The sequence below is a fragment of the Rhodococcus sp. 14-2496-1d genome, from assembly GCF_002259365.1.
Lineage (GTDB): Bacteria > Actinomycetota > Actinomycetes > Mycobacteriales > Mycobacteriaceae > Rhodococcoides.
The window spans coordinates 1-57,671 of sequence record NZ_NPFV01000007.1 but is presented as its reverse complement, the minus strand read 5'-3'; the positions used below and the strand labels follow the sequence as shown (position 1 = coordinate 57,671).

The window sequence follows — 57,671 nt, the reverse complement described above, 5'->3', positions numbered from 1 at the left end:
ACCGTCGTCATCGCCGCCGAGAACTACCCCGGTCGCCCGCGGACCGGTGACGAGATCCTCGGCTCCGACGGGGAAGGCGTCCTGCACGCAGGAACCGCGGTGAAGGACGGCGCAGTCGTCTCCGCGGGCGGACGCGTGCTGAGCGTGGTCGGCACCGGATTCGACCTCACCGCCGCCCGCGACGACGCATACTCCCGTATCGCGGGAATCCGATTGCCGGGCAGTCACTTCCGCACCGACATCGGCCTGGCTGCGGTGGAGGGTCGCATCTCGCTGTAGGTGCGCTGCGTCGGCCGGGTTCGTCGAGGCCGGTCGTCGGGGGCAAACGCGCGCGCATTTGTCGGATGCGAGCGGAATCGCCTCCGAAACGACGCGATTTTGCGCGCACATGGCACATGCGCGCGCGTTTGCGAAGGCGTGAGGTACCGAGCGTCCCGGGATAAGTAGGGTCGAAACAATGCACAGTGAATCCCAGCGATCGATGGTCGAGCCGTTCCACGTGATGGATGTGTTCGCCGCGGCGGCCGAGCGGGCGCGCACTCACGGCGACGTTCTCTCGCTTGCTGCAGGTCAGCCCTCGACGCGAGCGCCCGAGCCGGTACTGCGCGCCACCCGCGAGGCCCTGGACGCGCAGCTGCTCGGATACACCGAGACGCTGGGCATTCTGCCGCTGCGTCGCGCGATTGCCGAGTACCACAGCGCGCGGTACGGCATCTCCGTCGACGCCGACGACGTGGTGATCACGACCGGGTCGTCGGGCGCATTCACGTTGCTGTTCCTCGCTGCGTTCGACGCGGGGGACACGGTCGTCATGGCCAGGCCGGGTTATCCCGCGTACCGAAACACGTTGGCGGCGTTGGGCTGTCGCGTCGTCGAACTGGATTGCGTCGACGAGACGCGGTTCCAACCGACCGTCGCCATGCTCGAGGAACTGCCCGAGCCGCCCGCCGGGCTCATCATCGCGAGCCCGGCCAACCCCACCGGCACGATCATCGACCCCGACGAGCTCGCCGCGATCGCGCGCTGGTGCGACGAGCACGGAACTCTGCTGATCTCGGACGAGATCTACCACGGCATCGCCTACGGGGACGCGCGGACGTCCAGCGCCTGGGAGACCTCCAAGGAATCCGTCGCCATCGGATCGGTGTCGAAGTACTTCTCGATGACCGGATGGCGGCTGGGCTGGATGCTGCTGCCGACGCGTTTGCGCAGAGCCGTCGAACGATTGGCGTCGAACATGACGGTCTGCCCACCGGCGATCTCCCAGGTTGCCGCCATCGCGGCGTTCACCGAGGAGTCCCGCATCGAGCTGGATTCACATGTCGAGCGCTACGCCGTCAACCGCCGCATTCTGCTCGACGGTTTGCCGGCCATGGGGATCACCGACCTCGCACCGGCCGATGGTGCCTTCTACGTGTACGCCGACATCGCGCACCTGACCGACGATTCGCGGAGTTGGTGTGCGCGAGTGCTGTCCGAGACCGGGGTCGCTTTGGCGCCGGGCATCGATTTCGACACCGTACGCGGGAACCACACCGTGCGATTCTCGTTCGCAGGCACCACGGCCGACGTGGAGGAGGCGTTGGAGCGCCTTCGTCGCATGTGAGTGTTACCTCGTAGCAGGTTACGAGGCAGGAGGGGAGCCTGCGGAACGACGGGACGGCACGGGGCTCACATGCGGCGCAGCCGCTCCAGCGCCTCGGCGATATCGGCGGCATCGACGTCGCGGTGGGTCACGAAACGCACCTTGCCCGCGACGGTCACCGCGGCGATACCCGACTCGGCCAACTCGGTGACCGTCGATGCCGGATCGGGAACCGTTGCGAGCACGATGTTCGTCTCCGGCTCGGTCACCTCCCAACCACGCTCGCGCAAACCGGACGCGAGGGTCGACGCGTTGGCGTGATCGACGGCCAGATCACCGATCCGATCCAACGCCACGAGCCCGGCCGCAGCCAGGACGCCGCCCTGACGGACGCCGCCGCCCAACATCTTTCGTACACGCCGAGCCTCGTGAATCCTCGCGGAATCCGAGACCAACATCGAACCGACCGGCGCGCCGAGGCCCTTGCTCAGGCACACCTGCACCGTGTCCGCACCGGCAGCGAGCGAGGCGATCGGAACATCCAGAGCCACCGCGGCATTCCACAGTCGCGCGCCGTCGAGGTGCACCTTCAGCCCGCAATCACGTCCGGCGGCAACGAGATCCGACCACTCGTCCGGTCCGAACGCGGTACCGCCTGCGAAATTGTGGGTGTTCTCGAGCGACAGCAGCGTGGTCCGCAGCGCGAAGTACGGTCCGTCGCCGCCCGCTTTCGCGCGCACCGTCGACGCGAGGGGACGGCCGGGCCCACCGTCGTGGGGGAGGGCGTCGGGCATTCCGCCCGCCAACCATGCGGCGGTACCGAGCTCGGACCCCAGCACATGGGCGTGCTCGGGTGCCAGGAATCGATCGCCGCGCTGCAGATGCAGCATCAGCGCGATGATGTTGCCCATCGACCCCGACGGCACCCACAGTGCCGCCTCGAATCCGAGCAGACCTGCGACGGCTTCTTCCAGTGCCGCCATCGTCGGATCGTGATCGAGGACGTCGTCGCCCACTTCGGCGTCGGCCATGGCTTTTCGCATGACCGAATCGGGTCGGGTGATGGTGTCGGAGCGGAGGTCGATCGTTCGATGTGCCACGAATACTGACAATTCCATAGCGCGAAAGCAGTCCGACGAACGGCCTCGAGCTGGCACGATGACTTGAATGTCCGCAGGTCCGACCGAGTCGCAGCACAAGGTGTCGGGTGCGACTCCGAAGGGGGTGCGCCGCCGGCAGGCACTGGCGTCGGCCGCTGCGGACCTTCTCGTCGAAGGCGGATTCGACGCGGTGCGGCACCGTTCCGTGGCCGCACGAGCCGGGCTCCCTCTTGCGTCGACCACCTACTATTTCGAGTCCCTCGGAGACCTGGTGGCCGCGGCGGTCGACGTCGTGGGCACCCGTGAGATCGATGTGATGCGCGGCCGCATCGAGGACGAGGGCAAGTGCTCGAACGAAATGGAGTCGACGGTCGACCTCATCGTCGACCTGCTGATCGGACCCCAGGACGGACACGAGCAGCTGATCGCGAGATACGAACGCTTCATCGCCTCGGCACGCCATCCCGAGCTGCGAGAGGTTCAGCTGCGCCTACGCGCCCAGATCGACGACCTGCTCACCGACGTCCTGCGCCGGTCGGGTCGAACCGTGCAGGAAGAGCAGCTTCGACGACTCGTGGCGGTGGTGGACGGAGCCGTGGTGGGCGCGCTCAGCGAAGTGGACCCCGACCCCCGCCACATGGCCCGAAGCATGTTGCTGGCCGTCATCGACATCGTTGCACCGGCGGAACAGGTGCCGGCGGACTGACTGCTACCGAGCCGAGATGTTCGGCCCCGACTCGGCCCGGTCGGTCTCGCCGGAGTCTGCGTCGTGGATCGGTGGCACCTCGCACACGCCGTCCGTGCAGACGGGGCCGTGGTCGTCGCCGACGATCTCCAGAGGACCGCTCATGAGCCTGCAGCGGCCTTCTGCAGGACGTCGGCGAACACCGACGGGTCCTGCGCGCCGGACACACCGAACCGTCCGTCGATCACGAAGAACGGCACACCGCTGATTCCGTAGGCGATGGCCTGCTCCTTGTCCGCGCGCACCGCCGGCAGGAATTCCTCGGACTTCAGCGCCTCGACCACCTCGACACGGTCGAGGCCGACCTCCGCGGCCAGGTCGGCGAGGTCATCGGTGCGGCCGACGTGGCGACCCTCCTCGAAGTAGGCCGCCAGCAGGCGCTCCTTCATCTCGATCTGCTTGCCCTTCGACTTGGCGAAATGCAGCAGCTCGTGCGCCTTGACTGTGTTGGTGTGCTGCAGGGCGTCGAAGTCGTACGCGAGTCCCTCGCCTGCGGCCAGCTCGGTCATCTGCCCCAACATCTGCGTGACCTGGGCGGCCGGCATGCCTTTGTGGGAGACGAGAAAGTCGACCTCGCTGCCGTCGAAGTCGACCGGTGTGTCGGGTGCCAGCTCGAACGAGTGGAACTCCACCTCGAGCGTCCCGCCGTCGGCGGTGAATTCCGCGGCGCCTGCCTCGAAACGGCGCTTACCGACGAAGCACCACGGGCATGCGACATCGGACCAGATGTCGACCTTCACTGTTCGGCTCACGACGCCTCCAACAGCGGAATGCGCTGCGGTTATTCCACGCGGCGTCGACGGGCGAACGAGACGCGTGCACGAACGCGGGCGGTCGGTGGTGCAGTCCTCTACGAAAGAGTGCGGTCGTCTTCCGAGGCCGACAACTGCGCCACGTAAGCTGGGTGCTCGTGAGCATCCCGAATGTCCTGGCCACCCGTTACGCGAGTCCCGAACTGGTGGAGCTGTGGTCTCCGGAGCACAAGATCGCCCTGGAACGCCAACTGTGGATCGCTGTGCTGCGCGCGCAGTCCTCCCTGGGAGTCGACGTACCCAACGCTGCGATTGCCGACTACGAAGCCGTCGTCGACCAGGTGGACCTCGCGTCCATCGCCGAGCGTGAGCGCGTCACCCGCCACGACGTCAAGGCCCGCATCGAGGAGTTCAACGCCCTCGCCGGCCACGAGCACATCCACAAGGGGCTCACCAGCCGCGACCTCACCGAGAACGTCGAGCAGCTGCAGATTCTGCGTTCACTCGAACACGTGCACGCGCACGGTGTCGCCGTCGCGAAACGGTTGGCCGAGCGCGCTGCCGAATACTCCTCCCTGGTGATGGCCGGCCGTAGCCACAACGTCGCAGCTCAGGCCACGACGCTGGGCAAGCGTTTCGCGTCCGCGGCGGACGAGCTGCTGCTGGCTCTGGCCCGGGTGCAGGAGCTGATCGCTCGTTATCCGCTCCGCGGAATCAAGGGGCCGATGGGCACCTCGCAGGACATGCTCGATCTCTTCGGCGGTGACTCCGCCAAGCTCGTTGCGCTCGAACGCATCGTCGCCGACCACCTCGGTTTCCGGCACACGCTCACCAGTGTCGGCCAGGTCTACCCCCGTTCGCTCGACCACGAGGTCGTCTCCGCGCTGGTTCAGATCGGTGCCGGACCGTCCTCGTTCGCCCACACCGTTCGCCTGATGGCGGGCCACGAACTCGTCACCGAGGGCTTCCAGGCGGGACAGGTCGGCTCGTCGGCGATGCCGCACAAGATGAACACTCGCTCGTGCGAACGCGTCAACGGCCTGCAGGTGGTGCTGCGCGGCTACGGCTCGATGGCCGCCGAGCTCGCCGGAGCGCAGTGGAACGAGGGCGACGTCTTCTGTTCCGTCGTGCGCCGCGTGGCGCTGCCCGACGCCTTCTTCGCCATCGACGGACTCATCGAGACATTCCTGACGGTGCTCGACGAATTCGGCGCGTACCCGGCCGTCATCGCCAAGGAACTCGACCGCTATCTGCCGTTCCTCGCGACGACCAAGGTGCTGATGGCTGCCGTGCGCGCCGGCGTCGGACGCGAAACGGCACACGAGGCGATCAAGGAACACGCCGTCGCGGTGGCGCTGGCCATGCGTGAGCAGGGACTGGAACCGGACCTGCTCGACCGTCTGGCCGCCGACGATCGCCTGCCCCTCGATCGCGCTGCCCTCGATGCGGCGCTGGCCGACAAGACGGCCTTCATCGGGGCGGCCGACGCCCAGGTCGCTGCCGTCGTCTCGGCAGTGGAGCGGCTGATCGCGAAATTCCCGGCCGGGGCGTCGTACACGCCGTCGCCGATTCTGTAGTCAGGAGAGGACGTCGGGCAGGTCGGCGACCGAGTCGATCACGTGGTCGGGTTCCATCGCGAACTCGTCCGTGATGCGTCGATCGAGCATGTCCTGACGGAACTTTCCGGTGCGCACGAGCACTCCCGTCATCCCGACGACCTGGGCGGCGAGTACGTCGTTGTCCAGATCGTCCCCGACCATGACGACGTCGTCCGGGTCGACGCCCATTCGCTCGGACGCCGTCCGGAATCCCAGTGGTGCAGGTTTTCCGATGGCCTTCGCGGTGTGCCCCGACGCCTGCTCCATACCGCCGAGGTACATGCCCGTGTCGATGCGTAGCCCGGCACCGGTGCTCCACATCAGCGATCGATGCATCGCAACGACGGGTATGCCTCGGCACAGCCAGTCGTAGACGCGGCTGAGCCGCTCGTGCGTGAACTCCGGGCCTGCGCCGCCGACGACCACGACATCGGGATCATCGGACGTCTCGTCGACGAACTCGATTCCCGGCATGTCGCCTGCGATCTTGCCGTTGTTGATCAGCACCACCCGCGCGTCGGGATAGTTCTCGCGTAGATGGTCCGCAGTGAGTGACGCGGCCGTGACGATTTCGTCCGAGTGCACGTCCAGCCCCACCTCGCGCAGTGCCGTAGCGATCTGCTCACGCGTCTTCGACGTCGTATTGGTCAGGAACGCGCGCGCAATGTCCTTGCTGTCCAGGTACTTCAGAGTGGCCGCTGCCCCTGGCACCGCCTGCCACGACGACACCAGGACGCCGTCGATGTCGAAGAGAACCCCGCCGATGCTCATCGGCAAACAGTAGTCGGGTTACCGAACGCCTGCAGCCTCAGCCATCTCGTCCACGTAGGGTCGACAGCGCCCGATGTAGGCAGTGAGGAGCCCGAGATGGATGCACACCATGTCGCGCGCTGCGCCCGCCACATGGCTGCGAGTGCACTTCTGTCATCGATGAGCGACCGAGAACTCGCGCGGGCAGTAGCAACGGCCGCTCCGCTCGGTGCAGGAATCGGCGGTCGCTCGATGGCGATGGACCTCGATGGTGACCGGGTCTTCGTCAAACGAATCCCCCTGACCGACATCGAGATGCTGCCGCAGAACATGTTCTCGACCGCGAACGTTTTCGGACTCCCGACGTTCTATCAGTACGGGTTGGGGTCGTCCGGTTTCGGTGCGTGGCGAGAACTCGCCGCTCACACCATGACGACCGAGTGGGTCCTCGGCAGGACCTTTTCAGGATTTCCGTTGATGCATCACTGGCGGATTCTCCCGGACTCGATACCCGAAGGATTCGTCGACGAATTCGGAGGCGTGGAACGCGCGGTGACCTACTGGGAGCGTTAGCCTGCAGTGCGGAGTCGTTTGAAGGCGATCGGCGAGTGCACGCACAGTGTGGTGCTGTTCCTGGAGTATGTGCCACATACCCTCGCCGAATGGATTGCCCTGCAACACAACAATTCCGACACCGACGACGATTCGATGTATTTCTGGATGGAGGACGCACTCGCTCGCGGAACTGCTTTCATGAGTGCGCATGGTCTCGTCCACTTCGATGCTCACTTCGCCAACATTCTGACCGACGGGCATCAGCTCTACTTCGCGGATTTCGGACTCGCCCTGAGCTCGAGCTTCGACTTGTCGATGCGCGAGTCCACGTTTCTCGCCCGCCACCTGTCGTACGACAGTGTCTACTGCGCCGGGCATTTGCTTCGGTGCGTGATCGCCGAGAAGTTCACCGAGACCGAACGCGCCGAATTTCCGGACACTTGGATCGGACATGCACGTCCCGATGGCGTCACGTCGGACCTCGCCGCACTGATCGATCGCCACGTTCGTCCGACAGCCCTGCTGAATGCCTTCCATCGACGCCTCGTCAGCGACAGCAAGGAAACGCCTTTCCCGATGGAAGAAATCGAGAGGGAGCGAAAGCCCTAGAGTCGGTGACTGTGAACCCTTACACGATTTTCGCCGAGATCATTGCCGGGACGGCCGAGGCGTCGCGCGTCCACGAGGACGAGACAGCGGTTGCGTTCATGGACATTCGCCCGCTCACCAGCGGACATGTGTTGGTGGTGCCCCGGCAGCAGTTCCGGACACTGGCGGAGTTGCCACCCGAGATCGGGGCGCACCTGTTCGTGGTGGGGCAGAAGGTGGCCGCCGCTGTGCGAGCGAGCAATCCGCGTGTCGCGGGCGTCAACTTCTTTCTCGCCGACGGCACGGTGGCCGGTCAGGAAATCTTCCACGTGCACCTGCACGTCATCCCCCGGATGATCGGCGACGGCTTCGGGCTGCGGGCTCGACCGTCGTCGCCGCAGCGATCCGAACTGGACAGGCAGGCCGCCGAGATCGCCGCGGCTCTCACTCGGCCGTGACTTTCTGCGCCTTGGACAGTGCGTCGGCGTAGATGTCGATGGTCTTGGTGTACCGGCTGTAGCTCTTGTTGGCGCCGTAGTCCCACAGCACCATCTGCTGGTTGTCGACGGCCGAGATGGCGTCGAAGCCGGGGTAGCGGCCGGGAATGTCCGCAAGCTTCACGTCGGCAGCGTTGGCGACGTCGTGGTAGACGAACGCCACGTCGGCGTCGACGGTCGACACGTTCTCCCACGACACCTTCTTCCAGTACCCGTCGTCGGTACCGTCGGGGGTGTACATCTTCAGTCCCCAGCGTTGGTAGTCGCCGAAGTCGGGGTCCGCAGACGGATCGAGTACGTACGCGACGTCGAGTGGCCAGACTCCGACGCCGGTGAGGTCCTGGCGTTCGGAAGTAACCTTCTCGAAATTCGCGACGGCAGCGTCGTATTCGGCCTTGATGTCTGCCAGTTGTGGGGTGTCGAGGTCGACTCCGAGTGAGGACGCGAGCCCCGCGTAGTTCTCGATGGTCTTTGCCGTCGAGGTCGTGTCCAAGGTGACTCCCAGGGTGGGAGCGAGCTGATCGATGGTGTCGGCCTCGGACGAATCGGCCGTGGTGGTCAGCTTGCCGAATTGCCCGAATCGAGGGTTGAACTCACCGACGACCAGATCCGGGTCGAGGCTCGCAGCCTTCTCGAAATCGAATGTCCCCCAGCTCTCGCCGACCGATTCGATGCCGGACAGGTCGGAGCAGCTGAGGATGGGGCTGGTGCTCATCGGCGTCGTCGACCAGATGGCGACGGGCTTGATTCCGTACGACATCAGCGCTGCGGCGGATTCCTCGTCGGCGATGATTCTGGTCGGTTGCGACTCGAGCGAGATGGTCCGACCGCGGCCGTCGGTGTAGGTGAACGGTCCTTCTTTTCGATCGACTGTGTCGACGCGGTCGTTCTCGCTGCACGCGGCCGGGTTGGCGTTCAGGTCGACGACCTGGGTGCCGTGGTCTTCCAGGTCCGTGTCGTTGCTGCTGCACGCCGATGCAGCAAGAAGAACCAGGACCACGACGCCTCCGACGAGTGCGTGCTGTCGGGATCCGAAGTGGCCCGTCCTGTGGTTGTGGTGGGAAATCATGAGTCACTTCCGTTGTGGGTCTGCCGGTCCGATGTCCTGGGCGGGTGATGCAGGTCCGACCACTCTTCCGGGCGGACAGATGTTAGCCTGCTGAGGGTCGACTAAGCGAGGGTAGCCTTTCCTTATGCCTCTGGGGTGGCAAACCTCCTGGCCGCGACCGGTACGACGCACAGCAGCCGATCGAAGGGGATGCACCGAATGGATCAGCAGGGAACAGGGCTCGACGAACTGCGAACGTCGGTCGCAGAGCTGATCGGCTCCGAGCCCGACGCTGTGCCGGTCGATGCGAACCTGTTCCAGTTGGGGCTGGAATCGATCGTGCTGATGCGGTTGGTCGGTAGGTTTCGCAAACAGGGCAGTGCGGTGACGTTCGCCGATCTCGCGGCGCAGCCGACGATATCGGCGTGGTGCGAATTGGTCGGTGCCGCAGACGAACCGGCACCCCGGACTCCCGCCCCCGAGGCGATACCGGCCGCGCGCACGCTCGACGCGGACAGCTTCGATCTCGCTGTACTGCAGCATGCCTACTGGATCGGCCGCAGCGCTGAGCAGCGGTTCGGTGGCGTCTCGCCGCACCTTTACACCGAGTTCGACGGCAGCGCAGTCGATCCCGATCGACTGCGCGTAGCACTCGAAGCCGTGGCCCGCAGGCACGACATGCTGCGGGCTCGGATCACCGACAACGGACAGCAGGTGATCGAGTCCACGCCAGGGTGGCGCGGGTTGACGGTGCACGATCTGCGGAGCGAGGACGACGCAACGGACGAGCTGGAACGAACTCGTCAACGCCTGACGCACCAGATGCTCGACATCGAAGCCGGAGAGGTGTTCTCGGCCGATCTGTCGTTGCTCCCGCACGGTCGAACGCGACTGCATCTCGACATGGACATGATTGCGGGCGACGCCGTCAGCTTCAGAATCCTGGTCGCAGATCTGGCCAAGGCATACGACGGACAGGTGCTTCCCACCGTCGATTACAGCTATGCGCGCTACCTCGCCGACCGCCCGCAGGATCGCCGCGAGGCGCGAGCGCAGGCACAGCGATACTGGACCGATCGACTCGACGCTCTGCCCGGTGCGCCCACTCTTCCTCTGCTGGAACATCATTCGGGATCTCCGTCGGCGACCAGGCGGTCGTTTCACCTCGATTCGCAGAACTATTCGCTCTTGCAGTCGCGGGCTCGCGCACATGGCGTCACCCCGGCGGTAGCGGTGGCAGCGGCGTTCGCCGAGGTGGTCGGGGCCTGGTCACGTGAGCAGCGATTTCTGCTCAACGTTCCGATGTTCGACCGCGCCCCGACGCACCCCGCTGTCGGTGATCTCGTCGGCGACTTCTCGTCCTCGGTCATGCTGGACGTCGATCTGAGCGAGAACCTGTCGTTCGCCGAGCGGTCCCGGCAACTGAGGGCTCGACTGCACGAGGATGCCTCGCACGTCGACTACTCCGGAGTCGAGGTTCTCCGTGACCTCGGCCGTCGTCGGGGAGAACCGGTACTCGCGCCCGTGGTCTTCACCAGTGCGCTCGGGTTGGGCGAGTTGTTCGACGCCCGCGCGCGGGAGATTTTCGGGGACCCGGTGTGGATCATGTCGCAGGGACCGCAGGTCGTACTGGACGCCCAGATCACCGAGCTCGACGGCGGCGTGCTGGTCAACTGGGACATTCGTGAGAACGAGTTCCTACCAGGGGTTTCCGAGGCGATGTTCGACGCTTTCGAGGCGCTGGTTCGCGGACTCGTCGTCGACGGTGACACCGTGTGGGCGGAACCGGTGGGTCGGCTGGTTCCGCCGCGTCAGCTGGTCTCACGAACTCCGTCGGCCGATGTACCCCGAACGGACGCGTCGCAGGCAGTCGGGAACGAGTCCCTGCACCGCGCCTTCTTCGATCGCGCGTCGCAGAATCCCGATGCGGTGGCGCTCGAGTGGGGCGAGAACGAGTCGATGACGTACGGCGATCTGTGTGACCGAGCGCTGAGAGTGGCTGCGACACTGAAGGATCGAGATGTGGCAGTGGGCGACACCGTAGGGGTGACGCTGCCGAAGGGGCCCGATCAAGTGGTCGCCGTTCTCGGTGTGCTCGCCGCGGGCGGGGTGTACGTCCCGATCGGCGTCGACCAACCGGCGAGTCGCGCTGCACTGATCGCGCGAAAAGCAGGGTTCGCGGTGACGATCGGAGGATCGGGTGGCGACGGCCTCGCGGTGTCCGACGCGGTCCTCGGTGACGCTCTGCCCGCCCCACATCTCGGACCCGACACCGCTCCCGCGTACATGATCTTCACCTCCGGTTCGACGGGGGAGCCCAAGGGTGTGGTCGTGTCGCATCGTGCGGCGATGAACACGATCGGCGACCTGGTCGACCGATTCGCGCTGGACGAGCGCTACCGCCCGTTGTGCCTGTCCGAGTTGGATTTCGACCTCTGCACGTTCGACCTGTTCTCGGTGTTCGCCGCCGGCGGCAGCGCCGTGCTCGTCCAGGAGCACGAGCGCAAGGATCCGCAGCGGTGGGCCGCTCTGATTCGTGCGCATCGAGTCACGGTGATCAGCTGCGTACCGCCGCTGCTGGACATGATCCTCTCCGCCGGTGAGGATCTGGGTGACTCGCTGCAGGTCGTCATGCTCGGCGGCGACAAGGTCGGTGTCGATCTCTACCGCCGACTGAGGGCAGCCGTTCCGGAATGCCGATTCGCCGGACTCGGCGGCGCAACCGAAACGGCCATCCACAACAGCATCTGCGAGGTCGTCGAGGTCGATCCGCACTGGCGTACGGTGCCGTTCGGACTGCCGCTGCGTTCGATGGCGTTGCGGGTCGTCGATGCGCGCGGGTATCCGGTGCCGGACTGGGTGCCCGGCGAGCTGTGGGTGGCAGGAACAGGATTGGCCGACGGTTACCTGGACGACCCCGAGCGCACGAGCGAACGCTTCGTCGAGGTCGAGGGATATCGCTGGTACCGCACCGGCGATCTGGTTCGCTACGGCACGGACTCGATGGTGGAATTCATCGGCCGCGTCGACAATCAGATCAAGATCAACGGGTTTCGCATCGAGCTGGGAGAGATCGAGTCGGTCCTGGTCGGCGATCCCGACGTAGCCGCCGCCGCGGCAGTTGTCGATCGCTCGGGCGCTGCGGTGGTGATGGCAGCGGTGGTGCTCGGCGATTCCGACGCGGATTCCGACGAGACCGTCGCGGGCATCACCGCCAGGGTTGCCGACCGTTTGCCTGCCCACATGGTGCCGGACCGGATGGTGGCACTGCGGGCCCTGCCGCTGACCGTCAACGGGAAGATCGATTCGGCGGAAATCGTCCGACTGTGCCGGGCGGCAGGTGATACCGAGCGGGTCAGGGCTCGTGTCGCGCCTCGAACTCGACTCGAGGGTGCACTCGCCCTGATCTGGCAGAGCGTGCTCGGTGCCGAGGAGGTGGGAGTCACCGACACCCTGTTCGCGCTGGGCGGCGACTCCGTGCTCGCGACCACCATCGTCGCTCGAATCCGCGCGGCTTTCGACATCACCTCCGTCACGGTGAGGATGCTGTTCTCCGCGCCGACCGTGTCGGGTCTGGCGGAGTCGATGATCGCAGCCGAAGGTGACGCCGAACTGCTGGAGGCGACCGCAGAGATCTACGTATCGATCGAATCCATGACGGAGGACCAACTGCTGGCCGCACTCGACCACCAGCACACCCCCTGAATCGACATGCCCACCCACTCCTTTCACGATCGGGAATCCACAGTGCACCCAGTCATCGAGCACAACGCTGACTTCGTACCGTTCGACCGGGGCCGCGCCCGAACGTACCTCGACGCCGGACTCTGGCGCGAGACAACACTTCCCGACGTGTTCACCTCGTGGGTGCACCGCTTCGGCTCCGGACGCGCGGTAGTGGACGAATCCGAGGAGCTGACGTACGACGAGCTGTATTCGCGAGTACGAACGACCGCAGCAGGGTTTGCCGACCGCGGCATCAGGCCGGGGGATCGAGTGGTGGTGCAACTACCCAATTCGGTGTCGTTCGCGGTCGTACTGCTGGCGTTGCTCGAGTGCGGCGCGGTCCCGGTACTGACTCTCCCCGCACATCGCCGACGCGAAATCATCCATCTGGCAGCCACATCGAAGGCCGTGGCGTACGTGATCGCCGACCGGGACGGACAGTTCGACTACCGTGCGCTCGCCGACGAGACAGTGGCGGCGGTACCGAGCATTCGGGACGTCTTCGTCGATGGATCGTGCGGCTCGCACAGTCCGTTGTCCGAGGTCGTCGGTACGCCACGGGATTTTCCGCGCGCGTCCCCTGCGGATATCGCGGTGCTGTTGGTATCCGGCGGAACGACGGGTCTGCCGAAGTTGATTCCGCGTACCCACAACGACTACGAGTACAACGCACGGGCCAGCGCGCAGGTCTGTGAGCTGACGGCCGAGGACGTGTACCTCGCGGTTCTGCCTGCCGCGCACAACTTTCCGCTGGCCTGTCCTGGTCTGCTCGGTGCTCTCGGGGTCGGAGCAACAGTGGTGTTCTCCCGTACCCCCAGTCCCGATCAGGTGTTCGCGGTGATCGAGCGGCATCGGGTCACGGTCACCGCGGTGGTTCCGACGTTGACACATCTGTGGTGCGAGGCGACGGACTGGGAAGAGGCGGACCTGTCCAGCCTGCGCTTGTTGCAGGTCGGGGGAGCGAAGCTGACACCCGAGATCGCCAAGATCGTCGAACCGTCGCTCGGGTGCCGGTTGCAGCAGGTGTTCGGGATGGCCGAGGGGCTCTTGAACTACACACGGACCGACGACGCACCGGAGCTGGTGATCGGCACCCAGGGACGTCCCCTGTGCGAGCACGACGAGATCCGGATCGTCGACGCCGACGGTCACGACGTCCCGGCAGGGCAGACGGGCGAGCTGCTCACCCGCGGCCCGTACACCATCAACGGCTACTACGCTGCGGCAGAGCACAATACGACGGCCATCACCCCCGACGGTTTCTACCGCAGCGGAGATCAGGTTCGACGATTGCCTTCCGGTCACCTGGTCGTCACCGGCCGGATCAAGGACGTCATCACCCGCAACGGGGAGAACGTCGCGGCCGACGAGCTCGAGGATCTCCTGCTCACCCATCCCGGAGTTGCCCGAGCTGCGGTGATCGGAGTACCCGATCCCGATGTGGGAGAGAGCATCTGCGCCGTGATCGTGCCGAACGACAGTGCTCGGAACGACGGCGCTGGAAACGACAGCGCTCCGACCGTCGCCGAGGTGCGAGCATTCCTCACGGCCGCAGGCTGCTCGGGGTTCAAGCTGCCCGACCGTGTGGTGACCCGACCGTCGCTGCCCGTGACGGCAATCGGCAAAGTGGACAAGTCCTTGCTCGTCACGCAATCCTCCGAACGGCAGGCGACTCGATGAAGGCGACCGATCTCGACGACATCAAGCGCCGGTTGCTGGCGGATCGGCTCCGGCGCGCCCGAGGTGGCGAGACCGCCGAGATCGAGCGCGGTCCTCTCGCCGACCTCGAATCGACCGAATTCGGTTCGCTGAAAGCACGATTCGGCTCCGTCGAAGATGTATGGCCGTTGTCTGCGCTGCAGCTCGGGCTGGTCTATCAGGTCGGCGTGGATGCGGACGCCACCGAGCTCTACACCGTTCGTACCGTGGTCGAGGTGAACCGGGTTCTGGACGGCGACAGGGTTCGTCGTGCTCTGCAGTCGGTGGTCGACTCCACTGCGGCGCTGCGCACGGCATTCGTCACTCCCGACGGCGGCATGCCGGTGCAAGTGGTTCTGTCGACGGTGCAGGCACCGTTGACGGTGGTGGACCTCGGTAGCTGCTCGGCGAGCGAGATCGACCAAGAGTGGAACCGGATACTCGCCGACGACCGGCAGCGGTCGTTCGACATCGCTGCGCCGCCACTGTTCCGGGTCACGCTCGTGCACTTTCCCGACGGTGTCGATCACCTGTTGACGACCTATTGGTTCGGGTGTTTCGACGGCGGGTCCTCGGCGTTGTTGGTCTCGCGTGTCCTGGAACAGTACGACGGCGCGAGCCCGAACCTCGATCACGGCTACCGGGAGTATCTGCGCTGGTTGGCCTCTCGCGACCGGGTCGAGTCCGAGCGGGCATGGCAGCGCTGGTTCGGCGATGTCGACACGCCCACGCTGGTGGCCGAATCGGGTCAGGGCGGCGACGAGGCTCCTCGACGCGTCGAACGGAGACTGTCGCAGGCGGTCTCCGGACGACTGGATTCGATTGCGCGCGAATCCGGGTCGACGCTCTTCACCGTGTTGGCGGCCGTGTGGGCCGGCGTGCTCATGCGCATATCCGGTCGGTCCGACGTGGTGTTCGGTACCGCCGTTGCCGGGCGCCCGATGGAGGTGCCGGGCTCGGAGCATGCCATCGGCGCGTTCATCAGTACCGTTCCCCTCCGGGTCACGGCAGGCGGATCCGACACCGTCGCGAGCATCGCTGCGCGAGTGCAGGATCAGCGCCTGGATCTGATGGCACACGACACCCTCGGTCTCGGCGGAATTCAGAAGGCGATCGGTGCCGGTGCGCTGTTCGACACCCTGCTGGTGCTGCGCAACGCGGCCGGTCCTGCAGTCGGCACCGGTGCTCCGTCGGAGCATCGGGTACGACACGTCTCGACCGTCGACGGCTCGGAGTTCCCGGTGTCGATTGCCGTCGACCCGGGTAGCGAGCTGAACCTGTCGGTGACGTACCTGCCCGACTCGGTGGACGACGATCGCGCAGGGTATCTGCTCGAGTCCTTCGAGAACGCTCTGAAAACCGTTGCCGAGCAGCCCGATCTGCCGATATCGCAGTGGCCGGCACCGGCCACCGAATCGGTGAGCATCGTGGACAACGGTTTCGACGACAGGCTCGAGCGCCTGGGAGATTCCACGATCGCCGAGTTGCTCGCCGACCGGGCCGCATCCGTGCCCGACGCGACCGCGCTGGTGTTCGGGGCCGAACGAGTGACGTTCGGAGACTTGGACGCGCGCGTCGGTGCGTGCGCACGGGCACTCCTGCGCCGAGGTGCCGGTCCGGAACGCATCGTCGCCCTCGCGCTGCCGCGGTCGGTGGAGATGGTGGTGGCGCTGTTCGCGGTACTGCGCACCGGCTCGGCCTATCTGCCCCTCGAACTCGACTATCCGAGCGATCGCCTCGACCTGATGTTGGCCGACGCGCGGCCCGCGATCCTGGTGACGACCACCGAGACGCAGGCCCGAGGACTGACGACCGACGCCACCGAGATGATCGTCGACGATCCCGCCGTGGCAGCCGAATTGGCGGAACGCATCGAGCCGTTGGAGTTCGACTCGGGGCCGTTCGCGCCCGGGACACCCGGCCGCCTCGAGCACCCGGCCTACGTCATCTACACCTCGGGCTCGACCGGCACGCCCAAAGGCGTCGTCACCCCGTACCGGGGTCTGACGAACATGCAGATCAACCACCGAGACGAGATCTTCGTTCCGACCATCGCCGCGGCCGGGGATCGGACGCTGCGGATCGCGCACACCGTTTCGTTCTCCTTCGACATGTCGTGGGAAGAGCTGCTGTGGCTCGTCGAAGGCCACGAGGTGCATGTCTGCGACGAGGAATTACGCCGTGACGGTGAAGCATTGGCGCGATACTGCGAGCAGAACCTGATCGACGTGGTGAACGTGACGCCCACGTACGCCGGGCACCTGCTGGACCTGGGATTGCTGAACGAGCACGACGGACATCGGATTCCGCTGGTGCTCCTCGGCGGGGAAGCGGTGCCCGATTCGTTGTGGCAGCAGCTCGGCGGTGTCGGCTACAACCTCTACGGACCTACCGAGTACACGATCAATGCGCTCGGTGCAGGTACCCGAGACAGTGACACCCCGTCGATCGGTGCACCGATCCTCGGAACCCGCGCGTACGTTCTGGATCAGTGGCTACGTCCCGTCCCCGTGGGATCTGTCGGTGAGCTGCATCTGTCGGGTGTGGGTCTGGCCCGCGGTTACCTGCACCGATACGCGCAGACGGCAACCAGTTTCGTCGCCGATCCCTGGTCGCCGGGCGAGCGGATGTACCGCACCGGCGATCTGGTGCGGATCAGGCCCGATGGCCTGTTCGACTATCTGGGCCGTGCCGACGACCAGGTCAAGATCCGCGGCTATCGCGTGGAGACCGCGGAAGTCGAGCGGGCAGTGACGAACTGCGACGCGGTTGCCGGTGCGGTGGTGCGAGCGGTGGAGATCGGCGCGGGTACCCGGGCGCTCGCCGCGTACGTGGTTCCCCGCGATACCGCTGCGGGCGAGGACCATTCCGCGTTGTTCGGATCCATTCGGGACGAGCTCGCGGCCGTCCTGCCGGAGTACATGGTGCCCACGCTGTTCGCCGCTCTGGATCGCGTTCCGATGACGATCAACGGCAAGCTCGACGTACGAGCTCTGCCCGCCGTCGACGCCGCGGGCGGCGGTACGTTCGTGCCGCCGCGAACACCGGTGGAGACGATGTTGTGCGAGATCGTCGAGGCGGTTCTCGGGGTCGGCCGGGTGGGTATCGACGACGATTTCTTCGCCCTCGGCGGTGACAGCATCACCTCCCTCGCCGTGGCATCGCGGGCGCGCAAGGCCTCGATACCGCTGGCACCGCGTGAGGTGATGCGCAACCGAACAGTGCGGATGTTCGGTGCGGAGCTCGTCACCGACGACTCCGCCCGGCCTGCGGTCTCTGCTGCGGCGGTCACCGTGGATCTGTCCCAGGACGAGCTCGACGAATTCGAAAGCAGTATCTGAGTGACCGAGACGACGACCGATACCGCGGCCGCTTCGCAATCCAAGATCGCCGCTGTCCTCCCGCTGACGGCGCTGCAGACCGGCATGTACCTGCAGTCGAGTCTTGCTGCGGCGACACAGGACCCGTACCTGTCGCAGACAGTGCTCGACCTGTCTGCTCCGGTGGATCGCGGCCGTCTCACCCGCGCCCTCGAACATCTGCTCGAGCGTCATCCGAACATCAAAGCGCAGCTGCGCCAGCGCCGTAACGGCGACCTGGTGTGGGTGGTTCCGCGCGCATCGACACCGGAACCGACACCTGTCGTCGGAGAGTGGAACGATCATCTGGGCCGCGACAGGTCCGCCGGATTCGCGTTCTTCGAAGGTCCGTTGATCCGATTCGCGTACTCCACCGATCCTCGGTCGCCACGGGTACTGATCACCTACCATCACGCCTTGATGGACGGATGGTCCGAGGCCATCTTCGTTCGTGAATTGATCGCCCTCTACACATCGGTGGAGTCGGCTGCTCTGCCCCCTGCTCCGGACTTTTCCGACTACCTGGCCTGGACGGCCGGTCAGGATCGTGATGCGGCGCTGGCGCGGTGGGCGAAGTATCTCGACGGCTTCGATTCTCCGACCCTGATCGCAGACGGCGCACCGTCACAGGCGAATTCATCCTCCCGTATCGATCTCGACATCGACGACCGGCTGGGACGACGCGTCGCCGACTACGCGCGGAGCCGCGGAGTGACCACGAACGTGGTGGTGCAGGTGGCGTGGGCGTCGATGCTGGCAGCTCGCACCGGAGCAGTCGACGTGTCGTTCGGAATGGCGAGCTCCATCAGGCCGTTCGATCTGGACGGGGCCGAGGCGATGGTCGGTCTGCTGCTCAACACCGTGCCCGTGCGGCTTCGGTTCGATTCGACGTCGGCGGTCGCAGAGGTGGTCGACAGCCTACAGGCAGACCATCTCGACCTGGACGAGCACCGATTCCTCGGCCTGTCCGACATCGCCGGAACCATTGGTGGCGGTGAATTGTTCGACACCATCGTCGTGTACCAGAACTATCCGGCACCGGTCCCGAATGCGAGCGAGGCGGCCGTCGAGCACCCCGTCGTGGACGAGGTCACGGTACTGGGCGCGCACATGAGTTTTCCGATGGCTCTGATCGTCGGGCCCGACCCGACGCTGTGGGCATTCGTCCTGCACGACGACGCAGCCGTCGATCATCGTTCGGCCACGGTGTGCGCCGAGACCTTCGTCGAGATGCTGGACCGACTGACGAGCCGTCCGGACGTCGATGTGCCGCAGCTCTTGTCGGCCCCGGACGGCCAGGGATACAGCATCGGGCCACACCGGTCGGTGCCGACGCTGGAAGCGGCCCTTGCAGAGAGGTTCGCGCGGTCGAGCGAGGACATCGCGCTGGTGGTCGGCGACAATGAGACGACGTATGGCCGACTCCGGACTCGGGTGTCCGAGGTGTCGGCGCTCCTGCGCGCCCACGGCGTCGGGACCGAGAGCCGTGTCGCTATCGCCCTCGGCAGGGGTACGGACATGGTGGCCGCGCTGCTGGCGACCATCGACGTGGGTGCGGTGTTCGTTCCCATCGACATTCGCTACCCGCGCGAGCGTATCGACCACCTGTTGTCGGATTCGTGCCACGACATCCTGTTGGTCGACGACGCCACACCTGCCGCGCTGGCCGAACTCGAGACCGCGACGAGAACCCGTTCGAGTTCGGCTACGGGGGCGGTGGAAGAACCCTTCGCCCTGAGCATTCCGGGCGACTGCGGGGCATATCTCGTCTACACCTCGGGTTCGACAGGTACACCCAAGGGTGTGCTCGGCTCGAGGAACGCGCTCGCCAATCGCCTGCACTGGGCGACCGAGCGATGGGGCGGACCCACGAGTCGGATTGCCAAGAGCTCGCTGTCGTTCATCGACGGGGCCACGGAACTGCTCACCGGAATCCTCGCGGGTCAACGAGTGGTGTTGGCGCAGGACCACGAGTACGCCGACGCGGGCGCGTTGGCTGCGCTCCTCGATCGATCCGGTGCCGAGCAGATCACCGCCGTGGGGTCACTCGCTGCGGCATTGGCAACCACCTCGACGCCGGAATGCCGTTCGCTGACCGGTTGGATACTCAGCGGAGAGCCGTTGACCAGCAGCACGATCGACGCCATCGGACACGCCACGCCCCACGCCTCGGTACACAACTCCTACGGCTCGTCCGAGGTGGCCGGGGACGTCGCGGTGCATCGCGTCGCAGGTGATCCGACGGTCATCGGAACGGCAGTGAACAACACGGTCCTCGGGTTGCTCGACGGCCGCTTGCTCCCGGTACGGACGGGCGTCGGCGGCGACATCTACGTCTCGGGAGCCCAACTTGCCCGCGGGTACGCCGGCAGGCCTGCGGACACCGCGGCTCGCTTCGTCGCGGACCCTCGCGTCGACGGTGGGCGAATGTATCGCACCGGTGACCGCGCCCGCATCGTCGACGACGGAGCGCTGGAATTCCTGGGACGCGACGACAGGCAGGTCAAGGTCCGGGGACATCGCGTCGAGCTCGGTGAGGTCGAGAACCTCACGGCCGACAGCGAATCCGTGAACGAATGCGCGGTGGTGGCGGTGACGGACAGCGCAGGCGCGACCGTGCTCGTTGCTTACCTGACCCCCGAGAGTGTCGATACCGCGGCAGTACGCGACGCTCTGCGCGCCCGTGTACCCGACTACCTGGTGCCGACGTTCTGGGTGCCGCTCGACCGACTGCCGAACACTCCCAACGGCAAGACGGACCGGATCGCTCTGGTACAGAGAGGAATTCCGGACAGCGAACCCAGCCGCTCACGTGCAGCTGCCACCGACGACGAGCGTTGCCTCGTCGGCCTTTTCGTCGACGCCACTCGTGCGGGTGCCGAGTCCATCGGCGTCGACGACGACTTCTTCGCACTCGGCGGCGACAGCATCACCGCCATCACGCTCGTGTATCACGCGCGGGGAGCCGGGTTGGCCATCACCACGGCGGACGTTTTCGAATGCCGTACCGTCTCCGGACTCGTCCGACGAGCCCGACAGGCCGAATGTGCCGTCGGCGCAGCGGAACCCGACAGCACTACCCCGTTGCTCGATGCAGACGATCTGGCCGAACTGAGCCGACTCGGTGTCGACGCCGATCTCGCACGTCCGGCGACTCCGCTGCAGCAGGGTCTGGCATTCCAGTCCGTTGCCGCCGGGGACGGCGTCGCGGAGATCTACGTCATCGCCACCGAGTTCGAGGTGCGCGGCGAGCTACGCACCGATCGACTCGACGCCGCGCTGGACGCGCTGTTCGATCGTCATCCTGCTCTGCGCTCACGCTTTCTCACGCTGAGTACGGGGACCACCGTCGCCGTCCGTGATGCGGGTCGGGTGCAGGTCGTCAGGCACGCGGTGGACGATCCGGATTCGTACTCGGCGCGCGCATCGGTGCTCGAGGATCGCCGTACCTTCGATATCGAGCACGATCCGCTCGTGCGAGTTCTCGTGCTGGACTGCGGAGAACAGCTGCACCGTGTGGTGCTGACCGTGCACCATCTGCTCGTCGACGGGTGGTCCATGGGGACCGTCGGCACCGAGTTGTTCATGCTGTACCGAGGCCGAGATCTACCGGCTCCGGCTCCGTTCGACGACTACCTGCAGTGGCTGTCGCGTCGGGACGACTCGTCGATCGATGTATGGCGCGAGGCGCTCGGCCCGGACGTCGCTCCCACGACCATCGCGCCGTCCGCACCGCTGACCTCGAACGACCGGTCCGAGGTTCGGGAGATCGAGATCGGCTGGGATGCCGACGACACTGCTCGCCTCACCGACTCCGCCCGTCGGCGATCGGTGACGGCGAGCGAGCTGATCAATGCGGCATGGGCCGTGGTTCTGTCGTCCTTCACCGACAGCGAATCGGTCGTGTTCGGGTCGACGGTATCCGGCCGCCCGACGGACCTGGACCGTGTCGGGGACATGGTCGGGTTGTTCATCAACACCATCCCGGTGCGCGCCGCGGTCGGTCGCGATGCCACCCTGTCGTCGATTCTCGCGGGCCTGCGCGAGTTCTCCATCGCCGTTGCCGCGCATCATCACGTCGGCCTGTCGGACATCCAGAAGGCAGTCGGCCGGGGGACACTGTTCGACACCCTCGTGGTGTTCGAGAACTTCGCCACCGCCGAAACGAACGGTATCGACTCGGAGGACTTCTCGGTCTCGGTCGCCCGGTTCCATACGGTGACTCATTACCCACTGACGTTGACGGTGTTCCCCGGCGAAAGACTGCGGCTGGTGCTCGAATACCGCAGCGACGCCGTGTCGGCGGAGCGCGCACATGCGGTGGCGCCGGCCATGACGGCAGTGCTTCGAACGTTCGCCGAGCCGGGCGACCCGCCCATCGCGTCGGTGTCCCTCGTGGACGAGTCGACGGCGGCTCGGCTGACCTCGGAGTGCGCCGGCATCGAGCGCGCCTACCCTGACGGAACAATGGTCGACTTGTTCACCGATCGTGTTGCGCAGCAGCCCGATTCGATCGCTGTTCAGGACGACACCACGGTGTGGACGTTCGCGGAGTTGGATCGCGTGTCCAATCGAATTGCACGATCGCTCATCGGATCCGGAATCGGCGCCGAGGACATCGTGGCCGTCGAGGCCCCGCGCACGGCGACGACGATGGCAGCGATCCTCGGCGTGATGAAGTCGGGGGCTGCCTACCTGCCGATGGATCCGAACTGGCCGGTCGAGCGTACTCGCCAGATCCTCGACGAAGCACAGCCGGTGGTTACGGTGACCACGGATTCCGTTGCGGCGCTGCAGCCGTCGTCCACGGATTCCGTCGCCGTGACCGATGCGGAGCGTCGGGCATCGTTGCATCCCGATCATCCGGTGTACACGATCTACACCTCCGGTACGACGGGTGTGCCCAAGGGCGTTCTGGTCTCGCATCGAGGCCTGGCCAATCTGTACCACTCGCACCGCGAGAACGTGCACACTCCGGCGATCGCTCGCGCGGGCAGGCCCACACTGAACGTTGCGCACGCGTGGTCGATGGCCTTCGACGCGTCCTGGCAACCGCAGCTGTGGCTGTTCGGCGGTCACACACTTCATCTGATCGATCCGGGGACCGTCCTCGACCCGGTGGAACTGGCAGCCCGGCTGACGGAGCTGTCGGCGGACTTCGTCGAGGTCGTGCCGTCGTTGCTCGAGCAGATGATGCGAGTGGGATCGATCGACACGCTGTCCACGGTCGGGGTCGGCGGAGAAGCGGTATCTGCGGACTTGTGGAATCGACTGCGCACCAGTGAAACCCTGGTGGCCTACAACTTCTACGGCCCGACCGAGGCGACGGTGGATGCGGTGTACACCTCCACCGAACTGGTGAGCGAGCCGGTGATCGGTAGGCCGGTGACCAACATGCGGGCATATGTGCTGGACCGCAATCTGCGGCTGGTCCCGCCCGGCGTGCTCGGCGAGCTCTACCTGGCCGGTCCCGGAGTCGCGCGGGGCTACCGGCACGCACCGGGGCGTACGGCTCACCGCTTCGTTGCCGATCCCTTCGCTGCGGACGGCACGCGGTTGTACCGGACCGGAGATCTCGTGGCGTGGACCGAGAACGCTGCGCTGCGATACGGCGGCCGCTCGGACGATCAGGTCAAGATTCGTGGCCACCGAGTGGAGGTGGGGGAGGTCGAGGCTCGATTGCGCGACCTCGACGCAGTCGCCGACGCGCGAGTGGTGGTCCGAGGTGCCGATACCGGGAACGCCACGCTCGCCGGGTATCTGGTTGCGGCGTCGGATCGCGAGCTCGACACGAATCTTGCCCGTGCCCGGTTGCGGGCTCTGCTGCCGTCGTACATGGTGCCGGCGTCACTGACCGTGCTCGATGCTTTTCCGCTGTTGCCGAACGGCAAGGTCGATGCCTCCGCGTTGCCCGAGCCCGTGTTCTCGATACGGACCGGGCGTGCTCCACGTACCGATGCCGAGCGGCGGATCTGCGCTGCCGTGGCCGAGGTGTTGCACCTGCCCCAGGTCGGTGCCGACGACGATTTCTTCGATCTGGGCGGCGACAGCATCATGGCGATGGAGCTGTCCGCGAGGCTCCGATCGGCCGGCGTCGGGGTGTCACCGCGGCACATCGTGTCGCTCCGCACGCCGGAAACCATTGCAGGTCAGCTCGAGTCGAGCGAACCGTCGAACGCAACCCCTGCTGTCGGCCCCTACGGGGACGTTCCGCTGACACCGATCGTCCGGTGGATGGACGCACTCGACGGGCCCATCGACGAGATCTCGCAGGCGGTGTTGCTCGATGCTCCGGCGTCGCTCACCGAGGACTCGCTGACGCAGCTCCTCGTCCGCCTCGTTGCTCGGCATCCGATTCTGCATTCTCGATTCCAGCGGAGCCCGGGTTCGGAGTCCGGCTTCACGGTGTTGCCGGACGGCACCGCCGATGTGACCGAGTGGATTCGCATCGAGGATTGCGACGGAACGACCGAGTCCGAGCCGGCGGATCGGGTCGCTGCCGAATCACGTTCTGCACGTGCGCGGTTGAATCCGGCCGCGGCGAGGATGGTCGATGTCGTGTGGCTGCGGCACGGACGCGATCCCGCGTCGTCGGGAGAGCTGCTGATCACGCTGCATCACCTCGTGGTCGACGGAGTGAGTTGGCGGATACTGTTGCCCGATCTGGTCGGTTGCTGGACGCAGGCCGCCGTCGAGCGAAACCCCGTCGGTCCGTCGATGCGGCAGTGGGCGTACGAGATGCGCAGTCTCGCAGACTCGCCCGAGGTGCTCGCCGATCTCGACTACTGGGCGAGCATCGGTGACGGAGCGGCGCAGATTCCGTCGACGCGGCCACTCGACCCGTCGATCGACACCGGTGCCCGCGTGCGTACCACTCTCTTCGCCCTGTCGGAGGACGAGAGTGCAGGGCTGATATCGGCGGCTCGTACTCACCTCGGAGTCTCCGTCGAACACCTGCTGTTGGCGACTTTCGCTGCGGCAGCGGCACACTGGACGAATCCCGATGCGGTGGACCCGCAGTCGTTCGTCGTCGATGTCGAAGGTCACGGACGCTCGGGAGTGGCCTCCGACCGAGTGGACGGCTCGGCCGTGGTCGGATGGCTCACTGCGGTGTTCCCGCTCCGTCTGACCGCGAAGCCTCGGGATCACCGCACCTTGACCGCGCACGAGGGGAATCTCCCTGCGGCAGAGTCCGTTCTGCGTGAACTGACAACCGCCGCCAAGGCGTCCAGGGACTCGGTGCCGGGAGATGGATCGACCTATGGACTGTTGCGGTGGATGGGCGGCGACGCCGGCGAGACTCTGCGCGGAACACCCGGTGCAGACATCGAATTCAACTACCTAGGTCGTTTCGACGCGACAACCGACGGGCCGTTCGGTGCCAGTCGGCTGCGCAGCAGCCTCGACTCGACCCCCGGGGTGAACACCCCCTGCGGCTACGCGTTGATCGTGGACAGTTACATCCACGACCTCCGTGGCTCGTCCGTGCTGGGTGTGACGATGAGCTGGCCGGAGGGGGTGCTGTCCGGTGTCGAGGAACTCGCAGGGCTGTGGCACGACGCGTTGTCGGCCACGTGCCGAATACTCACTGCTGATGCTCCTAGTGAGGCAAGGGTTACCTCATAAGTGTTACCTTGTCAGTCGCCTCACCCGGTCGGGTGTTGGACGCCGAAGCGCGTGGTCGAGTCGAGAGGTACCGAGCAACGATGAAGGTTCGTACGAAGTGGATGAGGAGCGCCGCGTCGATCGCGCTCGCCGGAGGGCTGACCATCGCCCTCGCCGCCGGGTGCAGCGGTAGTACCGACGAGGCACCCACAGCCGAATCCACGACTGCTGCGCAGGAATCGGCATTCCCGGTCACCATCGATTCCGCACTCGGATCCGCGACGATCCCCGAGGCACCCGAGCGGATCGCCACCTGGGGTTGGTCCAACCAGGACGCCATTCTCGCCCTCGGTGTCGTGCCCGTCGCCATGCCGACCTTCGACGGCGCTCAGTACGGAGCGGACGACCGCGGCATTCTGCAGTGGGACGCGAAGGCGCTCGCCGACCTGGGCGGCGAAACACCCACGCTGCTCTCCGGTGACGGAACCGGCGCGGTCCCGGTCGAGCAGTTCGCCGCCGCCGCCCCCGATCTCATCTTCGCCCCGTACTCGGGACTGACCCAGGAGGAGTTCGACCAGCTCTCCGACATCGCGCCGGTCGTCGCGTACCCGGACGAGCAGTGGACCACCTCGTGGGAGGACCAGCTGACCATCGCGGGCAAGGCCCTGGGCAAGGAGAAGGAGGCCGCCGATCTGGTGTCCGGAGTCGAGGGTTCCATCGCCGACGCGGCTGCGAAATATCCGGCGCTGAAGGGTAAGACGGTCACCATCGCGCTGCCCAACGCGCCCGGCACGTTCGCCGTCAGCAAGGACGACGACGTGCGCGTCGAGTTCCTCGAACAGCTCGGTCTGGTCAACGAGCCCACTATCCAGGAGGCCGACCCGGTCGAGGATCCCGATGCCGTGTACTTCGAGCTCAGCCTCGAGCAGGCCTCGCTGCTGAAGTCGGATGTGTTGTTCGTCGTCGCCTACGACAAGGAATCGCTGGGTGCCTTCCTCGTCGAACCGGCCGTGGCCTCGCAGCCCGTGCTGGCGCAGGGGCGCACTGCATCGACCGAGAACCTCAGTGCAGACAAGAACTTCGCGTTCGGCGGCCTGACGGTGCTCACCATTCCGTACATCCTCGATGACGTGGCATCGGCGCTGAACACCGCCGCCGAGAACGTCCAGGGCTGATCCGAGCGCAGGCCCACCCGACGCACCGCAGACGTGCATTCATCCGAGAAGGAGCGTGTTTCACCGTGGCAAGGTCCCACCGACTTCAGGTCGTCTTTCCCGAAGTCATCCGTACGGCCACCGTGATCGACACGCGGCAACTCGGTCCTGGAATGCGCAGGATCGTGTTGGGTGGGCCGCAGCTGCGTGAGTTCACGCGTGACGGATTCGAGTTCCCGGCGCTGCGCAGTGAGGGATTCGACGATTTCGTTCGCCTGTTCTTTCCTCTCGACGACATGGGCACGATGGCGCTGCCCGTCCAGCACGAGCGCACGGTGGAGTGGCCGCGCGACCCGCGGCCGGTTACTCGCAACTACACCGTGCGCAGCGTCGATACCGACAGTGCGGAACTGACGCTCGATTTCGTCACCCACGACACCGGAATTGCATCGACGTGGGGGCGTCGCTGCTCGGTGGGTGACTCCATCCCGCTGCTCGGTCCGGTGCGGTCGGGTCATGCACCCGCCGAGGTGGATTGGGTGTTGCTCGTCGGCGACGAGACAGCGTTGCCTGCCGTTGCTCGCTATCTCGACGAGGCCGCGGCTGGGGAGCGAATCCGGGTGTTCGTCGAGGTGGCCGACGCCGAGCGAGAACTACCGCTGCCGACGGCCGCCGACGCCGAGATCACCTGGCTCCACCGCGACGGCGCAGTTGCAGGCACCGGGGATCTGCTCGAAACGGCCGTGCGCAGAGCGCCCTGGTGGGACGGAACCGTGTTCGCCTGGGTCGCAGGCGAATCCACAGCCCTCAAGGGCATCAGGCGATACCTGCGGGAGGATCGCGCCCTACCGCCCGAAATGGTCGAGGTCACCGGATACTGGCGTCGCGCAGAGGTTCTCACTCGCACGGACGATCCGGAAGTTCCCGATCTGACCGCCCGCGAATCCGAGCCGTTCGACAGGCTCGCCGAACGTGCGGAGTTGTTCTCGCCCTTCGCAATCAGAGCGGCCAACACCTTGCGCATCCCGCTGCATGTCTCGCGCGGCGTACGCACCGTTGGTGAGCTGGCGACGGTCACCGGCACCGACGTGCGAGCCTTGGCAAAATTCGTCCGCTATCTGCGGGCCGTCGACGTGCTCGGCGAGGACTCGGACGGCGGTGTGGTCCTCGCCGATATCGGTGAGGCCATGCTCGGTGACGACTGGATCTCGCATTGGCTGGATCTCGAGGGAATCGAGGCGCGAGTGGAACTGTCGATCACCGGCCTCGTGGAGAGCCTGCGCACCGGCGGTGCCAGCGCCAGCCTGCTCACCGGCAGGACGTTGAGTGAGGACCTCGCAGGTTCGTCCCGGCTGACCGAACTGCATCACAACCACATCGCCGACGAGGCTGCGTTCCTCGGTCCGGCCCTCGTGCAGGACTATTCGTTCGACGACGTGTCGACGCTGGCGGTGACCGGTGCGGCCTCCGGTGTGGTGCTCGGCTCGATCCTGACGGCCCACGACGCGATATCGGCAACCGTTCTCGGATTGCCGAGCGAGCTCGACCTCGTCCGACGTGATCTGCAGACGAGGCCGGAACTTCCGGCGCGCGTGACCGAGTGCGCTCAGAGCGTCGTGTCCGAACCGCGTACGACCCCGGCCGGTGGATTCGACGCGTATCTGTTGCTCGAGGTCACCGGGCACTACCGCGACGACGATCTGGCGTTGCTGCTGGCGAGTGCCGCATCGGGCGTCTCCGAGAGCGGCAAACTGATTGTGGTGGAACGGCTGTCGGACGAGCAGTCGATCAACGAGGACCAGGCCGAGTTCGATCTGCTGATGCTGTGCATGCACGGCAGCGGAGTGCGAACCAGAGCCGAGTTCGACTCGGTGGCAGCCGCGGCGGGACTGACGGTGACCGCGTCTCGACTGGTCGGTTGGGGCATCGCCGTACTCGACCTGCGGCGTGCGTCCGAAGCCGTTGTGCGCGAGGCCTAGTTAGGTTAGCGTTGCCTACTGAAGGCGCGCGGCGATGCTCTCGGCATGTCGGTTGCGCGCGATGCGCGGTCTCGGACCGATTCACCGTCAGGAGTGCACATACACATGACCGTTGTCGAAGAAACGGCGTCGGGCACGGCCGATACGACCATCCTGCAGCGCGGGTTGCAGACGGTGGTCACGTTGGCCGAGTCCGGCTTGTTCGACGAGTACGTCGTGTACGAGGACAGAGGACGCTGGGTGTTCGCGGGTGGCGTGGTCGCTCGCATCGTCCTGCAACCGGATGTCGTCACGACAACGTGGGGGAGCGGGGCACCGACGGTGCGTCGGTGGTCCGGCAACCCGGCGGCGGCGTTGCGTGAGGCCTGCGACGGTCTCACTCGCGAATCCTGGAATGCGTACGGCTACGTCGGATTCGGGTTCGCAGCCCACCTGCACGACGCCGTCGCCGAGTCCGAGTCCGACGAGGTGCTCGCCCATTTGGTCGTGCCGCGAGTCGAGGTCCGATTCGGACATGACTGCGACGATATCGAGGTCACCGGGACCGAGGAGGACCGCGCCGCGGTGTTCGCCGTACTCACCGCCGCCTCCGTCGACGAGCCACCGACGGTCCACCCGCTCGATGTCGGCGGCGACCTCGACGACTATCGCGGTCGGGTGGCGCAAGCTGTTGCAGAGATTCACCGAGGTGAGTACGCCAAGGTCATTCTCTCTCGCACGGTGCGTATTCCGTTCGATCTGGACATGCCCGGTACCTACCGGGCGGGGCGAGCAGCGAACACTCCGGCTCGCTCGTTCCTTTTGCACCTCGGTGACCTACGTGCCTCGGGTTTCAGCCCGGAGCTGGTTGCGTCCGTCGACGCACGTGGTGTGGTCACCACCGAACCGTTGGCAGGCACGCGGGCCTTCGGCTTGGGTTCCGATGCCGACTCCGCAGCGAAATCCGATCTCGAGCAGGATCCCAAGGAGATCACCGAACACGCTGTGTCCGTTCGTACCTCGTTCGAGGAGCTGGAATCGATCGCACGACCCGGGTCGACCGCCGTGTCGGACTTCATGAGTGTGCGAGAGCGCGGAAGCGTCCAGCACCTCGCGTCGACCGTGCGGGCACGTCTGCGTGACGACCTGTCCTGCTGGGACGCTTTCGGGGCACTGTTCCCGGCCGTCACGGCATCGGGCATTCCCAAACGTGAGGCCATCGAGGCGATAGGGCGGCTCGACGACCCGCCTCGCGGCCTGTACTCCGGGGCCGTCGTGAAGGCGTCGTCCGCGGGGGAACTCGAAGCGGCGCTGGTGCTTCGAGCTGTGTACGAACAGCGCGGATCGGCATGGCTGCGTGCCGGTGCCGGCATCGTCGGCCAGTCGACTCCCGATCGTGAATTCGACGAAACCTGCGAGAAACTCGGCAGCGTCGCCCCGTATCTCGTCCGTAAGAAGGAGGAAGACGCCTGATGCATCGCACCATGTTGGGTGGAAAGATCCACCGCGCCACTGTCACTCACGCCGACCTGCACTACGTCGGTTCGATCACCATCGACTCCACTTTGATGCACGCCGCCGACCTGATCGAGGGCGAACAGGTTCACGTCGTCGACATCACCAACGGAGCGCGCCTGGTGACGTATGTGATCGAAGGGCACCCCGGTTCCGGTGTCATCGGAATCAACGGCGCAGCAGCGCATCTGGTGTCTCCAGGTGATCTGGTGATCATCATGTCGTTCCGACAGGTGGAAGACTCCGAGCTGTCCTCGCACACCCCGTCGGTGGTGCACGTCGATTCTGCCAACGAGATCGTCGCTCTCGGAGTCGACCCGTCCGAGCCGGTTCCGGGTGCCGTCGATCAGATGTCGGGGGCGAGCGTTCGATGACGTCGCACGAGAACTACGACATCGTCGGCGTCGGATTCGGGCCCTCCAATCTGGGACTGGCCATCGCGATCGAGGAGCACAACCGAACCTGCGCTCCCACAGAACGGTTGACGGCCTGCTTCGTCGAGTCCAAGGACGAGTTCGCCTGGCACCCCGGCATGTTGTTGCCGGGGACGACGATGCAGATCTCGTTTCTCAAGGACCTGGCGACCCAGCGCAACGCAGGCAGCGAGTACACCTTTCTGGCGTACCTGTCGGAGCACGGTCGACTCAATCACTTCATCAACCTGCAGACGTTCTTCCCCAGCAGGCTCGAATTCCACGACTACCTGACGTGGGCCGCCGGAAAGGTCGACGCGACGGTGCACTACGGCACCCGGGCAGTGGACGTCGTCGACACCGGTGACGGTTACGGCGTCCGAACCGAGGGACGACGAACCGGGACCGTGCGGGGTCGCAACATCGTGCTCGCCGGCGGTTTGACGGCCACCCTGCCGGACGGGGTGACGGCGTCGGCGCGGCAGTTCCACAACCACGATCTCCTCGGGCACCTGGACCGCCTGCCGTCGCGGACGCATCGCACGTTCGTCGTCGTCGGTGCCGGGCAGAGCGCGGCCGAGGTGGTGGACTACCTGCACTCGTCGTACGGCGATTCCTCCGTGCACGCGGTGCTCCGCAAGTACGGGTACAGCCCCGCCGACGACAGCCCCTATGCCAATCGCATCTTCGATCCGACGGCCGTCGACGACTTCTATTCGTCGTCCCACACGCTGCGCGAGCAGCTGCTGCAGTATCACCGCGGTACCAACTACTCCGCCGTCGACCTGCCCCTGATCGAGGAGCTGTACTCGCGCGAGTACGCGGAGCGGGTCAGCGGGCAGCGCAGGCTGTTCGTGCACGGAGCATCTCGAGTGGTCGACGCCGTCGAGGAGCCGTCCGGCGTCCGGGTCGCCGTCGAGCACGGCCCGACGGGTCTGGCCGAGGACATACTGTGCGACGCTGTCGTCTATGCCACCGGCTTCACGTCCCTCGATCTACCCGAGATCCTCGGTCCGCTGTTCGACGCCGTCGAATACGACTCCCGCGGTCCTCGCGTGACGCGGGACTACCGACTCGTGACGCGCGAACCGAGTGCGGGTTCGATCTACCTGCAGGGCGGTACCGAGCACACGCACGGTCTGACCTCGTCGTTGCTGTCGAACATCGCTGTTCGCAGCGGTGAGATCGTGAAGTCCGCAGTGAGCGCGAGGGTGCGATCGGTGGTGTGAATCGGGTGAGTGCGAGCGTGGGCGACGAGCCGGAACAGCGAGATGTTCCGGCCGAAGTCGGTGGTCTCGCTCGCACCGATGCGCGTCGGGCCGCAGGGTTGTTCGTCGTCCTGGGTGTTCTGGCAGCGCTGTGCTTGGTGAGCATTTCGGTGGGCACCGAGTACATCCCGATCGGTCGGGTGTGGCACGGGCTGCTACACGCCGACGGATCCACCGAATCCGTGATCGTCCGCGAACTGCGGCTTCCGCGTACGGTTCTGGGTTTGCTCGTCGGACTCGCCCTCGGGGTCGCCGGTGCGCTGATTCAGGCGATGACGCGAAATCCGCTGGCCGACCCGGGAATTCTCGGCGTCAACGCCGGGGCCGCGTTCTTCGTCGCGATCGCCGTCGGCGTGTTCGGTTTCACCGGAATCGGCTCGTACATCTGGTTCGCGTTCGCCGGGGCGGTGTTCGCAACGATCGTGGTGTACGCGCTGGGGTCACTGGGGCGCGCCGGAGCCACTCCGATTCGCTTGACGCTCTCCGGAATTGCGCTCGGTGCGGTACTGGGCGGCGTCACCTCGGGCATGCTGCTGCTCGATCCGGATGCCTTCGACAGGATGAGGTTCTGGGGCGCGGGGTCGTTGGCCGGTCGAGGCCTGGACATCGCGTCCGAGGTTGCCCCGTTCATCGCGCTCGGAGTCTTTCTGGCGGCCCTGATCGCTCGTCCCCTCAATGCGATATCGCTCGGCGACGATCTGGCCCGGTCACTGGGAGCGAACGTGGTTCGGACGCGAATCGTCGGCGTCGTCGCTGTGACTCTGCTCGCCGGAGCCGCGACGGCGGCGGCCGGGCCCATCGGATTCGTCGGACTGATGATCCCGCACATGGTGCGTTGGATCGTCGGACCGGACCAGCGTTGGATTCTGATCTACACGGTGTTCGCGGCACCGGGATTGCTGCTGCTCTCGGACGTGGTCGGCCGCATCGTCATCAGGCCGGGGGAGCTGCAGGTCGGTATCGTCACCGCGTTCGTCGGCGCACCGGTGCTGATCGTGCTGGTTCGCCGGAAGAAGGCGAGCGGACTGTGATCGGTGAGCAACGCGGCGGCAACATCGATTTCGGCCGAAAGTTGTGGGTCGTGCGAGTGCGGGATCGAGTGGACGGCCGCATCGGCATCCGAACGGTGGGCGTCTGCGCGGCCCTGTTTGCCGTGACGGCGGTGGTCTCCATCGTCGCCGTCGGTACCGGCGACCTCTACATTCCGCCGAACGAGGTGCTCGCCGCAGTGTTCGGCGATGCGCCACGCCTGACCGAGATCGTGGTGATGGAGTGGCGGTTTCCCCGAGTGGCACTGGCCTTCCTGTTCGGTGCCGCCCTCGGTGTATCGGGCGCGGTCTTTCAATCCTTGACGCGAAATCCGTTGGGCAGCCCGGACATCATCGGGTTCGGTACCGGTTCCTACACCGGCGCGCTCGTCGTCATCCTCACTCTCGGTGGTGGCTACTACCGGACCGGAGCAGGCGCGCTCGTCGGCGGACTCGCAACGGCCGCCGTGGTCTACCTGCTCGCGTACCGGCGCGGGGTGCAGGGCTTTCGGTTGATCATCGTCGGGATCGCGGTCAGCGCCGTGCTGGCCTCCGTCAACACCTGGCTGGTGATCAGGGCCGATCTGGACGACGCCATCGCGGCCGCCGTGTGGGGTGCGGGCACCCTGAACGGGCTGGGGTGGTCGCAGGTAGGGCCTGTACTGGCAGTGTCGGTCGTCATCGCGTCGTGCTCGGCGGTGCTCTCGCGTCGGCTGCCGATGCTGGAGATGGGGGACGACGCGGCGAGGGCGCTCGGCGTGCGCGCCGAGCCGACCCGTCTGATGCTGGTGTTTCTGGGTGTCGCGTTGATCGCGATGGTCACCGCGGCCGCGGGACCCATCTCCTTCATCGCGCTCGCCGCGCCGCAGTTGGCTCGCCGCCTCACCGGCACCTCGTCGGTGGCGCTGATGCCTGCCGCGTGCATGGGAGCGCTGCTGCTGGTCGTGAGCGACGTTGTCGCGCAGCGCGTGTTCGCTCCCACCCAGCTGCCGGTGGGTGTGGTGACCGTATCGGTCGGCGGCGCATACTTCGTGTGGTTGTTGGCGCGGGAAGGCAGGAAGCAGTGACGAAGCCTCGATTGCACACCGACGAGATCACGGTCGGATACGACAGCAACGTCATCAGCGAGAACCTGACCGTCGAGATTCCCGACGGCAAGTTCACCGTCGTCGTGGGACCGAATGCCTGTGGTAAGTCGACTCTGCTGCGGGCGCTCTCGCGGCTGCTGAAGCCGACGCACGGAACCGTTCTGCTGGACGGGAAGGCGATCTCGTCGTATCCCGCGAAAGAAGTTGCCCGACGCCTCGGCCTGCTTCCGCAGACCTCCATCGCGCCCGACGGGATCTCGGTGGCCGATCTCGTTGCGCGGGGCCGTTATCCGCATCAGAAGTTGATCCGGCAGTGGTCGGCGGTGGACGAGGCTGCGGTGATCGAGGCCATGAACGCAACGGCAGTGACATCGCTGTCGGCTCGTCCGGTGGACGAACTGTCCGGCGGACAGCAGCAACGCGTCTGGGTGGCAATGGTTCTGGCGCAGCAGACACCGCTGCTGCTGTTGGACGAACCGACCACCTTTCTCGACATCGCCCACCAGATCGAACTGCTCGACCTGTTGGCCACTCTGAACCGCGAGAACGGCCGCACTCTCGTCGCCGTGCTGCACGACCTCAACCACGCCTGCCGGTACGCCGACCACATCATCGCGATGAAGGACGGCGCAGTGGTCACCGAGGGCGCGCCCGCCGACGTCGTCACCGCCGAGCTGGTCGAGGCGGTCTTCGGGCTGCCGTGCCGCATCATCGACGATCCGGAATCGCACACTCCGCTGGTGATCCCCAAGGTGGTCGGTCGCAGGCTAGGCAAGGCTTAGTTTAAAGTTGAGGGAGAACGGCCCCGAGTCGGCCCTGAGGGTTTCTCGCAGGAGTGACGTCGAGATATGTATCGAGGACGAAGATGAGTGAACAACCGCGTGGCTTCCACTACGCCGACGTCGTTGCGGTGGAACGACTCACGGTGCACATGGTGCGTGTGACCTTCGGCGGCGAGCACGTCGCCGGCTACCGCACGCTCGGGGTGCCCGACGAATGCGTCGGAGTCTATTTCCCCAGGGCAGGCGAAGTGATCCCGCCGCCGATGACCGAGGTCGACGGTCTCTGGTGGTTCCACGGTCTCGACGACGCTCCCGAAGGACGCAACTACACCATTCGCCGCCTCGACGAGGAGCGCGGTGAGCTGACCATCGACTTCTTCGCACACGAGGGCGGTGTCGCATCGACCTGGGCCCAGCAGGCCGCCCCGGGGCAGACGGTGCTGTTCACCCGCCCGCGCTCCTGGTACTCACCGCCCGCCGACGTCGAATGGCTGCTGTTGGTCGCGGACATGACCGGGTTGCCCGCACTCGGTCGTCTCGTCGAGCAGTTGCCCGCCGGAACGCGTGCGCACGCGATCGTCGAGGTGCTCGAGCGCGGCGACATCCAATCCTTCGAGACCCCCGCCGACGTGACGTTCGATTGGCGTATCGGATCCGGAAACGGCGACAGCGCAAGCGTTCTCGACGACGCGGTGCTGGCGTACCCATTGCCCGAGGGACGTGGCTACGTGTGGTTCGCCGGCGAGGCGTCGTCCTCGCGTCGGGTGCGCAAGCACTTCCGCAAGGAATTGGGCTACGACATCGCGTACTTCGACATCATCGGATATTGGCGCGCCGACTCCGAGAAGTGGCTCGAGAAGTACAAGCAATACCAGGAGGAGGCGCTGGCGGTGTACAACGGCGTCATCGAATCCGGCCGCTCGGAGCAGGAAGCCAGCGAAGCATTCGATGCGCTGCTGGAACGTGTCGGACTGTAGGTGAGCAGAACTTCGTAGCAGGGGTCGAATTACCGCTCACGTGGGGCTGCGTCGAACTCGTAATCCGGCAGCTCTAGCGTCGCCGCGTCGGGACCGAGGAACTTGCTGGTCACGGCCTGTACAGGCTTGGATCCGGCCAGGCGAAGTACGGTGCGGAATGCAGCGACTCCTGCCGAGGTCTTCGGATGCGCGACGCGAGGCACGCCGGGTGGGAGTTTCTGCGCCTGCTCGACGAACGGACGCATACGCGCCTCGAAGGCCTCGAATCCGGCGCGATGATCATTCGCGCGCGCGAGCTCGCCCGCGAGCACGTACGCGCCGGTGACCGACAACGTTGTTCCCATGCCGCTCAACGGCGTTGCGCACCAGGCGGCATCGCCGAGCATGCCGATTCTGCCGTCGGACCAGCGCGGGGCCTTCACCTGCGCCAGGTAGTCGACGTACAGTTCCGAGTCCGGTCCCAGCGAGTCCAGGATCCGGGGCACTTCCCAACCGACATCGGCGAATGTCGAACGCAGGGCGGCGATGACGCGTTCGGTGGACGCCCCCTCGTAGCCGCTGTCGTCGGACACCCAGGACAGGCTGAATCGCGTCGTGCCGAGGTTGTCCGGTCGTAGATTCGCCACGCGAGATCCGGGGGCGTTGTACCAGCGCCACCAGCCGTCGTCGCTCGGTCCCTTCGGCAGTACGCCGTAGGCGGTGTACAGGCCGACGGGTGTGGTCTCGGCCTCCCCGGAGAACACCAGTTCCCTGCTGCTGGAACGTATTCCGTCGGCGAAGAGAACGAGGTCGAACCTTTCCGCTGCGCCCGTTGCGAATGTCACATCGACTCCGTCGGCATCCTGGACCACGCCGACGACGCGATCGCCGTAGCGATACTCGGTTCGTGGTCCGGCGGATTCGACGAGGATCCGCGCGAACTCGCCCCGCAGAATCTCCAACTCCGCCGTCGGCCCGTCATGGGTTCCGTCGCCGGCCGGGAAGGCCGCGATGGTGGCGTCTGCGTCGTCGACGAATCGGGTGCCCTTCTCGGTGGTGCCGTTCGCGAGGAGGGTCGCGTCCAGGCCCATGCGCCGGAGTACCTCGCGGCCGGAGCCGCGAACGTCGATGTTCTGGCCGCCGAGTCGCAGTTGCGGTGAGCGTTCGAGGACGGTGACCTCGAAGCCGGCTCGGTCCAGCCAGAACGCAACGGTGGGACCGGCGATGCTGGCACCGGTGACGAGAACACGAGAAGTCATGGGGCGCGCATGCCCGGGCGGCCGGTCGTTCAATCCCGGAGGGAAAGTAGCTGAGCCTCACCTTTGTGGTGTACTTTCATCGAATTGTCTTCAATGTCCCGTTTTGGTCAGGAGAACCGTGTTCACCGTTCGCCGTCTGGCGCTGCTCTCGATCAGCGCAACCCTCGCCCTCGGTCTCGTCGCATGCAGCTCGGACGGCTCGTCCGACGACGGCACGTCCACCTCCGAGTCCGCCTCCGCTGAGTCTGCCCTCGTGGTGTACTCCGGCCGCGGTGAAGAGCTCGTCGACCCCCTGATCGAGCGCATCGGCGGCGGTATCGAGGTCGACTACTCCGGCAACACCAACGCCCAGGCCGCAAAGATCCTCGAAGAGGGCGACGCGACCCCGGCGGACGTCTTCTACGGACAGGACGCAGGAGCACTCGGTGCCCTCGACGAGGCGGGCGCTCTCGCACCGCTGCCCGAGGACATCCTCTCCCTGGTCCCCGAGCAGTACCGCGGTGCCGACGGCACCTGGGTCGCCACCTCCGCGCGGGCTCGTGTGCTGGCCTACAACTCCGATTCGGTGCAGGCAGCCGACCTGCCCACCGGCATCGACGGACTGCTCGACCCACGCTGGCGCGGACAGATCGGCTACGCACCGACCAACGCCTCGTTCCAGGCCTTCGTCACCGCCCTGCGCGTGCAGCGCGGCGAGGACGGTGCCCGCACCTGGCTCGAGGGATTCGTCGCCAACGAGCCCGTCGCCTTCGAGGGCAACGGCCCGCTGCTGACCGCCGTCAACGACGGACAGGTGGCCACCGGTCTGCTCAACCACTACTACTGGTACCCCTTCAAGGACGAGAACGGCGACGACGCCCCGGTCGAGCTGCACTACTTCGAGCCCGGCGACCCCGGCGCACTGATCAACGTCGCCGGTGCGGGTGTGCTGGCTGCTTCGGACAACCAGGAAGCGGCCTTCGATTTCGTGCGCGAGTTGCTCTCGACCGAATCGCAGACCTACTTCGCGAACGAGACCGCCGAATATCCCGTCATCGACGGAGTCACCTCCGACTACGACCTGCCGCCGCTGTCGGAGCTGGGCTCGACCGATCTCGATCTGGGTCGCCTCTCGTCTCTCGAGGCCACCCAGACCCTGCTGACCGACGTCGGAATCATCTAGGCAATCCTCGGTTCCGGGCTCGTGTCTGCACTCCAGCCGCTTCGGCGGCACCACTTCGGCGGTCGTCCCGTTCTCGGGACGGCCGCGTTGTGCGTGGGAGCGCTGACGCTGACACCGCTGGTGTATCTGTTCGTCCGAGCGTTCGACGGCGGCACCGAGAAGGTCCTGGGGCTGCTGTTGCGGCAACGCACACTCGACCTCGCCATCCGCACGGCAACACTGACGCTCACCGTGCTCGTTGCATCGGTCGTGGTCGGGACGCTGCTGGCGTGGTTGACCGTACGGACCGATCTACCGGGGCGACGCTTCTTCGCGATGGTCCTCGCCGCCCCGCTGGCCATCCCGTCGTACGTGTCCGGATATCTGTGGATCGCCGAGTTCCCCTCGTTGGCAGGCTTTTCCGGTGCAGCCCTGGTCCTCACGCTGTCCTGTTTCCCGCTGGTGATGCTGCCGGTGTCCGCGGCCTTCGCCACTGCGGACCCGTCGTTGGCCGAGGTCTCGCGCACCCTCGGTCGAGGCGCTGTGCGCACGGCGCTGACCGTCGAGTGCCGTCGCGTCGTTCCGGCCGCGGCGGCGGGTGCGCTGCTGGTCGCGCTGTACACCATCAGTGATTTCGGGGCGGTGGCTCTGATGCGATACGACGCCTTCACGCTCGGCATCTACAGTGCGTACCGCGGGGGACTCGATCGCACCGCGGCCGCGGTTCTCGGACTGGTCCTCGTGGTGGGCGCGTTGGTGCTCACCCTCCTCGAACGGCGTGCCCGACGCGGTGCCACGGCGAGGGTGGGATCTGGAACGGACCGGATGGCCGAGCCTGTGGTTCTGGGCCGGTGGCGCGTGCCTGCTCTGGCCGTTGTCGTTGCAGCCCTTGGTGTTTCGGTGCTGGTACCGATTCTGGCCCTGGCGCGGTGGCTGAGTCGATCGTTGCGCTTCACCGTCGACTGGGTGGACGTGCTGGCCGTCACGGCCAAGACCGTCCAGTACTCCGCGATCGCCGCGGTGGTGGTGGCCGTGCTCGCGTTGCCGGTCGCGCTGTTCGCGGCCCGATCCACGTCGAGGGCCGCCCGCGGTGCCGAATTGTCCACCTACATCGCGCACGGACTACCGGGTATCACCGTCGGGCTCGCCACGGTCTTTCTCGGAATCAGGTTCCTGCCGTCGTTCTATCAGACGGCGGTGCTGCTGGTGCTGGCATACGTGGTGTTGTTCCTGCCGTTGGCCGTCGGCAGTACGAGAGCGGTCGTCGACGCCACTCCCGTTGTCCTCGAGGATGTCTCACGGACCCTGGGCGCGGGCCGGCTGCAGACCGACCTTCGAGTGACGATTCCGATCGCGGCTCCCGGCATCGCCGCCGGGGCCGCTCTGGTGTTCCTGACCGTCGCCAAGGAGCTACCGGCGACGCTGATGCTGCGTCCTCGGGGAGTCGACACGCTCGCGACCACGCTGTGGTCCACCACCGAGGCGTTCCGATACGGCGAGGCGGCTCCCTACGCCCTGGCCCTGATCCTGATCTCGGTGGTCCCGACCGTCGTACTGACACGGGCGCTGGGGCGCACGACGCGGAAGCGAGTAGCACTGCCATGAGCATGGTGATTTCCGGACTCGTTGCCTCGTACGGCAGTACGGCCGTGCTGCACGGGATCGACCTCGACCTCGGCGACGGCGAGATGCTTGCCGTTCTCGGCCCCTCCGGCTGCGGCAAGACGACGCTGTTGCGATCCATTGCGGGACTGCACCGCATCGACGCGGGCCGGATCACCTCGGACGGGAGGGACATCTCAGTGGCGGGGCAGATTCAGGTGCCACCGGAGAAGCGGGGAATAGGCCTGATGCCGCAGGAAGGTGGACTCTTCCCACACCTGACGGTACGACGAAACATCGAATTCGGTTTGCGTGCAGGGTTTCTGCGACCCCATCTGTCCGGTCGCGCAGAGCGCACGCGGCGGGTCGACGAGATGCTCGAGCTCGTCGGACTGCCCGACGCCGGTGGGGTCAGACCCAGCGAGCTCTCGGGCGGCCAACAGCAGCGCATTGCGTTGGCGCGGGCGCTCGCGCCTGCTCCGTCGGTGGTGCTGATGGACGAGCCGTTCGCCGCCCTCGACGCGGGGCTGCGTACCTCGATCAGGCAGGACGTGCGAGAGTTGTTGCAGTCCAGCAAGACCGCGTCGATCCTGGTCACCCACGACCGCGCCGAGGCACTCGGAACTGCCGATCGGGTCGCCGTGCTGCTGGGTGGTCGCTGCGCCCAGATCGACACCCCGCGTGAGGTGTACGAGCGACCCGCCACACCCGCGATCGCGCGCTTCGTGGGCGACGCCTACTTCGTCGACGCTGCGGCCCACGGCGGCCACGTCGACACCGTCCTCGGGCGTCTCGAATCCACCACTCGAGAGACGGGAAACGGACAGGCGTTGCTTCGGCCCGAGCAGCTGCTGGTCTCGGAGTTCGACGACGGCGCGTTCGTCGTCGAACACGAGCTCTTCACCGGCCCCGAATCCTCGGTCACCCTGCGGCACAGCGCCACCGGGCTGCGGCTTCGAGCCATCGCCCGGACCGGCGACCGACTCGCCCCCGGCACCGCCGTCGACGTCACGGTGACATCGCCGGTGCACTGGTTCGAGGGTTCGGCGGACTAGTTTTCGCAGACGCACCGGCACGACCGGCCGTGCCCGGCACGATCGCGCGCCGGACCGACGAAACGAGGGCCATGCCGACAAGCATTCGAAAGAACGCTATCGGCTCGGTTCTGCTCCACGCTTGGGCATGAACAGTGCCGCGACGGCCATCACCGCTGCCGCCGCCAGGACACCGAGAAAGACCGGATGGATGGCGTCGGACAGTTGTTCGGGGCTCGGGTCGGCGGAGATCCGTGAGTTGACGATGGCACCGAACACCGCGACTCCGACTGCGCTGCCGATGGAGCGGGCGAACATGTTGGTCGAGGTGGCGACGCCGCGCTCGGACCATTCGACGCTCGACTGAGCGGCGATGAGGGTGGGGCTGGCGATCAGACCCATACCGAGGCCGATGACGAAGCACACCGCGCCCACCTGCCACACCTGTGAACCGGCACCGAGGCCGGTGGCGAATGCCGCTCCGACGACCGCGATGGAGGCACCGATGAGCGCCGTGGTGCGGAAGCCGAACCGCAGGTACACCCGCCCGGAGAGCGATGCCGCGATGGGCCAGCCGAGTGTGAGGGTGGACAGGGCGAATCCGGCGACGATCGCGCCGGTGCCGAGCACGCCCTGCACGAACGTCGGAACGTAGGATGTCAGGCCGAGAATCAATGCCCCGACGAGCAGTGAGATGGAACTGCTGACCACCAGCACCCGACGGGTGAACACCCACAGCGGCAGGATCGGCTCCTCGACTTTGGTCTGCACCACCGCGAACGCGGCCAGCAAGGAGACTCCGGCGACGAAGATGGCGATGCTGACGGGGGAGTTCCAGGCCCAGGACTGTCCGCCCTCGAGCAGCCCGAGCAGCACCATCGCTGCGCCCACCGTCAGCAGGCCTGCACCGAGGTAGTCGATCTTGGGCTTGGTGCGCTCCACGGCTCCCTCGTCGAACTTGCGCCACAGCATCACCGCGGCCAGCGCGCACAGCGGAATGTTGACGAAGAAGATCCAACGCCACGTCAGGAACTCGGAGAAGATACCGCCGAGCGCCGGGCCGAGTACCGAGGACATCGCCCATACGCTGGCGAGGTAGCCCTGCACCTTGGCGCGCTCGGCCAGGGTGTAGATGTCGCCGGCGATGGTGATGGCCATCGGCTGCACGGCACCCGCACCGAGACCCTGGACAGCACGGAAGGCGATCAGGGCGGGCATGCTCCAGGCCAGGCCGCACAGGACGGAGCCGAGCAGAAACACCGCGATGCCGAACAGCATGATCTTCTTGCGGCCGAACAGGTCGGCCAGTTTGCCGTACAGCGGCACCGATACCGCCTGCGCCAGAAGATAGATGGAGAACAGCCACGGAAACTGAGTGAACCCGCCCAGGTCGTCGACGATGGACAGCACCGCCGTGGCGATGATGGTCGAGTCGAGAGCGACCAGAGACGTGCTGAGCATCAGCGCAACCAGTATCGGTCCTCGTTCGGAGCGGAATCCGACATCCGATGTCGTGTTGTTCGTTGCCACAGCTACCAGTCTGATGCCTGCCGGCACCCCCGCGGCCACCGGCCCAGATAGTGTTGAACACCGTGCGACCATCACTGAGTAGCTACGAGCATCTGGCCGGCGGCAAGGTCCGCGATCTGTACACGATCGACGACGCGCATCTGTTGCTCGTCGCGAGCGACCGAATCTCGGCCTACGACCACATCCTCGACACCCCGATCCCGGACAAGGGACGCGTGCTGACGGCGATGAGCGTGTTCTTCTTCGAGGAGCTCGGCGGCGTCAACCACCTGGCCGGCGATCCGCTCGACGAACGCATTCCCGCCGAACTGCTCGGCCGTGCCCTGGTGGTGAAGAAGCTGAACATGGTGCCGATCGAATGCGTCGCGCGTGGGTACCTCACCGGATCCGGGTTGGCGGACTACAACGCGACCGGGGCCGTGTGCGGCGTGCAGCTTCCCCCCGGGCTCGTGGAATCCAGCAAACTCGACCAGGCGATCTTCACTCCCGCGTCGAAGGCCGAGATCGGCGACCACGACGAGAACATCACCTTCGACCAGGCCGTCGAGCAGGTCGGTGCCGAACTCGCGTTCAAGCTGCGTGAGGACACCATCGAGATCTACACGCGCGCAGCCAACTTCGCTCTGGAACGCGGAATCATTCTGGCCGACACCAAGTTCGAGTTCGGTACCGACGCCGACGGCAACCTGGTCCTCGCCGACGAGGTTCTCACCCCTGATTCCTCACGCTACTGGCCTGCCGATTCGTACCAGGAAGGCCGCGTCCAGCCCAGCTTCGACAAGCAGTTCGTCCGCGACTGGTTGACGGGCGAATCCGGCTGGGATCGCAGCTCCGACACTCCACCGCCACCGTTGCCGGACGACATCGTCGCCGCAACCCGCAGCCGCTACATCGAGGCCTACGAGCGCATCTCGGGTCTGAACTTCGACGATTGGGTCACGCCATGACGATCACCCCTCCCGTTGCCAAGAAGGTGCCGCACGAGCGCACCCATCACGGGGACACGTTCATCGACAACTACGAGTGGTTGCGCGCCAAGGACGATCCCGAGGTGATCGCCCACCTCGAAGCCGAGAATGCCTACACCGAGCAGCAGACGGCCGGCCTCGAGTCACTGCGAGGAAAGATCTTCGACGAGATCAAGTCGCGAACCCAGGAGACCGACCTGTCCGTGCCCACGCGCATGGGGCAGTGGTGGTACTACTCGCGCACCGTCGAGGGACAGTCCTACGGACTCCAATGCCGTTGTCCCGTCGACTCTCCCGACGACTGGACCCCGCCCACCCTGTCGTCCGAGGTGGACGTCCCCGGTGAGCAGATCCTGCTCGATGCCAACGAAGAGGCGAAGGGACACGACTTCTTCTCCCTCGGTGCGTTCTCGATCAGCCTCGACGGCAACCTGCTGGCCTATTCGACCGACACCGAGGGCGACGAGCGCTACACACTGCGTTTCAAGAACCTCGAGACCGGTGAGCTGCTCGCCGACACCATCGAGAACGTCGCGCCCGGGGCCACCTGGACGGCCGACGCGACCCACGTGTTCTACCTGACGGTCGACGAATCCTGGCGTCCCGACACCGTCTGGCGGCACACCCTCGGCAAGTCCGAGGACGTCCAGGTCTTCCACGAGCCCGACGAAAGTTACTGGGTCGGATTCGGTTCCACCCGCAGCGAGAAGTACCTGATGATCTGGGTCGGCTCGAAGATCACCTCCGAGTGCCTGGTGCTGGAATCCACCGATCCCGAGGGCGAGTTCCGCGTCGTACTGCCCCGCACGGACGGCGTCGAATACAGCATCGAGCACGCCGTCGTGGCCGGTGAGGATCGATTCCTCATCACCCACAACGGCTCGGTGAACGGTTGGGGCACCGAGGGGGAGAAGGCCGAGAACTTCCTGCTCGCCGAGGCTCCGGTCTCGGACCCACTCGATCAGCGCACGCTGGTTCCGCATCGCGACGACGTCCGCGTCGAGGACATCGATGCGTTCGCCGGCCACCTGATCTTCACGTACCGACGAGAAGCCCTGACGCGCATGGCGATCTGGCCGCTGACCGACGAGGGGTACGGCGAGTACCGCGAGCTCGAATTCGATGAGGAGCTCTACTCCGTCGGCGCAGGTTCGAACCCGGAATGGGATCAGCCGCTGCTGCGGATGGTGTACACCTCATTCATCACCCCCGGCCAGGTCTACGACCTCGACATCGCCAGTGGCGAACTGCTGCTCCGCAAATCACAGCCGGTCCTGGGCGAGTTCGACGCCGGTGACTACGTGCAGCATCGTGAGTGGGCCACTGCGCCGGACGGAACTCAGGTTCCGCTGTCGGTCATCGCGCGCAAGGATGTCCCCGAGGGGCCGGCTCCCACGTTGCTCTACGGCTACGGATCGTACGAGGCGTCGATGGACCCGTCCTTCTCGGTCGCCCGGTTGTCGTTGCTCGACCGCGGCATCGTGTTCGTCGTCGCACACGTACGCGGCGGCGGCGAGATGGGTCGGCACTGGTACGACAACGGCAAGACGCTGAAGAAGAAGAACACCTTCACCGACTTCATCGCTGCCGCACAGCATCTCATCGACACCGGGCGCACCTCACCGAAGCATCTGGTCGCCGACGGCGGCAGCGCGGGCGGACTGCTCATGGGAGCGGTGGCGAACATGGCACCGGAGTTGTTCAACGGCATCCTCGCCAACGTTCCGTTCGTCGATCCGCTCACCTCCATCCTCGACCCGTCACTTCCGCTGACGGTCATCGAATGGGACGAATGGGGAAACCCGTTGGCCGACAAGGAGGTGTACGAATACATGAAGTCGTACAGTCCCTACGAGAACGTCGAGGCCAAGGACTACCCGTCGATCCTGGCGATCACGTCCATCAACGACACTCGCGTCCTCTACGTCGAACCCGCCAAATGGGTTGCGGCTCTGCGTGCGACGAAGACCGGTGACTCGGACCTGCTGCTCAAGACCGAAATGAGCGCCGGACACGGCGGAGTCAGCGGACGCTACGAGAAATGGAAGGAAGCGGCTTTCGAGTATGCGTGGATCGTGAGCGCCTCCGGCGCACGTGCATAGAAATTCGTAGCCTGCTACGAATTTCCGCTCACATGCGGCGCAGCCGCTCTAACGCCACACGTAGCGGACCTGCGGTCGCCCGGCCTTGCCGTATTCGGTGTGCCGGGTGACCAGTCCGTCGTCGGCGAGGCGCTCGAGATATCGCCACGCCGTCACTCGGGACACTCCGACGACCTTGGCAGCCTCGGATGCATTGAGTCCGTCGGCCGCTTCCTTGATGCTCGCGGTGATGCCGTCCATCGTCTGCGGGGCGATGCCCTTGGGTGTCGAGACGCGTTCGTCGGCCGTCCGCAGATGCGCCATCGCGCGGTCGATGTCGCGTTGACTCGACGCGTTCTCTCCGGCAGGCAACGCGGCATGGAATTCGCGATAGCGCTCGAGCTTGTCGCGGAACGCGGCGAACGTGAACGGCTTGAGCAGATACAGCACGATGCCGTGTGCCACGGCGGAGCGCACCACCGACAGATCCCGTTCGGAGGTGATGGCGATGACGTCGGGACTCGGGCGTAGACCGCCGAGAGCTGCTGCTACGTCGATGCCGCTCGCGTCGGGCAGACCGATGTCGAGCAACACCAGATCGACGGCCTCGGTGCTGGCGAAGCGCATGGCCGACGCACCGGTGTGGGCCACCCCGGCCACCTCGAAGCCCGGGGTTCGCTCGACGTACGTCTTGTGCGCTTCGGCGATCAGCGGTTCGTCGTCGACGATCAGGACGCGGATCACGAGAGCGATCCCGGGATGGTGGCGACCATGACCGATCCGTACGTCACTTCCGAGGTCAAGGTGCCGCGATGGCGACCGATCACCTGAGTCACCAGGGCGAGGCCGAGACCGCGTGAGCCGGACTTGGTCGAGTAGCCGCGCCGCAGAGCAGCTTTGAGCGTCTCCGGCGGCATTCCGGGACCGCTGTCGGCGACTCGGACGACGAGTTCACCATCGGCGTCACGGACCGTCACTTCGACCCACGGCTGGTCGGATTCTTTCGAGGCATCGATGGCATTGTCTATCAGATTGCCTACCAGCGTGACCAATTCACGTGCAGTGAGCACACCCTCGTGCTCCATGGCGGTGTCGTCGGTGATCGTCAGCTCCACGCCCTGCTCAGCGGCCTGACTGACCTTGCCCAGCAGCAGTGCAGCGAGCGCAGGTTCGCTGACCGCGTTCATCAGGCGATCGATGAGAGCCTGCGACAGCTCCAGATCGGCCGTCGCGAATTCGACTGCCTCCTCGGGTCGGCCGAGCTCGACCATGGTGATGACGGTGTGCAGCCTGTTCGCCGACTCGTGAGCCTGCGAACGCAGCGACTCCGCGAAACTGCGCACCGAGTCCAATTCACCCATCAACGAACGCAATTCGGTCTGATCGCGAATTGTGAGTACGTTGCCCAGGCGTCGGCCCTCCCACATCACCGGATCCTGATTGACCACGAGCACGCGATCCTTCGTCAGATGCAGTTCACCGCGCACGATGCCGGTGTCCATCTGCTGCATGGACTCCGGCAACGAGCCGAAGGAGACAGGGCCCTCGGGCAGATCGAGGAGGCGTCGGGCCTCGTCGTTGACCAGCTCCGCCTCGTCACCCCGGCCGAACACCAGCAAGCCTTCACCGATGGAATGCAGAACGGCGTCGTGATGCTCGTACATCGTGCGCAGCTCCGCAGGAGCCATCCCCAGTGTCTGACGCCGGAGCCGGCGGCTGAGCAGCGTCGATCCGGCGGCGGCGACGACGAAGGCGGCGAGAACGACCCCGACGATGAGGGGTAGACCCTGGAAGAACTGGTCGCTGATCTTGGCCCTGGTCACGCCCGCCGAGACGAGGCCGACGATCTCGCCCGAGGAATCGGTGACCGGCGTGACCGAGCGGATCGACGGGCCGAGAGAACCCACGTACGTCTCGGTGAACGTCTCACCCTGCAACGCGCGATCGATGTTGCCGCTGAACGGCTTACCGATCAGGTCGACGGTGGTGTGGGTGAAACGGGTCCGATCCGGGGCCATGACCACGATGAAATCGACACCCGTGACCTGACGGATCTTCTCGGTTTCCGGCTGCAGCCGAGACGTCGGATCGTCGGACTCGATCGCAATGGGCGTCGACGGTTCGTTGGCGATACTGACCGCGATCGCCGTGACTTCGCGTCGGGTCGCGTCGTCGCTGTTGGACCGCTCGTTGAGCACCGTCAGGATGCCGCCGGCGAACACGACGACCGCCATGACGACGAGCTGGAGCACCAACACCTGGCCGGCGACGCTCAGTGGGCGCTTCGAGGACAACGCAATCCTTTCGTGCAATACATCGAACGTGAACGAAATGAACGTATAGGTGACTCCTGTCACCCGGTGCAGCAACATCATCTCTCAGCGGGGGTGATCCACCTCACTCCACTCCCAGTAGTCACGAAGTCAGCAGTTCGACTCGCGCTTCACCTGAACCAGAAGGAACATTCATGACAACCATCGATGCGGAGCGGTTCGACAATCCGCCCACCGAGCCCAAGAAGAAGCGCGACAAGACTCATTGGCTCTACATCGCCGTGATCATCGCCGTCGTCGCCGGCGTCATCGTAGGACTGACCGCCAAGGACTTCGCCGTCGAGCTCGCGGTCCTCGGCACGCTCTTCGTCAGCCTGATCAAGATGATGATCAGCCCCGTCATCTTCTGCACCATCGTCCTCGGTATCGGATCGGTTCGAGCGGCAGCCAGCGTCGGACGGGTCGGCGGCCTTGCCCTGGCCTACTTCATCACGATGTCGACCATCGCCCTCGGTATCGGCATGGTCGTCGGCAACCTGATTCAGCCCGGCGAGGGACTCAATATCGTGCCCGGCGGTGGCGATGAGTACGCCAAAACCGCAGAGGGTGCAGGCGGAACCATGGACTTCATCGCCGGCATCATCCCCGAGAGTCTGCTGTCGTCGCTGACCGCCGGATCCGTCCTGCAGACGCTGTTCGTCGCCATCCTCGTCGGCTTCGCGCTGCAGGCCATGGGCAAGAGCGGCGAGGGCATCCTCAAGGGCATCGGTTCGGTGCAGAAGCTCGTCTTCCGCATCCTGACCATGATCCTGTGGCTCGCCCCGATCGGTGCCTTCGGTGCCATTGCCGGTGTTGTCGGCAAGACCGGGTTCGACGCCGTCATCCAGCTCGGCACCCTGATGCTCGCCTTCTACATCACCTGCTTCATCTTCGTCTTCTTCTTCCTCGGACTGATCCTGCGCTTCGTCTCCGGCTTCTCGATCTTCAAGCTGGTCAAGTACCTGGCCCGTGAGTACCTGCTCATCGTCGCCACGTCGTCCTCCGAGTCGGCCCTGCCGCGTCTGATCGCCAAGATGGAGCACGTAGGAGTCGAGCGCACCACCGTCGGCATCGTCGTCCCCACCGGATACTCGTTCAACCTCGACGGCACCGCGATCTACCTGACGATGGCCTCGATCTTCATCGCCGACGCCATGAACATGCCGCTCTCGATCGGCGAGCAGTTCTCGCTGCTGCTCTTCATGATCATCGCCTCCAAGGGCGCAGCGGGCGTCTCCGGAGCCGGTCTGGCCACCTTGGCCGGTGGCTTGCAGAGCCATCGCCCCGAACTGCTCGACGGAGTCGGCCTGATCGTCGGAATCGACCGCTTCATGTCCGAGGCCCGTGCGCTGACGAACTTCTCGGGTAACGCCGTCGCCACCCTGCTGGTCGGCACCTGGACCAAGACCATCGACAAGGACCGGGTCAACACGGTGCTCGACGGCGGCCTTCCGTTCGACGAGGAGACCATGGTCGACGACCACCTCCCCGAGGACGACCGGCCTGCAGACAAGCAGGTCATCATCGAAAAGCACGCCGCCAAGGCGTAGTGCCTGCCGGGCGCCGCGCATCCCCCCGTCGCCCGGTTCGGAAAACCGAGAACGACCCCGCCACCAGCGGGGTCGTTCTTGTTTTCCACGTCGGTTCCCGTTCTCGGCGTACTCACAGGTAAGTTCGGATGATGACTGAAGTTCAGAACATCGGCATCAACACGCTGGGCGGTGCGCCCACCTCGCTCGACGAGTACGCCGGACGGGCCGTGCTCGTGGTCAATGTCGCGTCCAAGTGTGGACTGACCCCGCAGTACGAAAAGCTCGAGAAGCTCGCCAACGATTACTCCTCTCGTGGCCTGTCGGTCGTCGGAGTGCCCTGCAACCAGTTCGGTGGCCAGGAGCCCGGCACGGCAGAAGAGATCGAAACCTTCTGCTCCACCACCTACGGCATCACGTTCGCGATGACCGAGAAGGTCGACGTCAACGGTGACAATCAGCACCCGTTGTACGCCGAACTGACCAAGACCGAAGACGCCGAAGGCAAGGCCGGAGACGTCCAGTGGAACTTCGAGAAGTTCCTGATCTCGCCCGACGGCGTCGTCACCAACCGTTTCCGTCCGCGCACCGAGCCGGACGCCCCCGAGGTGCTCGCAGCGATCGACAAGATCCTGCCGAAGGAAACGATGACCGTTTAGCTTCTGTCTGCATCGACTTCGAGCCTCGTTCACGCTGGTGTGCGAGGCTCGAGTCATGTCTGGACGTCTGATCGTGTCGGTGAGCGGTATCAAGAACGACACCTACGAGCACGCCGCCGAGTTCGCGCGGATCCTCGACGGACGAGGCGTTCCGCTCTCACTGCTCATCGCGCCTCGGTTGAAGGACAAATACCGTCTCGCAGCGGACGTGCCCACCCAGGAATGGTTGCGGGCGCGACGCGACGGCGGCGACGCGATCGTTCTGCACGGCTACGACCAGGCCGCGACGAAGCGTCGACGCTCCGAGTTCTCCGCACTGCCGCGTCACGAAGCCCGACTTCGACTGATGGCCGCCGACCGCGTCATGGAACAGACCGGCCTGCGCACCCGGGTGTTCGCCGCTCCCCGCTGGATCGCTTCACCCGGCGCCGTGGAAGCACTGCCCGACGCGGGATTCCGAACGTTGGCTGCGCTCAACGGTATTCACGACCTCGACCGGGACGGTGTCGTCCGCGCCCGAGTCTGGGGAATCGGCGAAGGATTCAAAGCCGAACCCTGGTGGTTCAAAGCACTGGTACTCGGCGCAGGCCGCACCGCCCGCCGCGACGGAGTGGTACGCCTGGCCATCAGCGCCAAGCAACTCGGACGACCCGGACCGCGCCAGGCAATCCTGGACGCCATCGACCTCTCCCTGCACCACGGAGCCGAGGCCGGGGTCTACGAATGGACCCCACGCACCAAATCCCGCGTGGCCTAGCTCCTCGCTGCACCCCCACCCGCCCCGCGTCAATGGACCATTGCACGGTCCAGACGTCTGCAATGCGCCATTCACGCGTACGGGGTTGCGGCGTGAATGTGCCAGTGCAGCGCCCAGACGTATGCGATGGTCCATTGACGCGAACGGGGTGGGCGCGGTCGTAGACTCGCAACAATGAGTGTCTCGACTGTGACCCTGGACGACATCGTCGCCGCGCATCGTATTCTGCGCGATCGCAATCCGCTGGTGCAGTGTCTGACCAACACCGTGTCGGTTCAGTTCGTCGCGAACGCACTGTTGTCCGCAGGGGCGGCTCCGGCGATGGTGGACAACCCAGAGGAGGCGGCCGGTTTCGCGGAGATCGCCGACGCGGTCCTGGTCAATCTCGGAACTCCGACGGCTGCCCAGGTGGAAAGTTCTCGGCTGGCGTCGGCCGCGGCGAGGGCAGCGGGGAAGCCGTGGGTACTCGATCCGGTGGGAGCGGGCGGTCTGCCGTGGCGAACCCAGGTGGCCGTGGAGCTGCTTGCCAACCGGCCCAGCGTCATTCGCGCAAATGCATCGGAAGTCATGGGACTGGCGGGCGCTGACGGCGGATCGCGCGGCGTGGATTCGTCTGCAGCCGTGGCCGATTCGGTCGAAGCGGCCCGGTCGCTGCTCGATCGAGTGGACGTGGTGGCTGCATCGGGGGAGATCGATCACATCCTCGGCCCCGGCGGCCTGGTGAAGGTGGGCGGCGGAAGTGCACTGCTGCAGCGAGTTACGGCTACCGGGTGTGCGCTCGGTGCACTGACGGCTGCCTACTGCTCGGTGTCACCGAATGCGCTGATCGGTGCCGTCGCGGCGCACGCGCATGTCGCGGTGGCGTCGGAGATCGCGGCCCGGTCGACGTCGCGGCCGGGATCCTTCGCTGCCGCGTTCCTCGACGGACTCGACACGGTGGACGAGTCGGCAATTCGTCAATTGGTTCGGCTCGACATCGGCTGGCCTGAATGACGCGCGCTCCAGTGTGCACCTGGTGTTCCACTGTGCCGCAGTATCCGCGGGAATGCCGCGAAATGTGCGCGTAGTGGTGCGAAAAATGCAGATCGCAGCGAAGGTAACGCCCTCTTGACCGAAACGTGATGTAACGGAACATGTTTGCGGGCGGACATACTTGGCGTCGGGCAAATCGAACCAGGTGGTCTTCATGAAACGACTTCTACTCCTCGTAGTCAGTGCAACAGCCCTCGTCGCCTGCGGCGGAGCGGAGCAAGGAACCCCCGCGGCAGCACCGTCCCCGGCCGTTCCGGCAACCACTCAGGCAAGCCCGGCACCGGTGACACCCGACCCGGCCACCGTGACCGAGGGAGCGCAGCCGCAGCGGACGCCACCCGAGGAGGCCAGCGACCTGGTTCCGATGGGTACGTCGGAAGCCGAGCCACTGTGCCTGGATCTGACGTGGGGGCAGGTACCGCAGGCCGTGGACTCGCTGCCGCTCGTGTTCGCAGATTCACCGTGGGTCGCTACCGACATGGGCGATCCCTGTGCGTCGTTCACCTGGGTCGAAGCTCTGCCGTACGGCGCGACGGTCAGCTCGCCGACACATCTGCTGTTCTTCCACGACGCTGAGTACCTCGGCACTGCGACGTCGGAGCCGTACGGGTTCACGTCGGTGGCGGCCCAGTCCGCCGACACGATCACAGTGAACTACCGCTGGCCGCTCGCGAACGATGCCAATGCCAATCCCACCGGCGGCCCGGTGACGATCGACTACCGCTGGGACGGGACACAGGTCACCATGATCGGCACCCTCCCGCCCGAGGTCACCGGCTAGATCGAGACGGAGGATTCCTCGGGTAGCTCGCGGATTTCGGCGTCGGACATTTCCTTGAAGCGGCCGTAGTAGACGCCCCTGGCCTGCTCCGCGACGATGGCCTGGTGGATGGGGAATGCCATCCTGGGGTTCACTGCTCGCAGGAATTCGACGGTCTCGGAGAGCTTCGACCACGGTGCGGCAGCGGGGAGCGCGAGAACCTCGACCTGTTGCTCGGGGACGAACAGCGAGTCGCCCGGATGGAAGAGCTGGCCCGGGTTCTCCGGGGTGCCCAGCAGGTAGCCGGTGTTGTCGATCTCGGGCAGCTCGGGATGGATGACGGCGTGCGTGCCGCCGACGCCGGTGACCGTGATGCCGCCGACGGTGAAGGCCTTGCCTGCGGGAGCTGCCGCCCATTTGCCGCCGAGCTGGCTTGCGGTCATCGGATCGGCGTGCAGTGCCGCTCGCGGATTCGCCTCGACGAGTGCGGGAAGTCGTTGCAGATCAACGTGATCCGGATGCTGATGGGTGACGAGGATCGCGTCGAGTCCGGTGATGCCCTCGAACCCGTGCGAGAACGTGCCGGGATCGAACAACACGGTGGTGCCGTTGAGTTCGACGAGAACGCAGGAATGTCCGAAGTGTGTCAGCCGCATGGACTCCACAGTAAGCGCGGTTTCGCGCCTCCCGCCAGGGCTGCGTAGACTCCCACCTGCCGGTAACTGTCTTGCTGTACGTATTTCAAGGAGCGCTTTCGTGGCCCGAGTCGTTGTCGATGTCATGCCCAAGGCCGAGATTCTCGATCCGCAGGGTCAGGCGATCGCAGGAGCGCTCGGCCGTCTGGGGATCTCCGGCGTGTCCGACGTCCGCCAGGGCAAGCGCTTCGAACTCGAGGTCGACGACACCGTCGACGACGCTGAACTCGAGAAGATCGCAGAATCACTGCTGGCCAACACCGTCATCGAGGACTGGACGGTCACCCGCGTCTCGGTAGAGCCCGCCGCATGAGCGCCCGCGTAGGGGTCATCACGTTTCCCGGGACCCTCGACGACGTCGACGCCTCACGCGCCGTCACCCTCGCCGGTGGCGAGGCCGTCAGTCTGTGGCATGCCGATGCGGATCTGAAGAACGTCGACGCCATCGTCGTCCCCGGCGGATTCTCGTACGGCGACTACCTCCGGGCCGGTGCGATCGCTCGCTTCGCCCCCGTGATGGAGTCCGTCGTGAAGGCCGCCGAAGGTGGCATGCCGATCCTCGGCATTTGCAACGGCTTTCAGGTGCTCTGCGAAGTCGGCCTGCTCCCCGGCGCGCTGACCCGTAACGAGGGTCTGCACTTCGTCTGCCGCGATCAGTGGCTGAAGGTGGAGAACACCGACACCGCATGGTCGTCGCGCTACGAGCCCGGTGCCGAGATCCTGATCCCGGTCAAGAATGCCGAGGGCCGGTTCCAGGCACCGCAGAACGTGCTCGACGAGCTCGAGGGCGAGGGTCGCGTCGTGTTCCGCTACAGCGGCACCAACCCGAACGGATCGCAGCGGGGGATCGCAGGAATATCCTCGGCCAACGGTCGGGTCGTCGGTTTGATGCCGCACCCCGAGCACGCCACCGAGCCGTTGACCGGACCGAGCGACGACGGCCTGGGGATCTTCTACTCGGCACTGGACACGATCGTCAACGCCTGAGTTTCGTGTCGGTGGTCGCGGTTACTGTGCCGCCATGACACTGACCTTGGGCATGATCACGTTCGACACAACCGATCCGGAACCGCTCGCACACTGGTGGGCGGCACAGGTGGACGGAACGATCGTGGAGGCGAACGACGGCTGGTTCTACGTCGTCGAACTCGCTGCGGCACCGTACCAAATGGCCTTCCAGAAGATCGAGGACCCGACGCCGGGCAAGAATCGCGTCCACCTCGACATGACCACCCTTGACCTCGACGGCGAGGTCGCGCGACTGGTCGAGGCGGGTGCACGCGAAGTTGCGCAGCACACCATGGGCGACTTTCGCTGGGTGACGCTGAGCGACCCCGACGGCAACGTGTTCTGCGTGTCCGGGTCGCACTGAGCAGTGAATGCCGGCCCAGGCATGGGTGACTCTGGTGGTGGGCGTCCTCGCCGTCGTCGGAGTCGCTCTCACCATTCGTCAGCGCACCGTCGCCGACAAACGAGCGCAGGCATGGCAGCGGATCACCTGGTGCCTCGACCACACAGTCAGCACGGACGACGCCGAAGCTGCCCTGGGGTGGGATATCTACGGGGCGGTCACAGATTCGCCACTCATAACCAGAACAGAACAGGACGTTCTCGTTGCCGTTGCCGATCGCGCCCTCCGACACGCACTGGCGGAACCCTCTGAATGCGAGGACACTGACAATCGAGTCGATGAACTGGAGGAACCGCGATGACCACCGCCGAGGAACGCAAGATCAAAGCTGGGCGTCCGGAAGTCGCCGCGGCCGCCGCTCGCGCATCGATCGCAATCCGTGAACGCAACGGGCGTGAGGTACCTCAGTGGATTCGCGACGCCGCAGCGGGACGACCCACCGCCCCGCCGCCCGAATAGCACGCGTCCTATCAGGACACGAGCGCCCAGCATTCCGTCTCTGGAATGCGGTGCGTTCGTCGTGAATGCCAGGCGTTCGGACCGTCGAACACAGTCATGCCGCACACTCTCGCAGCTCGGTCACAGTCGAGGCGAAGATGCCGGTGGGTTCGATCGAGATCCCGTCGAACACCTGGCAGTACTCGCCGTCCCGCCAGAAGAACACCGAGCGAGACAGTGGGCTCGGTGTATCACGACTGAACATATCCGCCAGATCGGCGAGCTCGGCTGCTGCCATGAGCGCCACGTCGGCGTTGCGCGGCCGGTGAAAAACGAACTCGTAGGCATTGGGAACCACGAACAATACGCCGTACAGACATTCGCCGAGGTGCGCGGAGATCAGCGTGGTCATATCGGCAACCTTCGACGCGAGGTAGATCGAATCACCGCTGAGGACCTCGATGTCGATGCTGTTTCTGCTGAGAATTCGGCCGTCCTCGAACTTCAGCGCCGCGGTGTTCCTTCGTCCGGCTGCCCAGGCGGCGTTCAGGTCTCGGCCGACGAGATGCCGATCTGCCAGTGTCACAGCGCGATTCGGAGAAGACAGGTTCAGCACCCGTCGCGGTGCGCCCGGCACGTCGAGTAGTGGGACGGAATACTCGTACTCGCACTCACCCATAGCCGCCAGGGCTGACGGAGCGATGACGCGCTCGCGCAGCCTCGAGTGGAATTCGTCGTCCGACAATCCGGTGAAGAACGTGGGATCTGCCTCGCGCATCGTCTCGATCATGAGGTCGACATGGCCGGCGATGATGCCGTCCCACGCCGATCGACTCACCCCGGAGCATCGGGCGAACACATTGTTCAGTGACATGCGAACGCCCGAGCCCACCGCCAAAGTCGTCGCGTCCTCGCGGTGAACCACCACCCCGCGCTTGCGAAATGCTTCGATCGTCTTCATTCGCACGATGGCGAATGTGGTCGCGTGAACTGCGCCGTAGTCGGGCAAAGAATGAAATTTCATGACGTCGTCCCCCCGGTCGGTGTGTGCTCTCGAGGTGTTCGACGCGGCGGCTGCCACAATGGTTCCCATGTCGACTCACGCCTCCGCAACCGGTCTCTGCAACTTCGTCGACGTGTCGCCGTCACCGTTCCACGTCTGCAACACGGTGTCGGTGCAGCTCGAGGACGCCGGTTTCGTACGCCTCGAGGAGACCGACGCCTGGTCGACGGACCCGGGCCGCTACTACCTCGTTCGCGGCGGATCACTCGTCGCGTGGAGTACCGAGCACCGTAATTCGGGTCAATCCGCAGGCTCCACTCCTGACGGCCCGTTCCGAATCGTCGGCGGGCACACCGACAGCCCCAACCTTCGCGTGAAGCAGCATCCCGATCTGCAATCCGCGGGCTGGCAGATGGTGGGCCTCGAACCGTACGGCGGTGCCTGGCTCAACTCCTGGCTCGATCGCGATCTGGGTATCTCCGGCCGGCTGAGTGTGCGCGACGGCAACACCGCCCGCGAGGTACTGGTGAAGGTCGACGAGCCCATTCTGCGAGTTCCGCAGCTGGCAATCCACCTGTCCGAGGATCGCAAGGGCGTCACCCTCGATCCGCAGCGACACGTCAATGCCATTTGGGGCGTGGGCAATTCACCTCAGTCGTTCATCGCCTACGTCGCCGAGCGAGAAGGCGTCGACCCGCATTCGGTACTGGGTTGGGAGTTGATGACCCACGACCTCGCACCCAGTGCCGTCGTGGGCGTCGAGTCCGAACTGGTCAGTGCGCCGCGTCTGGACAATCAAGGAACCTGCTACGCCGGAACTCAGGCTTTGCTTGCCGCAGTGGACAATCCGACCGCAGTCACGCCGGTGCTGGCACTGTTCGACCACGAGGAAGTCGGCAGTATGTCCGACCGCGGCGCGTTCTCGGACCTGCTGAACACAGTGCTCGAGCGCATCGTGCTCGGACGCGGCGGTGGGCGTGAGGAATTCCTGCGCACGATGGCCGGATCCATCTGCGCCTCGGGCGACATGGCGCACGCGACGCATCCCAACTACCCGGACCGGCACGAGCCCGCGCATCGCATCGAACTCGGTGGGGGACCGGTACTCAAGGTCAACCAGAATTTGCGCTACGCAACGGATTCCGCGGGAGCGGGTGCCTTCGCGCTCGCCTGCGATCAGGCCGGGGTTCCCATGCAGCGCTACGTACATCGCGCCGATCTGCCGTGCGGATCGACCATCGGACCCATCACTGCGTCGCGCACTGGCCTGTCGACGGTGGACGTCGGCGCAGCTCAGCTCGCCATGCACTCGTCACGAGAATTGATGGGAGCTGCCGACGTGATGGCATACGCCGACGCGTTGGCGGCATTCCTCGCTCCAGCCTGAGCTCGTTCGGCGGCGCACACGCGCGCGCATTCGTCAGGTGCGCGCGGATTCGTGACCTGTGCGGTGGCGATTCCGCGCGCGTCTCGCAAACGCGCGCGCGTTTGCGGGGTCCGGGGGGCGGCGGGTGTGGGCGGAAGCTGAATACCGCGGCGCGACATCGTTCGGCGTTCCCCGTTTCTCGGTCGGCCAGTCGCACACGCGCGCGCATTCGTCAGGTGCGCGCAGATTGGTGACCCGTGCGGGGGCAATTTTGCGCGCGTCTCGCAAACGCGCGCGCGTTTGCGGGGTCCGGGGGTGAGCGGGGG

47 protein-coding genes (1 of these 47 running past the window's edge) are annotated in these 57,671 nt (G+C 65.7%); 36 read left to right on the top strand and 11 right to left on the bottom strand.

What is annotated here, in order from left to right; translation table 11 throughout:
- Both purD and CH296_RS04445 read left to right on the top strand, forming a co-directional pair.
- Positions 1-279: the 3' end of a phosphoribosylamine--glycine ligase gene (gene purD, locus CH296_RS04450; protein ID WP_094645746.1), read on the top strand. The gene continues 972 nt to the left of window position 1, outside the view; the window shows 279 of its 1,251 coding nt (coding positions 973-1,251); its start codon lies beyond the left edge, outside the window; the stop codon is at positions 277-279.
- A 178-nt stretch (positions 280-457) separates the two neighbouring features.
- Positions 458-1,606 carry a pyridoxal phosphate-dependent aminotransferase gene (locus CH296_RS04445; protein ID WP_094684117.1) on the top strand — a complete coding sequence of 383 codons (1,149 nt, stop codon included), beginning with the start codon at positions 458-460 and terminating at the stop codon, positions 1,604-1,606.
- Between the two features lie 65 nt (positions 1,607-1,671).
- Here CH296_RS04445 and CH296_RS04440 read toward each other — a convergent pair whose 3' ends face one another.
- Positions 1,672-2,703 (bottom strand): low specificity L-threonine aldolase, encoded by a 1,032-nt coding sequence (locus CH296_RS04440; protein WP_094684116.1) that lies wholly within the window; start codon positions 2,701-2,703, stop codon positions 1,672-1,674.
- Positions 2,704-2,752: 49 nt separating this feature from the next.
- On the opposite strand from CH296_RS04440, the gene CH296_RS04435 reads away from it, so the two are divergent.
- Positions 2,753-3,391, top strand: a complete 639-nt coding sequence (locus CH296_RS04435) for a TetR/AcrR family transcriptional regulator (RefSeq protein WP_045196709.1) — start codon at positions 2,753-2,755, stop codon at positions 3,389-3,391.
- Between the two features lie 3 nt (positions 3,392-3,394).
- Here CH296_RS04435 and CH296_RS28805 read toward each other — a convergent pair whose 3' ends face one another.
- Together CH296_RS28805 and CH296_RS04430 are read right to left on the bottom strand one after the other, a co-directional pair.
- Positions 3,395-3,535: a hypothetical protein gene (locus tag CH296_RS28805; protein ID WP_179277626.1), complete on the bottom strand. Its 141-nt coding sequence runs from the start codon at positions 3,533-3,535 to the stop codon at positions 3,395-3,397.
- The gene (locus CH296_RS04430; protein ID WP_094684115.1) at positions 3,532-4,182 is read right to left on the bottom strand and encodes a DsbA family protein; all 651 of its coding nucleotides are present in this window, start codon (positions 4,180-4,182) and stop codon (positions 3,532-3,534) included. The genes CH296_RS28805 and CH296_RS04430 overlap by 4 nt, the downstream gene beginning before the upstream one ends.
- A gap of 158 nt (positions 4,183-4,340) precedes the next feature.
- On the opposite strand from CH296_RS04430, the gene purB reads away from it, so the two are divergent.
- Positions 4,341-5,759, top strand: a complete 1,419-nt coding sequence (purB, locus tag CH296_RS04425; protein ID WP_045200318.1) for an adenylosuccinate lyase — start codon at positions 4,341-4,343, stop codon at positions 5,757-5,759.
- Here purB and CH296_RS04420 read toward each other — a convergent pair whose 3' ends face one another.
- Positions 5,760-6,551 carry an HAD-IIA family hydrolase gene (locus CH296_RS04420; protein ID WP_094684114.1) on the bottom strand — a complete coding sequence of 264 codons (792 nt, stop codon included), beginning with the start codon at positions 6,549-6,551 and terminating at the stop codon, positions 5,760-5,762.
- 96 nt (positions 6,552-6,647) lie between these two features.
- Here CH296_RS04420 and CH296_RS29295 point away from each other — a divergent pair, with 96 nt between their 5' ends.
- The 3 genes from CH296_RS29295 to CH296_RS04410 are packed head-to-tail and all read left to right on the top strand — an operon-like array spanning position 6,648 to position 8,131.
- Entirely contained in the window at positions 6,648-7,103 is a 456-nt protein-coding gene (locus tag CH296_RS29295; RefSeq protein ID WP_218830241.1) for a hypothetical protein, read from the top strand.
- Between the two features lie 6 nt (positions 7,104-7,109).
- Positions 7,110-7,694: a serine/threonine-protein kinase gene (locus CH296_RS29290; RefSeq protein WP_218830240.1), complete on the top strand. Its 585-nt coding sequence runs from the start codon at positions 7,110-7,112 to the stop codon at positions 7,692-7,694.
- A gap of 11 nt (positions 7,695-7,705) precedes the next feature.
- Complete coding sequence (locus tag CH296_RS04410; protein WP_045196704.1) at positions 7,706-8,131, top strand: HIT family protein; 426 nt, start codon at positions 7,706-7,708, stop codon at positions 8,129-8,131.
- Here the strand turns inward: CH296_RS04410 and CH296_RS04405 are convergent.
- Positions 8,118-9,239: an ABC transporter substrate-binding protein gene (locus CH296_RS04405; RefSeq protein WP_094684113.1), complete on the bottom strand. Its 1,122-nt coding sequence runs from the start codon at positions 9,237-9,239 to the stop codon at positions 8,118-8,120. The two genes, CH296_RS04410 and CH296_RS04405, sit on opposite strands and share 14 nt — an antisense overlap.
- 198 nt (positions 9,240-9,437) lie before the next feature.
- On the opposite strand from CH296_RS04405, the gene CH296_RS04400 reads away from it, so the two are divergent.
- The 13 genes from CH296_RS04400 to CH296_RS04340 all read left to right on the top strand — a co-directional run bounded on the left by CH296_RS04400 (position 9,438) and on the right by CH296_RS04340 (position 35,789).
- Positions 9,438-12,923: a non-ribosomal peptide synthetase gene (locus CH296_RS04400; RefSeq protein ID WP_094684112.1), complete on the top strand. Its 3,486-nt coding sequence runs from the start codon at positions 9,438-9,440 to the stop codon at positions 12,921-12,923.
- Positions 12,924-12,929: 6 nt separating this feature from the next.
- Positions 12,930-14,624 carry an AMP-binding protein gene (locus CH296_RS04395; RefSeq protein WP_179277625.1) on the top strand — a complete coding sequence of 565 codons (1,695 nt, stop codon included), beginning with the start codon at positions 12,930-12,932 and terminating at the stop codon, positions 14,622-14,624.
- The gene (locus CH296_RS04390; RefSeq protein WP_094630432.1) at positions 14,621-17,983 is read left to right on the top strand and encodes a non-ribosomal peptide synthetase; all 3,363 of its coding nucleotides are present in this window, start codon (positions 14,621-14,623) and stop codon (positions 17,981-17,983) included. Before CH296_RS04395 ends, CH296_RS04390 begins: the two co-directional genes overlap by 4 nt.
- Positions 17,984-25,627 carry a non-ribosomal peptide synthetase gene (locus CH296_RS04385; protein WP_094684111.1) on the top strand — a complete coding sequence of 2,548 codons (7,644 nt, stop codon included), beginning with the start codon at positions 17,984-17,986 and terminating at the stop codon, positions 25,625-25,627. It begins immediately after the preceding gene.
- Positions 25,628-25,707: 80 nt separating this feature from the next.
- Positions 25,708-26,781, top strand: a complete 1,074-nt coding sequence (locus CH296_RS04380; RefSeq protein WP_254924184.1) for an ABC transporter substrate-binding protein — start codon at positions 25,708-25,710, stop codon at positions 26,779-26,781.
- Between the two features lie 65 nt (positions 26,782-26,846).
- Positions 26,847-28,739 carry a siderophore-interacting protein gene (locus CH296_RS04375; RefSeq protein ID WP_094630449.1) on the top strand — a complete coding sequence of 631 codons (1,893 nt, stop codon included), beginning with the start codon at positions 26,847-26,849 and terminating at the stop codon, positions 28,737-28,739.
- Between the two features lie 105 nt (positions 28,740-28,844).
- The gene (locus tag CH296_RS04370; protein WP_094630435.1) at positions 28,845-30,191 is read left to right on the top strand and encodes a salicylate synthase; all 1,347 of its coding nucleotides are present in this window, start codon (positions 28,845-28,847) and stop codon (positions 30,189-30,191) included.
- The gene (panD, locus tag CH296_RS04365) at positions 30,191-30,607 is read left to right on the top strand and encodes an aspartate 1-decarboxylase (RefSeq protein ID WP_032395938.1); all 417 of its coding nucleotides are present in this window, start codon (positions 30,191-30,193) and stop codon (positions 30,605-30,607) included. The genes CH296_RS04370 and panD overlap by 1 nt, the downstream gene beginning before the upstream one ends.
- On the top strand, positions 30,604-31,875 hold the full coding sequence (locus CH296_RS04360; protein WP_045196691.1) for a lysine N(6)-hydroxylase/L-ornithine N(5)-oxygenase family protein: 1,272 nt from the start codon (positions 30,604-30,606) through the stop codon (positions 31,873-31,875). The genes panD and CH296_RS04360 overlap by 4 nt, the downstream gene beginning before the upstream one ends.
- A gap of 5 nt (positions 31,876-31,880) precedes the next feature.
- Positions 31,881-32,945 (top strand): iron chelate uptake ABC transporter family permease subunit, encoded by a 1,065-nt coding sequence (locus CH296_RS04355; protein ID WP_094630650.1) that lies wholly within the window; start codon positions 31,881-31,883, stop codon positions 32,943-32,945.
- Positions 32,945-34,009 (top strand): iron chelate uptake ABC transporter family permease subunit, encoded by a 1,065-nt coding sequence (locus CH296_RS04350; protein ID WP_094645841.1) that lies wholly within the window; start codon positions 32,945-32,947, stop codon positions 34,007-34,009. Before CH296_RS04355 ends, CH296_RS04350 begins: the two co-directional genes overlap by 1 nt.
- Positions 34,006-34,812 (top strand): ABC transporter ATP-binding protein, encoded by an 807-nt coding sequence (locus tag CH296_RS04345; protein WP_094630436.1) that lies wholly within the window; start codon positions 34,006-34,008, stop codon positions 34,810-34,812. The genes CH296_RS04350 and CH296_RS04345 overlap by 4 nt, the downstream gene beginning before the upstream one ends.
- Before the next feature lie 83 nt (positions 34,813-34,895).
- A complete protein-coding gene (locus CH296_RS04340) occupies positions 34,896-35,789 on the top strand; it encodes a siderophore-interacting protein (RefSeq protein WP_094645736.1) in 894 nt (297 codons plus the stop codon).
- 29 nt (positions 35,790-35,818) lie between these two features.
- On the opposite strand, the gene CH296_RS04335 is transcribed toward CH296_RS04340, so the two are convergent.
- Entirely contained in the window at positions 35,819-37,027 is a 1,209-nt protein-coding gene (locus CH296_RS04335; protein WP_094684110.1) for an FAD-dependent monooxygenase, read from the bottom strand.
- A 118-nt stretch (positions 37,028-37,145) separates the two neighbouring features.
- Between CH296_RS04335 and CH296_RS04330 the strand changes: the two genes are divergently transcribed.
- From CH296_RS04330 to CH296_RS04320, 3 genes are read left to right on the top strand one after another with little or no spacing between them, the layout of a single operon-like run.
- On the top strand, positions 37,146-38,189 hold the full coding sequence (locus CH296_RS04330; protein ID WP_045196680.1) for an iron ABC transporter substrate-binding protein: 1,044 nt from the start codon (positions 37,146-37,148) through the stop codon (positions 38,187-38,189).
- Positions 38,190-38,210: 21 nt separating this feature from the next.
- Complete coding sequence (locus CH296_RS04325; RefSeq protein WP_256980327.1) at positions 38,211-39,773, top strand: iron ABC transporter permease; 1,563 nt, start codon at positions 38,211-38,213, stop codon at positions 39,771-39,773.
- A complete protein-coding gene (locus CH296_RS04320) occupies positions 39,770-40,825 on the top strand; it encodes an ABC transporter ATP-binding protein (RefSeq protein WP_094630439.1) in 1,056 nt (351 codons plus the stop codon). Before CH296_RS04325 ends, CH296_RS04320 begins: the two co-directional genes overlap by 4 nt.
- A 96-nt stretch (positions 40,826-40,921) precedes the next feature.
- Here the strand turns inward: CH296_RS04320 and CH296_RS04315 are convergent, their stop codons facing one another.
- Positions 40,922-42,334 carry an MDR family MFS transporter gene (locus CH296_RS04315; RefSeq protein WP_094684146.1) on the bottom strand — a complete coding sequence of 471 codons (1,413 nt, stop codon included), beginning with the start codon at positions 42,332-42,334 and terminating at the stop codon, positions 40,922-40,924.
- A gap of 62 nt (positions 42,335-42,396) precedes the next feature.
- Here CH296_RS04315 and CH296_RS04310 point away from each other — a divergent pair, with 62 nt between their 5' ends.
- Together CH296_RS04310 and CH296_RS04305 are read left to right on the top strand one after the other, a co-directional pair.
- The gene (locus CH296_RS04310) at positions 42,397-43,281 is read left to right on the top strand and encodes a phosphoribosylaminoimidazolesuccinocarboxamide synthase (protein WP_045200314.1); all 885 of its coding nucleotides are present in this window, start codon (positions 42,397-42,399) and stop codon (positions 43,279-43,281) included.
- Entirely contained in the window at positions 43,278-45,404 is a 2,127-nt protein-coding gene (locus tag CH296_RS04305) for a S9 family peptidase (RefSeq protein WP_094684109.1), read from the top strand. The genes CH296_RS04310 and CH296_RS04305 overlap by 4 nt, the downstream gene beginning before the upstream one ends.
- A 48-nt stretch (positions 45,405-45,452) precedes the next feature.
- Here CH296_RS04305 and CH296_RS04300 read toward each other — a convergent pair whose 3' ends face one another.
- Together CH296_RS04300 and CH296_RS04295 are read right to left on the bottom strand one after the other, a co-directional pair.
- The gene (locus tag CH296_RS04300; RefSeq protein WP_032395931.1) at positions 45,453-46,127 is read right to left on the bottom strand and encodes a response regulator; all 675 of its coding nucleotides are present in this window, start codon (positions 46,125-46,127) and stop codon (positions 45,453-45,455) included.
- On the bottom strand, positions 46,124-47,617 hold the full coding sequence (locus CH296_RS04295; RefSeq protein ID WP_230596876.1) for a sensor histidine kinase: 1,494 nt from the start codon (positions 47,615-47,617) through the stop codon (positions 46,124-46,126). Before CH296_RS04295 ends, CH296_RS04300 begins: the two co-directional genes overlap by 4 nt.
- A 233-nt stretch (positions 47,618-47,850) precedes the next feature.
- Between CH296_RS04295 and CH296_RS04290 the strand changes: the two genes are divergently transcribed.
- From CH296_RS04290 to CH296_RS28800, 5 genes are all read left to right on the top strand, one after another.
- Positions 47,851-49,245, top strand: coding sequence for a cation:dicarboxylate symporter family transporter (locus CH296_RS04290; RefSeq protein WP_032395930.1), 1,395 nt, complete (start codon positions 47,851-47,853; stop codon positions 49,243-49,245).
- A gap of 128 nt (positions 49,246-49,373) precedes the next feature.
- Positions 49,374-49,883: a glutathione peroxidase gene (locus tag CH296_RS04285; protein ID WP_032395929.1), complete on the top strand. Its 510-nt coding sequence runs from the start codon at positions 49,374-49,376 to the stop codon at positions 49,881-49,883.
- 55 nt (positions 49,884-49,938) lie between these two features.
- Positions 49,939-50,640, top strand: a complete 702-nt coding sequence (locus CH296_RS04280) for a DUF2334 domain-containing protein (protein ID WP_094684108.1) — start codon at positions 49,939-49,941, stop codon at positions 50,638-50,640.
- 174 nt (positions 50,641-50,814) lie between these two features.
- Entirely contained in the window at positions 50,815-51,633 is an 819-nt protein-coding gene (thiM, locus tag CH296_RS04275; RefSeq protein WP_179277624.1) for a hydroxyethylthiazole kinase, read from the top strand.
- 193 nt (positions 51,634-51,826) lie between these two features.
- The gene (locus CH296_RS28800; RefSeq protein WP_179275770.1) at positions 51,827-52,453 is read left to right on the top strand and encodes an LppP/LprE family lipoprotein; all 627 of its coding nucleotides are present in this window, start codon (positions 51,827-51,829) and stop codon (positions 52,451-52,453) included.
- Here CH296_RS28800 and CH296_RS04265 read toward each other — a convergent pair.
- Positions 52,450-53,088 carry an MBL fold metallo-hydrolase gene (locus CH296_RS04265; protein ID WP_094684145.1) on the bottom strand — a complete coding sequence of 213 codons (639 nt, stop codon included), beginning with the start codon at positions 53,086-53,088 and terminating at the stop codon, positions 52,450-52,452. The two genes, CH296_RS28800 and CH296_RS04265, sit on opposite strands and share 4 nt — an antisense overlap.
- A gap of 100 nt (positions 53,089-53,188) precedes the next feature.
- Here CH296_RS04265 and purS point away from each other — a divergent pair, with 100 nt between their 5' ends.
- The 5 genes from purS to CH296_RS28795 are packed head-to-tail and all read left to right on the top strand — an operon-like array spanning position 53,189 to position 54,997.
- Complete coding sequence (purS, locus tag CH296_RS04260) at positions 53,189-53,440, top strand: phosphoribosylformylglycinamidine synthase subunit PurS (protein WP_032395924.1); 252 nt, start codon at positions 53,189-53,191, stop codon at positions 53,438-53,440.
- A complete protein-coding gene (purQ, locus tag CH296_RS04255; RefSeq protein WP_045196674.1) occupies positions 53,437-54,114 on the top strand; it encodes a phosphoribosylformylglycinamidine synthase subunit PurQ in 678 nt (225 codons plus the stop codon). Before purS ends, purQ begins: the two co-directional genes overlap by 4 nt.
- Before the next feature lie 34 nt (positions 54,115-54,148).
- Positions 54,149-54,499, top strand: a complete 351-nt coding sequence (locus tag CH296_RS04250) for a VOC family protein (protein ID WP_094684106.1) — start codon at positions 54,149-54,151, stop codon at positions 54,497-54,499.
- A gap of 7 nt (positions 54,500-54,506) precedes the next feature.
- Entirely contained in the window at positions 54,507-54,839 is a 333-nt protein-coding gene (locus tag CH296_RS04245; protein WP_094645721.1) for a hypothetical protein, read from the top strand.
- Complete coding sequence (locus tag CH296_RS28795; protein ID WP_179272977.1) at positions 54,836-54,997, top strand: hypothetical protein; 162 nt, start codon at positions 54,836-54,838, stop codon at positions 54,995-54,997. The genes CH296_RS04245 and CH296_RS28795 overlap by 4 nt, the downstream gene beginning before the upstream one ends.
- Before the next feature lie 94 nt (positions 54,998-55,091).
- Here the strand turns inward: CH296_RS28795 and CH296_RS04240 are convergent, their stop codons facing one another.
- A complete protein-coding gene (locus tag CH296_RS04240) occupies positions 55,092-56,000 on the bottom strand; it encodes a hypothetical protein (RefSeq protein WP_179272976.1) in 909 nt (302 codons plus the stop codon).
- Between the two features lie 58 nt (positions 56,001-56,058).
- On the opposite strand from CH296_RS04240, the gene CH296_RS04235 reads away from it, so the two are divergent.
- The gene (locus tag CH296_RS04235) at positions 56,059-57,366 is read left to right on the top strand and encodes a M18 family aminopeptidase (RefSeq protein ID WP_094684105.1); all 1,308 of its coding nucleotides are present in this window, start codon (positions 56,059-56,061) and stop codon (positions 57,364-57,366) included.
- Positions 57,367-57,671 lie beyond the last annotated feature (305 nt).

Coding starts and splice junctions, on each gene's coding strand:
- CH296_RS04240 (WP_179272976.1), bottom strand. CDS start 56,000: ATGAAATTTCATTCTTTGCCCGACTACGGCGCAGTTCACGCGACCACA.
- CH296_RS04445 (WP_094684117.1), top strand. CDS start 458: ATGCACAGTGAATCCCAGCGATCGATGGTCGAGCCGTTCCACGTGATG.
- CH296_RS04280 (WP_094684108.1), top strand. CDS start 49,939: ATGTCTGGACGTCTGATCGTGTCGGTGAGCGGTATCAAGAACGACACC.
- CH296_RS04420 (WP_094684114.1), bottom strand. CDS start 6,551: ATGAGCATCGGCGGGGTTCTCTTCGACATCGACGGCGTCCTGGTGTCG.
- CH296_RS04395 (WP_179277625.1), top strand. CDS start 12,930: ATGCCCACCCACTCCTTTCACGATCGGGAATCCACAGTGCACCCAGTC.
- CH296_RS04235 (WP_094684105.1), top strand. CDS start 56,059: ATGGTTCCCATGTCGACTCACGCCTCCGCAACCGGTCTCTGCAACTTC.
- CH296_RS04265 (WP_094684145.1), bottom strand. CDS start 53,088: ATGCGGCTGACACACTTCGGACATTCCTGCGTTCTCGTCGAACTCAAC.
- CH296_RS04435 (WP_045196709.1), top strand. CDS start 2,753: ATGTCCGCAGGTCCGACCGAGTCGCAGCACAAGGTGTCGGGTGCGACT.
- CH296_RS28800 (WP_179275770.1), top strand. CDS start 51,827: ATGAAACGACTTCTACTCCTCGTAGTCAGTGCAACAGCCCTCGTCGCC.
- CH296_RS04360 (WP_045196691.1), top strand. CDS start 30,604: ATGACGTCGCACGAGAACTACGACATCGTCGGCGTCGGATTCGGGCCC.
- CH296_RS28795 (WP_179272977.1), top strand. CDS start 54,836: ATGACCACCGCCGAGGAACGCAAGATCAAAGCTGGGCGTCCGGAAGTC.
- CH296_RS04370 (WP_094630435.1), top strand. CDS start 28,845: ATGACCGTTGTCGAAGAAACGGCGTCGGGCACGGCCGATACGACCATC.
- purQ (WP_045196674.1), top strand. CDS start 53,437: ATGAGCGCCCGCGTAGGGGTCATCACGTTTCCCGGGACCCTCGACGAC.
- CH296_RS04285 (WP_032395929.1), top strand. CDS start 49,374: ATGATGACTGAAGTTCAGAACATCGGCATCAACACGCTGGGCGGTGCG.
- CH296_RS04405 (WP_094684113.1), bottom strand. CDS start 9,239: ATGATTTCCCACCACAACCACAGGACGGGCCACTTCGGATCCCGACAG.
- thiM (WP_179277624.1), top strand. CDS start 50,815: ATGAGTGTCTCGACTGTGACCCTGGACGACATCGTCGCCGCGCATCGT.
- panD (WP_032395938.1), top strand. CDS start 30,191: ATGCATCGCACCATGTTGGGTGGAAAGATCCACCGCGCCACTGTCACT.
- CH296_RS04305 (WP_094684109.1), top strand. CDS start 43,278: ATGACGATCACCCCTCCCGTTGCCAAGAAGGTGCCGCACGAGCGCACC.
- CH296_RS04340 (WP_094645736.1), top strand. CDS start 34,896: ATGAGTGAACAACCGCGTGGCTTCCACTACGCCGACGTCGTTGCGGTG.
- CH296_RS04250 (WP_094684106.1), top strand. CDS start 54,149: ATGACACTGACCTTGGGCATGATCACGTTCGACACAACCGATCCGGAA.
- CH296_RS04245 (WP_094645721.1), top strand. CDS start 54,507: ATGCCGGCCCAGGCATGGGTGACTCTGGTGGTGGGCGTCCTCGCCGTC.
- CH296_RS04295 (WP_230596876.1), bottom strand. CDS start 47,617: ATGGCGGTCGTCGTGTTCGCCGGCGGCATCCTGACGGTGCTCAACGAG.
- CH296_RS04320 (WP_094630439.1), top strand. CDS start 39,770: ATGAGCATGGTGATTTCCGGACTCGTTGCCTCGTACGGCAGTACGGCC.
- CH296_RS28805 (WP_179277626.1), bottom strand. CDS start 3,535: ATGAGCGGTCCTCTGGAGATCGTCGGCGACGACCACGGCCCCGTCTGC.
- CH296_RS04390 (WP_094630432.1), top strand. CDS start 14,621: ATGAAGGCGACCGATCTCGACGACATCAAGCGCCGGTTGCTGGCGGAT.
- CH296_RS04290 (WP_032395930.1), top strand. CDS start 47,851: ATGACAACCATCGATGCGGAGCGGTTCGACAATCCGCCCACCGAGCCC.
- CH296_RS04440 (WP_094684116.1), bottom strand. CDS start 2,703: ATGGAATTGTCAGTATTCGTGGCACATCGAACGATCGACCTCCGCTCC.
- CH296_RS04380 (WP_254924184.1), top strand. CDS start 25,708: ATGAAGGTTCGTACGAAGTGGATGAGGAGCGCCGCGTCGATCGCGCTC.
- CH296_RS04335 (WP_094684110.1), bottom strand. CDS start 37,027: ATGACTTCTCGTGTTCTCGTCACCGGTGCCAGCATCGCCGGTCCCACC.
- CH296_RS04400 (WP_094684112.1), top strand. CDS start 9,438: ATGGATCAGCAGGGAACAGGGCTCGACGAACTGCGAACGTCGGTCGCA.
- CH296_RS29295 (WP_218830241.1), top strand. CDS start 6,648: ATGGATGCACACCATGTCGCGCGCTGCGCCCGCCACATGGCTGCGAGT.